This window comes from Arthrobacter sp. Y3221159 (assembly GCF_059089885.1).
Genome location: NZ_JBNHFC010000021.1, coordinates 1 through 55,216 on the forward strand (window position 1 = coordinate 1; position 55,216 = coordinate 55,216).

Below are 55,216 nucleotides of genomic sequence, written 5' to 3' on the forward strand. Positions count from 1 at the left end.
TCGGCAATGCCAAAGGGCCATGTCGATTATCATCTGGAGAGTGCAGCCCTTCCGCTTCGTGATAAGCCAGTAGTAGCCCATATAAACAAGTAGTTCGTGCACGAACTAAACTACCGAAGTGGTTCAAAGCGCCTTGTTCAGTCGATGAGCACCGGCTGATTGTCACCGTCTGATGCTTCGACGCGTGGCCGATCGTCCCGCTTCCGGTGGTTCAGCCAACACCCCACGGCCAGGACCGCCACGAGCGCGAAAGTGCTCAGCAGCTGCGGCCGCGAATCCTCGCCGATAAAGCCCACGGTGAAGATCGCCGCCAGGATCAGCAGGCCAAGGCCCGTAAGCCACGGGAACCCGGGCATCCGCAGCGGAAGCTCCGTTCCCTCGCGGTCGGCGCGGAGGCGCAGAGCGAGCTGGGCCAGGAGCGCGGACGTCCACACCAGCAGGCACGTCGAGCCCACGATATTGAGCAGGACGCCCAGCACCATCTCGGGGAACGCCATCTCCAGTACCACCGTGACAACGCCGAAGGCGACGCTGGCCAGAACCGCCACCACCGGAACGCGGGCTTTCGAAACCGAGGCCAGAACGCGCGGCGCCTCACCGCGCTCAGCCAAAGAGTACGCCATCCGGGAAGCACCGTAGAGATTGGCATTGAGGGCAGAGAGCAGTGCGGCGACGGCCACCAGAGTGATTGCAGTGGCTGCGCCGGGCATGCCGGCAGCCTCCAGCACCGCGGCGAACGGGCTCTTCAAACCCTCCGACCCGACGGGAACCACGGCCGCGATCACGAAGATGGCACCGATGTAGAACACCAGGATGCGCCACAGCACCGTCCGGACGGCCTTCTTCACGCTGCGGGCCGGCTCCGCGGTCTCTGCTGCGGCCACGGACACGATCTCGGTACCGCCGAACGCAAAGGCCACCACGAACAGCGCCGTCGCAATCCCGGCAAACCCGCTGGGCGCGAAACCTTCACCCATGAAGTTGGCCAGGCCCGGCGATTGCACGCCCGGCACCAAGCCGAACAGCAGCGCGAAACCCACCAGCAGGAACGCGACGATCGCCGCCACCTTGAGCAGGGCAAACCAGAACTCGAACTCGCCGAAGTTCTTCACGCTGGTCAGGTTCACGGCGGTGAGCACCACGATGAACACGAAGGCCATCAGCCACACCGGCAGGGCCGGGAAGATGGTGGCCAGCAAACCGGCTGCACCGAGCGCCTCGGCCGCGATGACCACCACCAGCTGCAGCCACCAGAGCCAGCCCACCGTGGCACCGGCCACCGGCCCGTAGGCCTTGGCGGTGTAGACGGAGAAGGCGCCGCTGTCCGGGTCGGCAGCAGCCATCTCACCGAGCGCCCACATCACCAGGATGATCAGGGTGCCGGCCACGAGGTAGGAGATCAGCACCGCCGGGCCGGCGGCCTGGATGCCCGCGCCGGAGCCGATGAACAGGCCCGCGCCGATCGCGCTGCCCAGGCCCATCATGGTCAGCTGCCGGGGTTTGAGGGCCGCGCCGAGGGCGCGGTCAGACGTCTTTGTCTGTTGTTCCATGGGGATTCCTCTAGTTAGTAGGTGGAACGGGGTTGGGGATTTGGAGTAGGTATTTCAGGCCGCGTGGGCTGCGAGGACCCGGAGCACGCGGTTGTTGGCGGCGGGGTCGGCAACGGTGATCCGCACGCCGTCGCCCTGGTACGCCCGGACCAGGATGCCAGCGGAATCAAAAGCCTCCACCAGCTTCGCCCGGAGGTCCTCATCGGTGCGGATCCACAGGAAGTTGCCCTGGCTTGGCTGCAGCTTCCAGCCCTGCGCCTCCAGCTCAGCGGCCATCCGGGCGCGCTCCTGCCTCACCTCGGAAACCCGCGCTGCCATCTCCTCCCCCGCGTCCAGCGATGCGACGGCCGCCTTCTGGGCCAGTGCGCTCACGGCGAAGGGCAGGGCGGTGCGGCGCAGGCCCTCGGCGATGGCCGGCGTCGCAATTGCATAACCCACGCGGAGGCCGGCGAGCCCGTAGGCCTTGGAGAAGGTGCGCAGGACGCAGACGTTCGGGTACCGGCGGTAGAGCGCCAGGGAGTCGGGGCCGCTGCCGGCCTCGGCGTATTCCACGTAGGCCTCGTCGATCACCACCAGGACGCTGGACGGCACGGACTGCAGGAAGTCCTCGACGCGGTCGTGGCTGATCGGCACGCCGGTGGGGTTGTTGGGGGTGCAGAGCAGGATCACCTTGGTGCGCTCGGTGACGGCGGCGGCCATCGCGTCCAGGTCGTGGCCCTCGGCCTCGTCCAGCGGGATGCGGACCGGCCGGGCGCCCGCCAGCTCCACCAGGATGGGGTACGCCTCGAAGGAGCGCCACGCGAAGACCACCTCATCCCCGGCGTCGCACAGTCCAGTGATGATCTGCTGAAGGACGCCCACACTGCCGGGCCCCACCGCGACCTCCCCCGCGGTGACGCCCAGGTGCCGGGCGAGCCGTTCGCGGAGTTCGACGGCGGCGCTGTCCGGGTAGCGGTTCATGGTGCCGGCGGCTTCGGCCACCGCAGCCTCGGCAGCGGGCAGCGGGTCGTAATGGCTTTCGTTGCTGGCCAGGGCTGCGATGTCCGCGCAGGCACCCCGGCGGCCCGGGACGTAGGACGGAAGCCCGGCCACGGCGCCGCGAAGGGTGGGCAGCGCGGTGTCCGGCCTTGTCAGGAGTTGTTCAGGGGTCATGGGCACCGATCATGGTTGTGACCCGGCCCACATAGCAAGATACGCTTTTGTGCTTGGGACTTCTGCTCAACTTCTAGTAGCTCTGGTGAAAATATGACCATCACGAACCCGCGCACCCTCGATTCGCTCGACGGCCGGATCATCCTGGCCCTCGACAAGGACCCCGAAGCCAGCGCCCTGGCGCTCTCGCATACTTCCGGGGCGGAGACGAAGCCTCGCTTAAATGCGGCACGGTCGTTGCAACTCCCAAAAATCTTGGGTGTTGCAACGACCGCTAGAACTCAAGCTGCTGGCCTCCCGCAGAGGAGACGTTATGTCACTTTGTCTCCTCCTGGTGCACGAAGTCGGATTCCCAGTTGTCCTTGGCCGCCTGGTCCTCGGTGACGGCTGTGGTACCGGGCACCGCCCGGTTCAGGTGCAGGAATTCGAGGTGGGTTTCGTAGTGGTCAAGGACATCGGTGATGACCTGTTCCTTGCTGTAGCCGGCTAGGTCGTAGCTGTGGCTCCCCTCGAGGGAGAAGACCTCCATCCGGTAGTACTTCGGTTCGAGCCCGGCAATTCCAGGCGCGTAGGACGGGGTGTCGTACTGGACCGGGTAGATCTGGTATTTGAACGGGCGCTCATCGCACAGCCTCACCAGCAGGTCGACGTGGCGGATGCCGCAGGTCTCGATGATGCCCGTCGTCAGGCTCACGTTGGCGCCCTGCGCCTTCAGCTCGTCGTGCACCTCCTGCAACGCGGGCAGCGCCACGGTGTCCACGAAGCGGTTCGCCTGCTTCGGCCCCGGGTAGGTCATGGCGCGGTTGAGCCGCTGCCGCCAGGTACGCGACGGCGGTCCGTCCGCGCTGTGGCCGGAGATGATTCCCGGCAGGCTCGCGCGGTAGCTGTCCGCCAGCGCGTTCTCCACGCGCAGGGCCTTGTAGAGGCCCAGCATGATGAACAGCAGCAGGATCGAGAGCGGCAGACCCATGATGATCGTCGCGTTCTGCAGAGTTGTCACACCGCCGACGGTCAGCATCGCGAGCGTCAGGAGTCCGGTCACCAGGGCCCAGAAGACGCGAAGCCACTTGGGTCCGTCGGCGTTGGCGTCCTTCAGGTGGCTCGTGAAGTTGGCCATGACGAGGGCACCTGAATCTGCGGAGGTAACGTAGAAGAGCAGCCCTGTGAAGGTGGCCACCCCGATGATCAGCGGCGCCGCAGGGTACTGCTCGAGGAGGCCATAGAACGCCCGCTCCGGCTGGGCCATCGCCGTCTCACCGAAGGCAGCATTACCGTTCATCACGATGTCGAGGGCGCTGTTGCCGAAGATCGAGATGAACACCAGGATAAACGCGAAGGGGACCATGAGCGTGCCCAGCACAAACTGTCGGATGGTGCGGCCGCGGGAGATGCGCGCGAGGAAGAGTCCTACGAAGGGCGCCCAGGCAATCCACCATGCCCAGAAGAAGAGTGTCCACCCCTGCATCCAGTCACCGGGCCGGTCATAGGCGAAGGTGTCCAGCGTCATGGCCGGGAACCGGCTGAGCACGTCACCGGTGTTCTGAATGATCCCGTCCAGCAGGAAGCTGGTCTTGCCGGTCAGGAGGATGAACACCATCAGGACGAGGGCGAGGATCACGTTCAGCTCGGCGAGCCGGCGGATTCCCTTCTCGACGCCGGAGAGCACGGACGCGGTGGCCATGACAACGGCCACCACGATCAGGCCGATCTGGACAGCGACGTTTTCGGGCAAGCCGAACATGAGGCTGAGCCCGTAGTTAAGCTGCACGACGCCGATGCCCAGGGAGGTGGCGATGCCGAAGATGGTCCCGAGGAGGGCTGCGATGTCCACGCCGTCGCCGAGCGGACCGTTGATCTTCTTGCCGAAGATGGGATACAACGCGCTGCGGATACTCAGGGGCAGATTATGCCGGTAGGCGAAGTAGCCCAGGGCCAGCCCCATGAGCGCGTACAGTGCCCAGCCCGTGATTCCGTAGTGGAACAGAGTGAGGACCATGGCGTGCCGGGCGGCCTCGACAGTGCTGCCATCACCCTGCGGGGGAGCCAGGTACTGGGTCACGGGCTCGGACACCGAGAAGAACATCAGGTCGATGCCGATGCCCGCTGCGAAGAGCATCGACGCCCAGGTGAACATGCTAAACTGCGGCTTCGAATGGTCCGGGCCGAGCTTTGTCTTGCCCACCCGGGTCAGGGCGAGGACCAGGACGAACACCACCACGACGGTAACGATCAGGAAGTAGTACCACCCCATGTTGGTGGATACCCAGGTGACCATGGACCCGATCAGGGCCTCGGCGCCTGCGGCGTCGCTGATGGCCCAGAGGGCGATCGCGAGGATCCCGGTGGCCGATCCGATGAAGACGTTCCAATTGACGCGGGTTCGAGCCACGGGGGTCGTGTCTCCGCCTCCAGTAACTGTTACGGGCGGAGCGTCGGCTATCTGACTCATCTCGTCCCTCTCATTGTGCACGGCAGATCATGGGGGTGTTTCGTGTGGGCGGAAGTGCCGCATGAATCAATACTCTTATTGCGTTCCAATATCTGGACTCCTAAGTCAGAAAAGCACGATGGTGATTGCCCGTGACCGCCATTGGACGCGGGCGAAATCAACGGCAGGGCACCGATTGTGGGCCCGGCCGCTTCCCCCAAAGTTTTTTGCCTAGTCTGGCTGTGCCTGCGCCGGTTCCCCTGTGAGAGGAGCCCAAGCGAGTCCGCTGGGTGTGGCGCAGGTCATATGAGGAGATTAGTTCACATTGAACATGTGTTCAAGACTTTTAAAAAATGAATGTTCAAGAATAATCCCCTTCGCGCGGCAGGCCCGAGCTGATACGGAAAGACCCGGTGGAGGGAACATGATGAACCCTCCACCGGGTCTGTCCAACCAGCGCCGGATCCCGCCGCGGGCGGATCCGGTCAGGCGAGGGCCGCGCTGAGCTCCGCCTCCGCCATCACTGTTTCACCGGTCCGGCTGGCGCGGATGAGGTCCGCGCAGCGTTCACCGATCATCATGACGGTGATGTTGGGGTTGACCGTAACGTGCTCAGGCATGACGGAGGCATCGGCGACGCGCAGGCCCGTGACGCCCTTGACCCGAAGCTCGGGATCGAGCGGTGACATCTCGTCGTCGACCGGGCCCATCCGGACGGTGCCGACGGGGTGGTAGACGGTGTTGTGGGTTTTGCGGATGTAGTCCTGCAGTTCCTCATCGGTCTGCGCTTCAATGCCGGGCGAGAGCTCCCGGCCCGTCCATTCGGCCATGGCAGGCTGGGCGGCGATTTCGCGGGCCTTGCGGATGCCGGCGACCATGACGCGCATGTCGTGGCCCTCAGGATCAGTGAAGTACCGCGGATCCACCATCGGCTTGTCGCGGAAGTCCCGGCTGCGCAGCCGGACCGTGCCGCGGGAGCGGGCATGCGTGACGTTCGGGGTGAGGCTGAAGCCGTTCTCCGTGGTCGGATAGCCGTACCGCAGGGTGTTCATATCGAACGGGACGGAGCCGTAGTGCATCATCAGGTCCGGGCGGTCCAGGCCTTCCTCGGTGGGCGTGAAGATGCCAATCTCCCACCACTGCGTGGACGTCTGCACCATCGGCTGCCTGGCCTCGAACTGCACGACGCCTTCGGGGTGGTCCTGCAGGTGCTCGCCGACGCCGGGCGAGTCCACCAGGACCTCGATACCATGCCCGGCGAGGTGCGCGGCGGGGCCGATGCCGGAGAGCATGAGCAGCTTGGGCGAGTCGATGGCCCCGGTGGACAGGACCACCTCGCAACGCGCGTTGAGCCGGTGAGTCCGGCCGAACGCTGAATCCACGACATCGACGCCGGTGCACCGCTTGTCCACGTCGAACACCAGTTGGCGGGCGCGCAGGCCGGTCAGCAGGGTGAAGTTCCCGCGCTCGATGATCGGGTGAATGTAGGAGACCGAGCTGGAGGACCGGGTGCCGTCCGCGCGGCGGTTGATCTGGAAAAAGTTCGCGCCATTGATCACCGTGGTGCCGGTATTGAACTTCGTGCGCGGAATGCCGGCCTGTTCGCAGGCATCCAGGAGCGCGACGCCGGCGGGGTCCGCCGGGGGCACGTTCATCAGGTGCACGGGGCCTGAGTCGCCGTGGTGCGGCGCGTCCGGGCCGGCGTCCTCGTTGGTCTCCAGCCGCTGGTACAGCGGCCACGCCGCCTCAGCGTTCCAGCCGGTGGCGCCGTACTTGGACTCCCACTCGTCCAGGTCTTCGCGCGGCGCCCAGAAGGCGATGCAGGAGTTGTGGCTGGAGCAGCCACCCATGACCTTGGCACGGGAGTGGCGCATAAAGGAGTTGCCGTTCTCCTGCGGTTCCACCGGGTAGTCCCAGTCGTAGCCGGATTCCAGCAGCTCCATCCAGCGGTCAAGCTGCAGTACCTCGGGCACCCCGCGGTCGTCCGGGCCGGCCTCCACCAGCGCCACGGACACTGCCGGGTCCTCACTCAGCCGGGCAGCGACTGCAGCTCCGGCGGATCCGCCGCCGATGACGATGTAGTCGAACCCTCGGTCGTTGAGGTTCTCGACGTTGTCGATGTGCATCTAGTTCTCCTTGCCGTGGTCAGCGAACCAGCCCGTCACCTGCGGGCTGGTGTTCTGGTAGATGTGCTTGGACTCCTGGTATTCCGCCAGGCCGGTCGGCCCGAGCTCGCGGCCGACGCCGGACTGGCCGAAGCCGCCCCACTCGGCCTGCGGGAGGTAGGGATGGTAGTCGTTGATCCAGACGGTGCCGTGCCGCAACCGGCCCGCCACACGCTGCGCCTTGCCGGCGTCCTGGGTCCAAACCGCCCCGGCCAGCCCATAGATGGTGTCGTTGGCGGTGGCCACCGCCTCGTCTTCGGTGCGGAAGGTCTCAACGGTCACTACCGGGCCGAAGGCTTCATCCACGACGACGGACATCCCCTTCTGCACGCGGTCCAGGACGGTTGGCTGGTAGTAGAAACCGGCGTCGTACCGCTCCCCTTCAGGCGCCGCGCCACCGCACCGCAGCCGTGCACCCTCCTCCACTCCGCGCTGGACATAGGCGTGGACCTTTTCCCGGTGGGCCGCGGAAATCAGCGGTCCGGTTTCGGCAGCTTCATCGAACGGGCCGCCGATGCGGATGTCCTGGGCGCGGCGGACCAGCTCATCGACGAAGCGCTCGGCGATCGATTCCTCGACCACCAGCCGCGCCCCGGCGGAGCAGACCTGCCCGGAGTGCACAAACGCCCCGTTCAGCGCATTGTCGACGGCGGCGTCGAAGTCCGCGTCGGCGAATACCACGTTGGGGTTCTTGCCGCCGAGCTCCAGCGCCACCTTCTTCACGGTGCCGGCAGCAGCCGCGGCAATACGCTTGCCGGTCTCCAATCCGCCCGTGAAAGAGACCAGGTCGACGTCGGGGTGTTCAGAGAGCGGTGCCCCCGCCTCCGCGCCGGCTCCGGTCACGAGGTTCGCGACGCCGTCCGGAAGGCCGAGGTCCTGCAGCAGCTGCATGGTCAGGATCGCGGTGGACGGGGTCAGCTCGGAGGGCTTGAGGACGAAGGTGCAGCCGGCGGCCAGCGCGGGCGCGATCTTCCACGCAGCCTGGAGCAGGGGGTAGTTCCACGGGGTGATCAAGCCGCAGACACCCACGGGCTCGTAGACAATCCTGCTAACGACGGCGGGGTCCCCGGGGTCCACCACGCGGCCCGACTGTTGACCTGCCAGCCTTCCGAAATATTCGAAGCAGGCGGCGATGTCGTCTATGTCGATCCGGCTTTCGATGATCCTTTTTCCGGTGTCCAGCGATTCGGCGCGGGCGAATTTCTCGCGGCGGCCGCGCAGTTCCGCGGCGACCCTGAGGAGGAACGCGCCGCGCTCAGGAGCCGGGACCGAGGACCAGACGCCGGAGTCGAAGGCTGCACGGGCCGCAGCGATGGCCCGCTCGGCGTCTTCCCGCCCGGCCTCGGACACCGTGGCGACCAGTTCGCCGTCGGCCGGGTTGCGAATTTCACGCACCGCGCTGGACGCGGCCGGCTCCCATGAGCCGTTGATGAACAGGGTGGATGCGGTATCCGTCATGGTTCTCCTTGGGGTGGTGCGGGATTAGTAGTACGGCGACGGTCTTGGTGGTGGCTCCCGATCCGCCGCGGCGGGACGATTTGCCGACCTGCTGTCAGGGGGCGCCCCGGTGCTGGTGCTTGAGGCACATGCGCGCAGGGGCCAGGCGGTTGGATCGTGGCTGTCCTGGCGGAGGACTCTTCGGTCCCTAGGACTTCGCGCCGCCCGCAGGAGCCCACGTCGACGTCCTCGAAGTGAACTGTGTGGCGTAGGTCATACAAAGCAGATTAGTCCATATTGAACAAACGTTCAAGGGGAAATCTGAACAAATGTTCAACAACGGTCGCAAAGCCGCTTCCGCTGGATGAGGGAGTTTCTAGGACTCCTAGGCTTCGCCCAGTGCGCGATCGTTTTCCCGCGGAGCGGCGAACGCAATGTGCTCCGTGCGGGCGATGCTTCGCTGGATGGATGCCTTGTCTATGCCAAGGAGCGCTGTTAGCCACATGCCGTTCTGTACGACGACAATGTCGGCTGCCCGCTCCCTGCAGTCATCGCGGGAAAGCTCGGGTTTGGCGTTCCCTATCAGCGCGGCGAGCCCATCGAGATACCGCTCGAACGCCGCCGCGTTGATCTGTGCAAAGTCTTCATGGGCCTGCGCCAGAGCCCACAGGTGGAGACGCAGCGACAGATAGCGTGTGGTCAGGAGTTCCGGGCCCGCGACGCGCCGGAGGGCCTTGCGGAGCTGTTCGTCCGGGGGCGACGCCGGCTCGGGCTCCACCAGCCTCAGGTCATGCTCGTCGATTCGCTGCAAGGCCGCGCGGACCAAGCTCGACTTGTCTTCGTAGTAGTAGTTCACGAGCCCCAGTGCCACGCCGGCTTCGCGCGCCACGGCGCGCATATTGACACCAGAGATGCCGTGGCGCGACAGCAGATCCAGCGCCGCCTCCAGAATCCGCGACTGCCTGTCAACCTGTCCCCCGGACTTCACGGTGCCTGTATCCACCCGGCCAGACTATGGGGAAACCCGGATGAGTGCACCACCGCTCGTGAGGACTGATCATGGTTGTGACCCGACCCACATTGCAGGATACGCTTTTGTGCTTGGGACTTCTGCCCAACTTCTAGTACCCCTGGTGAAAATATGACCATCACGAACTTTCGCACCCTCGATTCCCTCGACGGCAGGATCATCCTGGCCCTCGACAAGGACCCCGAGGCCAGCGCCCTGGCACTCTCCCGGACCCTCGGCGTCGCACGCAACACCGTCCACGCCCGGCTGGCGCGGCTGGAGCGCAGCGGCGCGCTCCGCTCCTTCAGCCGGAGGCTGGACCCCGCCGCGCTCGGCTACGAACTGATGGCCTTCCTCTCCCTGGAAATCAGCCAGACGCGGTTCGGCTCGGTGGAAAGCGGCCTCGCCGCCATCCCGGAGGTCATCGAGGTGCACGCCACCACCGGCGACGCGGACCTCATGGCCAAGGTGGTGGCCCGCGGCACGGCGGACCTCTACCGCATCACCAACCAGATCCTGGAAATCGACGGGATCCAGCGGACCAGCACGGCCATCTCCGTCATGGAACTCATGCCGCCCCGCTACGACGGCCTCATCAGCCGCCTGTCCGAGCAGGAATCCCGCGCTTCGGATTAGATACCGGTGACGTAGGCCACAAGTGGGCAAATTGTCAGCTCTGACTACTTCTGCTGCCAAAAGTCCTAGCTAGATCTGAGGGTGTTGCCTATCCGGCGACCGTCCCACACGATTCCTGCATGACTACTCTCACCGTCTCAGGCCGCGTGGCGCAGGTTCTCAGCAGCTATGTCAGCGACGTCTTCGGCGTCATGGGCAACGGCAACGCCTACTTCCTGGACGCCGCGGAGCAGCTGGGCCTGCGCTTCTCCCCCGTCCGGCACGAGGGCGCCGCCATCGCCGCGGCCGACGCCTACTACCGGGCGTCCGGACGGCTCGCCGCGGGCACCACCACCTATGGCCCCGGCTACACCAACGCGCTCACCGCCCTGGCCGAAGCTGTCCAGGCGCAGATCCCCGTGGTGCTGGTCACCGGGGACGCCCCCACCAGCGGTGCCCGGCCCTGGGACGTGGACCAGGCGGCCATCGCCGCGGGCCTCGGCGCGGCCACCTTCACCGTCACCCGCGACGCCGCCGGCGCTATCACTCGGCAGGCAGTGGAGTACGCACTCACCCGGCACACCGCCGTCGTGCTTGCCATCCCGTACGACCTCGCCGCGCTGGAGGCCGGGGACGAGGACCTTCCCGCGCCGTCCGCACCCCACGGAACGCACGACGGCGGCGCCAGCCTTGGGCAGGTGGCCCGCCTGCTCGCCGGGGCCAGGCGGCCGCTGATCCTCGCCGGCCGCGGCGCGCACCTCGCCGGCGCCGGTCCGGAGCTCCGCGAACTCGCCGACCGGCTGGGCGCACTGACCGCCGGAACCGCCCTGGCGCTCAACCTCCTCAATGGCGAGGGGTACCTGGGCGTCGCGGGCGGTTTCGGCACCGACACCGCGGCGGGCCTCATGGGCGAGGCCGACGTGGTCCTGGTGGCCGGGGCCAGCCTGAGCCCGTTCACCCTGCGGTTCGGGCACCTGCTCGGCCCGGGAAGCACGGTCATCCAGATCGACACCGCCCTGCAGCCGACCAACCCGCGGGTGGACCTGTTCGTCAGCGCGGACGTGAAGGCCGCCGCGGGACGTTTGCTCCAGTTGCTGGACGGTGACGTTGCGGGTCGCGTCTGGCGGGCGGAGGCCCGGAAGCGCTTGGCCGAGGGGCCGGCCCACCACCCCGGTACTGCGGAGACGGCGGACGGCCGGCTGGACCCGCGGGCCCTCGCCACGGCGCTGAATGCCGTGCTGCCGGAGCGCCGCACGGTGGTCCAGGACGGCGGGCACTTCATCGGCTGGGCGCCCATGTACTGGAACATCCCGCGGCCGCAGGACCTGGTGATGGTCGGGACCGCCTTCCAGTCCATCGGGCTGGGACTCGCGAGCGCCGTCGGGGCGGCCCGTGCGCTGGAGGACGGCCGCACCCTGGTGCTGGCCTCGGGCGACGGCGGGTTCCTGATGGGCCTGGCCGACCTCGAATCCCTGATCGGTGCGGCCCGGAGCGCGATTGTGGTGATCTACAACGACGCCGCCTACGGGGCCGAGATCCACCAGTACGGCTCGCAGGGCCTCACCGAGAAGCCGATGCTGATCCCCGAGGTGGATTTCAGCGGGGTTGCCCGGGCCTTGGGTGCCGAGTCCGCGGTCATCCGCTCGCTCGCCGACCTTTCCGCGCTTCAGGACTGGATCGACGCCGGCGCCAAGGGCACGTTCGTGGCCGACTGCCGCATCACGTCCACCGTCCGGGCCCCATGGCTGAGCGAGTGGATGGCGGCCTCCCAGGCGGCGAAGGCGGCGGTGGCTGGGTAACCAGGCGCTGCAAGCGTAGGTGGCTGGGGCGCTTGCGGATACGCCGCTGTCCAACCCGGCATTCCAACGCTCTATCAGCTCCTGCAGCTTTTCCTTCAACGCTCCATCAGCTCCTGCAGCTTTTCCTGCAACGCTCTATCAGCTCGTGCAGCTTTTACGCATCCCTCTATCACTTCCCTTTGAAGTCCGGCGGCTGTGCTGCCGCGGCAGCGTGCATCCGGTAGCTTAAGCAGATCCAGGAGGTGAGAGAGGGTTGCCCAATTTACTGCAGGAGGTGAGAGAGGGTGGCCCGTGCGGAGGTGGAGGCCCGTCCTGCTATGACTAGCGGGTCAGCCACACGGTAGTGGCAGGCGGCAGTGTTCCGTCCTGGGGAAGGACGCCACTGGACAAGAGCACCAGGCCAGCGGGCAGCGGCACCGGCTTGTCGCCGAAGTTGGTGACGCTGTGCCAGCCCTGCGGACGGGCGAAGTGAAGGACCTGCGGATCAGCTTCCTCAATCCACTGCAGTTCCTCCGGTCCCTGCAGAATCCCGCGGAGCCAGAGGGCTTTCCGGTACAGATTCAAGGTGGATCGGGGATTCCTTTCCTGCAGTTCTGCTGCCACCCTGCTGAACCACTGCGGCTGGGGCAGGTGCGCCCCAGTGCCGCTGAACCCGAATGCGGTGTAACCGGCGTCCCAGGGAAGCGGCACACGGCAGCCGTCCCGTCCGATGTCCACGCCGGGGTTGCGGAAAAATGCGGGGTCCTGGCGGTGCTCATCCGGGATGTCCGTCACCTCATGCAGCCCCAGTTCCTCCCCCTGGTACAGGTAGGCGGATCCGGGAAGGGCCAGCATCAGCAGCGTGGCGGCCTTTGCGCGGGCCAATCCAAGGTCCCGGTTGAGTTCGTGCTCCGGCGCGCCGGCCAGCAGCCACGCTTTGCCATCGTGTGCTCCGCCAGCCATCGGCGTGCCAGTCTCCGTCTCCGCGGCCGCCGCCGGCACCGGCACCGCGGTGAGCCCGTAGCGGGTGGGGTGGCGGACCACGTCATGGTTGGAGAACACCCAGGTGGAAGAGGCGCCTGTGGCGTCAGCTTCGGCGAGGTTCCTGGTGATGGATGAGCGGAACTCCGCCGCGTCGAAGTCCGCCGTCAGCAGATCGAAGTTGAAGGCCTGCCCCAAGCCTTCCGGGCTGGCGTAGCGGGCCCGCCGGGACGGGTGGACCCATGCCTCGGCTACGGCCATCCGCGGCGGATCGTATTCGTTGAACACGAGCCGCCACTGGGCATAGATGTCATGGACCTCGTCACGGTCCCAGAACAGGTGCTGCCCGTGCTCGGAGGCCATGCCCGGCATCTCGATCTCAGCGGGCAGGGTCTCGGGAAGGTGCTTGGTCAGGCCATGCGCCACGTCCACGCGGAACCCGTCAACACCGCGGTCGGCCCAGAACCGGAGGGTGGTGAGGAAGTCTTCCCGGACCTCCTGGTTGTCCCAGTTGAAGTCGGGCTGCTCCTTGGCGAACAGGTGGAGGTACCACTGCCCGGGCGTACCGTCCGGTTCCGTGATTCGTTCCCATGCGGAACCGCCGAAGATCGACTGCCAGTCCGACGGCGGCTCGTTCCCGCCGGGTCCCAGCCCGTCGCGGAAGATGTAGCGGTCCCGGGCCGGAGAACCGGCGGGGGAAGCCAGCGCCTCGCGGAACCATTCGTGGCGGTCGGATGAATGGTTGGGAACGATGTCGACAATCAGTCTGATGCCTGCTTCGTGCAGCGCCGCGGTCATCTCGTCGAGGTCGGCCAGGGTGCCCAGCCGGGGGTCCACGTTGCGGTAATCGTCGACGTCGTAACCTCCGTCCGCGAGCGCGGAGGGATAGAAGGGGCTCAGCCATACGGCGTCGATGCCCAGCTTCCTCAGGTAGGGCACCTTGGCCGTGATACCGGGCAGGTCGCCCAGTCCGTCCCCGTTGCTGTCATGGAAGCTGCGCGGGTAGATCTGGTAAACGGACGCCTGGCGCCACCAGTCGGGGGCCGGGGAAAGTTGGCGGGTCTTCTGCCGCGAGTGGGATGAGACAGTCATTGATGGTTCCTTTCGAATCCTGTGGCTGGCGCGTCACAGCGCCAGATGGCAAGGCCGGGCCCGTGGCTGGGCAGGGTAATCATTCCCCCGGTGTCCCCGTGGAGGTCCGGGGTTCCTGCCAGCCCGCGAAGGTGGGGGCCGACAACGCGGGCCGGCATTTTGATGGCGGCGTGGTCCGCCCGGGCTGCATGGACCAGGACCGTTTCATGGGGCGATTCACGCAGGAACGTGAAGGCGTCCTCGCCGATGGTGAGCCACCGCAGTCCGCCTTGCCGGAGGGCTTCGGACTGCTTCCGCGCCTGGAAAAGGGCACGGGTGGCGACGAGCCGGTCATGGTCCCACTCGCCAAGGTTGTCCCAGGGGAACGGGCGCCTGCCGTCTTCACCGTTATCGCCCTCCTGCCCGATCTCATCTCCCGCCCACAACATCGGGATGCCGGGCATGGTGGCCAGCAGGCCAAAGGCCACCGTGACGAGGCCCGCGTCACCGAGCAAGGTGCTGATCCGGAAGGTGTCATGGGAACCCACCAGGTTCAGGGCGTGCGCAGTGGCCCGCCAGGGAGCGGCCGCCGCGAAGGCACGCATGGAGCCCACAATGTCCGTCCCCGAGAGCCGCGGAATGGCAACAAACGGCCCCTCCTCGAACGGAACGGGGGCTGCCGGCTTCAGCCATTGCCATACCGGGCGGGTGAAACCGGCATAGTTCATCACGCCGTGCCAGCCATCCACCTGCAGGTCCTGCGATGCATCGTGGCTGTGTTCAGCCAGCAACAGCGCGTCCGGTTCGGTTTCGGCCATGGTGCGGCGGAGAGTGGTGGACACCATGTGGTTCAGGTCGGTGGTCCCGTGCCGTCCGGTCATGTTGGCGACGTCGATGCGCCACCCGTCAAACCCGCCCGGCCCCAGCCAGCGGGCCACCACGGATTCCTTGCCCTCGTAGAGGCGCCGGCGCAGTTCCGGGTTGGCGTGGTTGAACTTGGGAAGGGACTTGTGCCCGAACCAGCACACGTACTCGTCAGGGTGGTTGGTGAAGAGGAAGAATCCTGCTTCGACGCTGTCCGGATCCGCAACCGCGGTCTTGAACCACTCGTGGGCATCCCCGCAATGGTTCGTGGTCAGGTCGCCCAGCAGGCGCATGCCCCGGGCATGCAAAGCACCGGACAGTCGCTGCAGCGCCTGGTCGCCGCCAAGCAGCGGATCCACTTGGTCGAAACTGGACGCGTCATACCGGTGGTTTGACCGTGCAGGGAAGATCGGCGTCAGGTAGACGGTGTCCACCCCCAGGGACGCAATGTGCCCGAGGCGGGCGGTGATCCCGTCGAGGTCTCCGCCGAAGTACTGGTAAGGGGTCTCGGGTCCCCGTCCGATGACCTTGTTTCCCCAGTCCTCGGGGATGGCCCAGTCGGGCGCCGGCCGGTCGACGGACTTTGCGAATCTGTCCGGAAAAATCTGGTACAGAACTGCACTGTTCGCCCAGGCCGGCGGCGGGGCGTACGCGGTGATACGGAAATCGCTGGCGTCCGTGACGTCACCGGTGTGCAGGCCGGTCCCGTTCAACCATTGGTAACCGCTGGGCGGGCCGTCGAGCAGCCACCGGTAGTTCACAACCGGGTTCTCCATGGGGAAATCAGCACGCAGCCAGAATTCATGGCTGTTTTCCCGGTCAATGCCCGCCGCCAGGAGGGCCTGTTCGCCGTCGATACACATGCGGAGCAGGGCCTTCGTTACACCGCTGGCGCGGGGAACCCGAAGGAAAACCGTGACCGTCTCCCCCAGTTCAGGGTTGGGATTGGAAACGTACATCGCCGAGCCGTCATGGTGCGGCTGGTCCCAGAGCTGTGTTGTGCTCATCCCTTGACCGCCCCGGCGGTGAGTCCCCCGGTAATGAACTTCTGCAGGAACTGGAACAGCAGCACCACGGGCAAACTGGTCAGGAGGGCCCCCGCGGCGAAGACGCCCAGGTTGCCCGACCGGTCGGCGTCGATGGTGGCGTAGAGGCCGACGGCCAGGGTTTTGACGTCGTTATCGGTGAGGAAGATTGATGCCAGGACGAATTCGCCCAGCACACCGATGAAGGACAACAGGCCGGTGACTGCAAGGATCGGCGTTATCAGCGGAAAGATGACCCGGAAGAACACCGTGGCGTGGCCCGCCCCGTCCATGGTGGCCGCCTCGTCCAGTTCCTTCGGCACCGAATCAAAGAATCCCTTGATCAGCCACACCTGCGAGAGCGCCCCGCCCATGAGCAGGAGTCCGTAACCCAGGAGGGTGTTCAGGCCGAGCTGGGGAATGACCTCCCCGATGGCAGTGAACATCAGGTACAACGCCACTACAGCGAGGAACTGGGGGAACATTTGGATGAGGAGCAGGCTGAGCAAGCCGATCCGCCGGCCGCTGAAGCGGAACCGGGAGAAGGCGTAGGCGGCCAGGGCGCTGCACAGGATCTGCCCCAGCGTGACCACCGTACTGATGATCAGCGTGTTGGCGAACCACCGCAGATAGGGCCGGTTGGGGTCCGTGAAGAGGGCCTGGAAATGCACCAGGCTCACTTCACGGGGAATCAGGCTGGTGGAGGCCACGGTGCCCAGCGGGTTCAGCGCCGCCGAGACAATGAACAACACGGGGAACAGGGCTATGAACACCGCAGCAATTGCCACGAGGTGGCGCCACCCCACTTCGGCAAACCATCGGCTGCGGTGTTGCCTGCGCCGGGATTCGGGGGTACGGTGCGGCTCCTGGACCGGTACTTCAGCAAGACGTGTCTGGGAAGACGACATCAGTTCACCTCTTCCAGGGTGCGCGTGAAACGGAACTGAATGGCGGCGATGATGCCGGTGACAACGAACAGCAGCACGGACACGGCCGCGGCAAAACCGAGCTGTGCGCCCTGCCCGCCGAAGGCCAGGCGGTAGGTGTAGCTGATCAGGATGTCAGTTGCTCCCGCCGTCGGGTTCGCGGGATCGAACGGTCCGCCCTCTGTCAGCAGATAGATGGCGTTGAAGTTGTTGAAATTGAAGGCGAATGTGGATACCAGCAGCGGGGCAACAGTCACCAGGAGCAACGGGAACGTGATCTTTCGAAAGCCCAGGAAACCGCTGGCGCCGTCGATCCGTGATGCTTCCTTGAGGTCGGCCGGGATGGCCTGGAGGGCCCCGGTGCAAACCAGGAACATGTAAGGGAACCCCATCCAGAAATTCGTCAGCAGGATGGCCGCCTTCGCCAGGAAGGGTTCACCGAGCCAGTTCAGGTCCAGTCCCAAGGCGCTGTTGATCAGGCCGAAGTCCTTGTTCCAGAAGCTGGACCAGACCAGCAGGGCGATGAATCCCGGGATCGCGTAGGGCAGGATGAGGATGGCCCGGTAGAAGCGTTGTCCTTTGATCCGCGGATCGTTAAGTGCGGTAGCCAGCCCCAGCCCAAGCAGGAACGTTCCTGCTACGGACACTGTTGCGAAGATGAACGTCCAGGCGAAGATCTGCAGGAAATCACCGCTGATCCTGGTGTCCGAAAAGACGCGCAGATAGTTCGAAAAGCCCACGTTGGCCAGCCAGGACTGGTCGGACAACCGCTTACCCTCCGCGTCAACGAAGTACTCCCTGTCGCCTTGCTGGACCGGGGTGTAATCCACACCGGTGGCCGTGTTGGCGATGACGTCGCGCGCCTCGTCGTACTTGAGCGGCGAAGCGCCCTCGAACGCCTGGCGGATGCCCAACTGCCGAATGGCACCGCGATCGGTGGGTACCGCAAATTCCTTTAGCTCTTCGCTCGCGCTGTTGACCTGCTGCGGCGTCAGGAGCTCGTAACCGTCCGCCTCGGTGACGAACCCGCCGGCAACGGTAACGTCTGCCGGGTCAAGCTCCTGAAGCCCGTCATCAGGAGTACCGAGGAACACATCTCCGCTTTTGGGCTCAACGAGGAGAAAAGCGAACGGCCCCGTGGTGGGGTTCCCTTCAGTGGCTATCGAGAGGTTGTAGCGCGGGGAGTCAGGGCTCTGGACCACCGAGGCGCCGATAATTTGGGAGATAGTTTCTTCTTTTGACGTCCGTGTTCCATCGCCGAAGTTCGTCGTCGACATCTGGAACGTCATCACGATGGGATACACCAGGAAGACCACCAGAAGGAGTGTTCCGGGCACCAGATACTTGGCCGGCACCCCACGACCGGTGATGTAGGTCAGCAGCAGAACCCCGGCGACGACCCAGATTGCTGCGAGGAATCCCCACCGCCCTGTAGCGATGAGGGCAGGGGTGAGGGCAGCCGCTGAGCCAACAACAGTGCCCAGTGCAAGGATTTTGGCGAAGAGGGCCACAGGTGTGGTGGTACGTTCACGGCCTGTGCCGGACTGCTCTGATGCAGGCGACGAGGGGCGCTGCAGGCGTTTAAGTGTTTCGATCATGGGGTTCTCCTGGATTCCAATCCGGGCAGCATGGCCCTGGGGGCCGAAGACATGTGCATCGGCCCCCGGGTCCGTTTCCTACTTGCCGATTGCAGCAGCGATGGTTTCCCCGGCCGCGCGCATGGTGCTTTCCGGCTCAGCGCCGCCAACGATCGCCGCGAAGGCCTGGCCAAGGGGTGCGAAAACGGCAGCCATTTCCGGAATCGCCGGCATAGGCTGGGCGGATTCCGCTGCGGAGGCAAACGTCTCAATGGCAGGATTCTGGCCCGCGACTTTCTCCCGAACGGACGTCATGGTGGGCGGCAGCTTCGCTCCTTCGAACATCCGCGTCATGCCCTCTTCGGTGTTCATCGCGTTCTCCACGAACTCATGGGCGAAGGCTTCGTTCTTTCCGTTCGATGCCACATAGAAGCCCTGGACGCCGGCGAAGGGCCGGGCAGCAGCCTGTCCCTCGAAGCCGGGGATGGGTGTTACTTCGAAGGGGATTCCCGCCTTCTCCACCTGGTTCAGGGCCCAAGGGCCCGCCACCAGGTAGGGGGCCTTGCCGTCAGCGAACAAAGAGATCGAATTGTCCACGCTGATAGAGCGTTTCAGGACGCCGCTTCCCGCCTCCCCGAGTTCATGGATCTTCCGGGCGGCGGCCACGGAACCTTCACCTCCGACGCCCAGGTCGGAGGGATTCGGGTCGCCCTGGGCTGTTGCACCGAAGAGATAGCCACCCATCGAGGTGTACAACGGCTGCATATGGTAGGCGTCACCGCTGTTCCCTTGCGGCAGGCTGAATGGAACTTCTGCCTTCTTGGCAGCCACAGCCTCCGCGCCTGTGGCGAAGGCATCCTCCAAAGTCGCCGGGGCCTCCGGGACGATGCTTGTATTGCGGAAGAGACCAAGCGTTTCGATCCCGTACGGCAGCGCGTACACGGACTCGTTGTAGGTCACGGCCTTGACCGCTGTTTCGGTGTAGCCCTTGAGTTGATCCGGTGCTATCTGCAGTGGATCGATGGAGCCGTTCTGCACGAGATTGCCGATCATGTCATGTGCGCCGGTGAACACATCGGGCCCGTTGCCCGCAGCGTTTGCTGTCACAAGGGCAGTCTGGAACTCACCTGACACCACCTGGACGGCCACGCTGATGCCGTTGTCGGCCGCAAAGTCGTCCGCGAAGGCGCGCACCGAATCGGCTTTCAAGTTGTCGGTCCAAATCACCAGATCGGCGTCCGCCCGTTCCGGGGCTGCGGTGGACCCCGCCGCAGCCGGTGATGATGTGGCCGGCTGGTTTGCCTGGGTAGCGTTTGCACACCCGGTAAGCAGCAGCATCGCGGTGGCGGTAACCGCGACGGCGCCCTGAATCCTACTCATCTGTTTCTCCTTTGAAAGAGGAATGCGCGTCACCTGCCTCAGCAAGGCGGCGAGCGTGACCTGTGTCACGAACTAGTGTAAGCGTTTCCAACCACGACGTCTAGCAGCAGCTCAAATAGCGTATAGATGAGGCATCGACCGGAAAAGATCCCCGGAAAACAGGGAAACTTCAGACATAGAAACGTTTACATTATTCGTGGGGAAGGAGGCTTAGCTCGCTGCTGGACAGCCGCAATTGGAGCCGTTGGCCGCTGTGCCGCCTTCTGCAGAAGGGCAGTCTTTCCACTACCGTGAAAAGACGAGGAGTCATAGCGGCTGCTCCCTGCGCCGTACAGGCGCGGCTCCAAGGTGAGGAAAGTTGACCGTGACAGGCATAAAGGAAGTTGCTGCCCGCGCCGGCGTCTCCGTGGGCACCGCTTCCCGCGCGCTCAGTGGCAACGGCTCGGTGGCAGCCGCAACCCGGGCCCGGGTGCTGGCCGCGGCCAAGGAGCTCAACTTTGTTCGTTCCTATAACGCCTCGAGCCTGGTTACAGGCCGCAGCCGCATCATCGGCGTCATCGTGCCGTCGGTTGACCGCTGGTACTTCGCCAAAGTGGTGGCAGGAATTGGCGAGGAACTCATTACGGTGGGCTACGATCTGGCGCTGTACAACATTTTTGGCGACCGCGATCATCAGGACGCGGTGCTCGGGGATTTCCTCATGAGGCAGCGCCTGGACGCGGTGCTGCCGGTCTCACTCGAGCTGACAACAGAGGAACTGACGCGCATGCTGTCAATCCGCCGCCCGGTAGTGGGCATCGGCGGACCCATGCCGGGGGTCCCAACCATCGGGATCGACCATTTCGCCGCAGCTTCCCTGGCCACCGGGCATCTTCTGGGCCTTGGCCATCAGAAAATCGCCCATGTGAGCGGAGGAACCGACCCCTACCGCGACTTCAAACTGACGGACCAGCGCCAGGCCGGCTTCGAACACGAGATGCAAAAAGCCAAGACACCCATCCGGCCAGAGTGGATCATCGCGTCGGACTTCACCCTGCAGGATGCCTACCAAAAAGCCCGGACGCTCCTCGCCATGCCTGAACGCCCCACCGCTGTCTTTGCCGCTTCCGACGAGATGGCCATCGGCGTGATGCTTGCTGCACGGGACCTTGGCCTCCAGGTGCCGCAGGACCTGTCCGTGGTGGGCATCGACGGGCATGAACTCGGCGAGACTTTCGGGCTGACCACCATCCAGCAATTTCCCCGCAAGCAAGGACAGCTGGCGGCACGGCGGCTCCTGCAGAAGTTGTCGGAGACGGCGGTGCCTTCTAACGGTGCGGCTGAAAGTGGCCCTGCCGCCATGCCCGGCGTTCAAGAGTCCCCGCCCCCGGATAACCTTCACGAACTCATCAGTACCGACTTCATCGTCCGTAGCAGTACTGCCGTGCCACGCTCCAGCGACCTGGTCCCTGGCCGCACATAAAACCGGGCAGCGAGCGGGCCGCCGTCGTAGGTTACGACGGCGGACCGCTGGCCACGGTGCCAGGCGCCCTACTACTGTCCCGGCGCGCGGTAGGACGGCGTCTTCTTGGCGGCTTCGTCAATGTCCTCCACGGACAAAAGCGGCTTCAGGCGGACGTTGACGTTCCCCGTCGAATTGATCAGCAGCGACAATGCTGCGGCACTTGCATCATCCGGCGCCTCGAAAACGCCAAGGACGTCGTAATAACCAAAGGCGTAGTAGAAGCACTCCAGCGTTCCTCCCACCGAGGCCAAGGCCTCCGTGAGGGCGTCACGCCGTGCGGTACCGCCCTCCTGCATGAGCCCCTTGATGCCCTGGCCCACGTACGTCGCTTCAAACAGATACTTCGGCATGGTCTTTCCTTCCCTGGATCCCTAACCCGATTTCTGTGGCCATCCGGAAGGTACCCGCGGAGCCCGGGTACCTTTGAAGCAGGATGGCGTCCGCGCAGAATCCTCCTCACCTGGCTCCATTGCCGTGCAGGAGCGGCCCAGATCCGGCCCCTAAATCCATGGAAACGGGGCAGTAAACTCCGTTACCGCAGAAGCTATTCCTCCGGCCGCGGGCAGTCAATATGCGGGTACACCTAATGCCGCCGCCTTCAGGGCGGTGCACAATGGCGGGCCAGGACAGGATGGGCCATGATCGGTGCATGCACCGCTCCGGAAAGCGTCGATCCTGGTGGATCCCGCCGTCGCTTCGCGGTTACAAAGTTGAGTGGCTGCGCCAAGACCTGGTGGCAGGCCCGCGCTCTTCGCGGTCCTGGTCCCCGCGGGCATGGCCTACGCGCAGGCCGCCGGCCTCCCTCCGGTCACCGGCCTCTACGCCACCGTCGTGCCCCTGATCGCCTACGCGGCCGTGGGGCCCTCACGTGTGCTGGTGCTGGGCCCGGACTCGGCACTCGCCCCCATGATCGTGGCGGCCCTCGTTCCCCTGGCCGCGGCCAATGAACAGAGATCCGTGGCGCTGGCGGGCCTGCTGGCCATCCTGATCGGCGCCATCATGCTGGTCGGCTCGGCGCTGCGGCTGGGCATCGTCACGGGACTGCTGTCCAAACCCATCCGGCTTGGCTACCTCCACGGCATCGCCCTGCTGGTGGTGGCCTCCCAGGTTCCCACGTTCCTGGGGATCTCGGTCGACGGCGAGACGCCCTGGGACAAGCTCTTCGCCGCGGTGCCGAAGGTGCTCGCCGGCGAAACCAACATGGCGGCACTGCTGCTGGGGCTGGCCTCGCTGGCGCTCATCCTGGTGCCGCGGTGGCTGCAGTGGAAGGTCCCGGGCGTGCTCATCGCCGTCGTCGTGTCCTGCCTCGCCGTGGCCCTGCTGGGACTCCGCGACCGCGTGGACGTGACCGGGGCCCTCCCTCAGGGGCTGCCGGCGCCGGCCCTTGGCGGGATCGGCTGGGCCGACGTCCTGGCACTGCTGCCCGCCGCCGCGGGCATCGCGCTGATCGTCTTCGTCGACACCGGAACCCTGTCCCAGTCCCTGGCCGCGGCGCGGAACGGCAAGGTCTCCGGCAACCATGAGATGGCGGCCCTGGGCGCGGCGAACGCGGCCAGCGGCCTGCTGGGCGGCTTCCCGGTTTCGGCCAGCACCTCCCGCACGCCGGTGGCGGTGGAGTCGGGGGCGAAATCCCAGCTCACGGGCGTGGTGGGGGCCGTCCTGGTGCTCGGCTTCATGCTTGCGGCGCCCGGGGTCACCGAGTTCCTGCCGTCCACCACCCTGGCCGCCATCGTCATCGCCGCAGCGGCCGGCATCGTGGTCGCCGTCGGCCTGGCCATCCTGGACTTCCTGCGGCGGGCCTGGGACCCCTACCGTGCCGAACTGGTGGACGTGCCCGGCATGCCCGGCTACCAGGACGTGAGCCGCCACCCCGACGGCGAGCGCGTCCCCGGCCTGCTGATCCTGCGCTTCGACGCACCCCTGTTCTTCGGCAACGGCGCGCTCCTGGGCTCCTTCGTGCGCAATGCACTGGACGAGGCCCCGCCGGGCACCGAACGCGTGGTGCTGGCGGCCGAGCCCGTGACCGGAATCGACACCACCGCCCTGGACGAGCTGATCCAGCTGGACGAATGGCTGGACCGGCACGGCGTGGAGCTGGTGTTCGCGGAGATGAAGGGCCCGGTCAAGGACAGGCTGCTGCGGTACGGCATGGGCGCCCGTTTCTCCCCCGAACACTTCTACCCCACCGTGGGCGAGGCGGTGCGGGCGTTCCAGCGGGAGGAACGGGAGGCGTAGCCGCCGCACCCAGAGCCGCGCGCCGAGATGAACTTCAGCGGCCCGCGCACTCGGTGCAGAGTCGGCGACCTGCCGGATCACCGCAAGAGTCCGCTGGTGTGGGTGGAGATCAGGGGCGCTCCATCAGGACCTTGAGCTTGGCCAGGGCCTTCTCGTCGTCCCGCTTGAAGATCAGCTTCAGAAGGGGAACGGCGAACCGGGCCAAGCCCGCCACCTGGAAGTCCACGTTGCTGATGAGCCGGCATGAGTCGGGGCCGGTGGGCTCAACCAGATAGGAGGCCACTCCGTCCATCTTGCCCGACGGGATCTCAAAGGCTACGAAGCGGCCCGGCTCGTAGGCCGTGAAGCGGTTACGTCCCACGATCTTCATCCCGGCAAAGCGCCGCGTCAGTTCATGCTCCGTGCCTACGCCGAGAGGACCTGGAGTGATACGCCGTATCTCCTCGATACCGCTCTGCCACTTGGGGGCATTAGTGTTGTCCGCGACGAAGTCGAAGACTTTTGGGGCCGGTGCCTGCAGCTCGGTAATCGTTTCCAGTTGGAGCCTTCTCATGAGCTGTCCTCTCTCAGGGGCGGAAGCATGCCGTGTGATGGAGGCCCAGTCCACGTTGATTCGGCGCGCTCCGCCGGAACGGGCAAGGCGATCGCGATGACACCCCCAGCTCATTCGGCAAATCCACGATCAACCGTCCGCCCCTCCCGGCGCTGATACGGCAGAGAAATGCAGCGGTTTGTAGTTGGCAACGTTCTCCACCAGGAGCCCAAACACCTCATCGTGCAGGTCCGTCTCCACCCAGTTGAGCCTCTCCCGCTCGCTGCGAAAGCTGATATCCATGCGCAAGTGCTGATCCCCGTGGATATCGCTGCGGTCTGTCTCCCGCAACAGGATGCATTCGAGAAACCCGTCCTGGCGGCAGATCGCCGGGTAGAAAGAGTCATGGAACCGGCGAATCACTTCCTCGGTTTCCTTCGGGGCGACAATCATCATGACGCTGACCCGCACCATCACGTCTGTCATTGCAGTTTGAAGACGTCGGAGGCTGTGCCCCACATGACTGCTTCGAGGTCGCGCTGTGACAGTCCAAGGGCCTGGAATTTCTCTTTCTCCGGCCTGACGTTGTAGGGCAGGTCGGCTCCAAACATCACGCGGTCCGCGCCCAGGACTTGGATCATGGCTCCGATTTCCGGCGTCTTGCACCAGGACGGTTCGAGGTAGACGTTCGGGCAGACACGCGCCACAGCGATGGCGTTGCCGGCAAAGGTGGACATGCCGGCGTGCGCCAACACTATGGTTACATCAGGGAACTCCTGTGCCGGACCCAGGACCGCCGTCGGGTCCGCAAAGGGCACCCCGTCCCCCGTGTGCACCATGACCGGAACGCCCAGTTCCTGGGCGGCTTCAAAGACCTTGCGCCCATCCTTGCTGCCTGGATGGACAGCGTGGCCGATGGAGTGGAGCTTCACCCCAACAAAACCCAGGTCCTGGACGCAGCGGCGGATCTCGCTGCGGTACCCATCATCAGGAATATGCGGGTTGATGCTGGCGATGCCCCAGATTTTGAAGGGAGCCGTCCTGGCGAGGTCCGCGATGGCGTCATGCTGCAAACGAGCGTCAGCAGCTCCCGGGAAAGGCTGAACAATGCAACCCTCCAGCGGCGTCTCGTCTATGGCGGCCGCTAGTTGGGTTTTCGTGACCTCCAAATCGAATACGTTGCAAGGACCAAGATGCTGGTGGACATCAATGTGTTTCATTCTTTTCCCTCCTTGCGGGACTTCGGGTGGCGATATTGCCTTGCAGCCATCCAGTCGGGAACTGCAACTGGCCGCCTGCAGTTACGTGCTCCAGGGCCTCCACACCGAGAGTGACAACCGCCGGATTAAATGCCAGCGCGCCCAATGCGAGTGTTGCGCCTTCGCTGTCGATGACGCGGGTGTACATCACCAGCACGGCGCTTCCTGGTTTGAGGCCCAGCTGCCTGGCCACATCCTCGGAAGCTTCCTCTGCCGTGATTGCGCTGGTGACGCTGTCGATCTGCACGTTGTGCACGGACTCGAGGAAGGGAACGATGTCGCCACGCAGCTTCTCCACCGAAAGTGGCTGTCCCTGGATTGTTGCCGGGAGAAGGTGGTACAGGAGTGCGGCCGGCACGTCGCCGAGGGCGTAGCACCTGACACTTCGGAAGCCTGAATTCGACAATTTGCCTTCATCAAACATCCTGACGATTTCCTCCTCAAGCTCCACATGTGTCACGGAAAACTCCAGGAGTTTGTGTTCCACACCGGATTCCTTGAGGAAGTCGGCGAAGGAGCCGATGATATTGGCCGGGTAGCGTATGGCCGGCCGCGCCAGCGGCACCAGGATTGTCCCTCTTCCCCGCTTTCGCTGCACCCTTCCAGCAGCTTCAAGCCGGCCGAGCGCCTCCCGGACCGTCGCCCGGGAAACGCCGAATTTCTGGCTGAGCTCCGTCTCGGGTGGCAACCGGTCCACGTCCTGCCTGCTGAGCTCCACAATGAGCCTCTCCAGCTGTTCGAACGTTTGGTCTGCCCTGCTGGCCGCACCCATTTGTCTCCTTCCAGATTTGGCAGTGGAAGATCCAGCGCCACGAACAATATTCACAGTGTGTGGATCAGAAGCGAAGCGCATACCGGTAGTGGATCGGGCGGGTGAGCTGCCGGAACAGGATGTCCGCTGTCAGGCCCATGACACCCAGGGCAAGGATGCCGGCGAACACGATGTCTGTACGGGCAAACAGGCGGGAGTTGTAAATGAGGAATCCGATGCCGCTCTCCGCTGCAACGAGTTCGGCTGCCACCACGGTCATAAAGGCGATGCCCATGGCTGTGCGCAGGCCAGTAACGATTTCCGGAACTGCCGCAGGCATCACCACGGTGGTTATCACCTGCCTCCTGCTGGCCCCCAGGCACTGGGCGGCATGAATTTTCTCCTTATCGACACCCTGGACCCCGGCGACTGCGCTGAGGAAGACGATGAAGAACGAGGCATACACGATGAGCGCGACCTTGGAGGTCTCGCCAATGCCGAGCCAGATCAGGGCCAGGCTCAAGAAGGCGATCGGTGGAACAAACCGGAAGAAATTCAGGAACGGTTCCAACGCTACGCGCAGCAGTGTGACCCGCCCTGCCAGCAATCCCAGAGGGATGGCCAGGGCAGCCCCTATGAACCACCCGGACAGGACCCGGCCGTATGAGGCAGAGACGTGCTGGAGCATTTCCCCGGAGGCAATTAGTTCAACGGTTGCTGCGCCGACCCGTAATGGACTGGGCAGAAACAGGGGGTTCACAACCAGGGACAGCAGATGCCAAACCACGAAGGCAGCAATGACGACGGCGGTGTACGTGATCCAGGGTCGTCCTTCAAGCTTTCCCCTTGACTCTGCGGGCGGATGTGTCACATGGACATCAGTGATTGCCATCGTCGTGTTCCTTCCCGTGCCGGAGTTCCGCCGTCAATGCCGACGCCAACTCCACAAATTGCGAATCGGTGCGATTCCTTACGCGAGGCAGATCAATCTCCAGAACGCTCTTAATGCGTGCTGCCGGCCCGGCTGTCATCACTGCCACCCGGTCAGCCAGGTAGACGGATTCCGAAACGTCGTGCGTCACGAACACGACAGTCTTCGATTTCCGCTGCCAGACGTCGACCAGCTCGTCCTGGAGCCTCATCCGTGTTTGGGCGTCAAGCGCCCCGTAGGGTTCATCCATCAGCATGACGTCGGGGTCGTTGGCCAGGACCCGGGCGATCTGGACGCGTTGCTTCATGCCGCCCGAGAGTTCCCTTGGCAGTTTGTATCGATGCTGGTCCAGGCCCACCAGGGACAGGGCATCATCGACGGCGTTGTGCCGCTGCCGCTTGTCCACGCCGCGGACTTTGAGCCCGTATTCCACGTTCCGTTCCACGTTCAGCCACGGAAACAGCGCGATCTCATTCTGGAAAACGACCCCCCTGTCTGCACCAGGACGGACAATCTGGTGTCCGTTGATGAGTATCGCTCCGGCGCTGGGCTTCTCGAATCCGGCCATCATGTGCAGCAGGGTGGACTTCCCGCATCCACTGGGGCCCAGGATGCACATGAATTCTCCCGGGCGTACAGCGAGGTCAACGTCGCGGACTGCCGTGTACCCGGCGGTGGTCCGTGTGCTTGGAAAGTGCTTCGTGACCTTCTGCAGCTCGATTCCTGTCATGGCGGTTCTGGTCCCGCCTTCTGCGCGCTTCATCATTCCTTCACCTGCCCCGGCGCGACTTCCCGCAGATGATCGGTCACGAACACCTGGTCGAGGTCAGGCATCTTTTCCAGCTTGCCGTTTTCCATCATCCAGTTAGCGATCTTTTCCATGCTTTCCCGGGCCGCAGCGTCATAGTGCACGTTGTAATCAAACTTTGCGTCCTCGAGGAAGGACGTCACGGTCGCTTTTTCGGACTTCGTCCACTTCGCGCCGATTTCAGCTGCCCTTTCCGGGTTCGCCTTGATAAAGTCGTTTGCTTCAATCAGGGCGGCCAGTGCCTTCTTCACACCGTCGGGGTTGGCATCCACCCACTCTTTGTTCATCTGCAGCAGGATGCGCGTGGTGTACACCTCTTCCGTGCCCGGCTCAAGGACGTGGGCATTGCCCAGGGAGTTAAGCGCGCGGGTCACAACGGGCTCTACGTTCAGGAAACCGTCGATGTCACCGCGTGCCATAACAGCAACCTGCTCGGCAGCATCAACATTCACGAATTCCACTTCTTCCCTGGGGATGTTGAAATGGTTCAGATACTCCTGGAAGGAGTATTCGAAGGCGGAACCGCCAATCAGCCCAATTTTCTTTCCACGCAGGTCTTCTGGTTTCTGGATGGAATCGTCGACCACAATGCGCTGATCCTCAGCGGTAGCCACTACTGCAGGTACCACCAGGCCGGCCCCCTGGCCAAGGAGCCCGAGGAGCGGAAACTCCACTGAACCTGCAGTTTGGGCTTCGCCGGCCAGGACAGCTTCGGTTCCCAGGAACCCGACGTCGAAAACCCGCACGGTGGATTCGATGCCGTGCTTGTCGAAGATGCCCTCATCCTCGGCCACGAAGACGTTGAGCCAGGACAGGTTTCCCGCCCCGGTGAAAGTCATGGGGACTTTTGCGCCCTGGCCTTGCTGCTGGGTGTCTCCCGCGCAGCCTGTGGTGACGAACGCAAATGCGAGACACAGAAGTCCAATGAGTCCGGAACGTCCGGAATTAAGAACTTTCACGATGTTCCTTCTTTCTTGAGGGGTGGTGAGACTGCGCTGGACGTGAATTCCTGGCCGCTGATGCTGTCATCCAGGATGGTGTCCAGGTGCACCGGCCTTCCGCCGGCTTCGATGGAGGCCTCTGCTGCCTCCATTACTGCTGTGGCTTCCAGGGGATAGGTATAGGGAAGAGGCGCCTTACCTTCGGCGGCCCCGCGCAGGAACCTGGCGAGCGTCTCCACCATCCCTGCTTCTTTTTGTGCCTCACCTACATCGGCCTCGAGGTATCCCTTCGAGCCGTAGAGCACCACGTGCCGCGTGGCTGCTGCTCCTTGCAGGGCATTCACGACGAGCATGCCTCCGTCGTCGTAGGTCACGACGATCACCCGCGCCTGCGATGTGTGCTGGGCCTGGACTGATACGGCACCCGGGCCCAGTATCGCCTGCCCGGTCTCGACCATATGGGTTGTATAAAAGTAGGGATTATCCAGGTATGGGCCGCTGGCGATACAGGTCTTGATGTCCCCGAGATTGGGAGCCTGTGCCATCAGATTTAGGATGGCTGGCGACCACTTCCAGGGTGAAGATGAAAAGACAACAGAGCCACTCTTCTCGGCCAGGCTGAGGAGTTCCTTTGCCTCCTGGGAGCTTTCCGTGAAGGGCTTGTCCACGAACACAGGCAGCCCGGCTTCCACAAAGGGGCGGGCCAGCGCTGCATGGTCCCTGCCGTGCCACGTGCAAATCAGAACCCCATCAACTCTTCCGAGCAGCTCTTCCGGAGTCTTGGCGACGTGTTGCACGCCCGTTTGGACGGCCCATTTCCTGACTGTCGCGCTGTCCTGGCCCCACCACGAGGTGACCTTGGCGTCATGGAAAGCGCTGTCGGCCAGAATCTCGTCGGCTGAGGGCAGGGCCGGATCCCAAGCCCCCGGACAACGGAATTGCGGCGCTGGCATGCCGCCGACTGCCGCCGAATGGTCCACGTTGGCTTTCGGAAATGCCGGCCCTGGGCGCGCGTTGAGAATAGATGTGTACTCCAGAGCGTGGAGCAGATCGCTTCCGATCATTCCTAGCTGCACTGCGACCCCCTTTGGTCACGGCCGTCTTTCCGCGGGTCGCACTCCCTCGTCCGCGTCATTAGTCAGGCTAACTTCTGCTGAAGTTGGTCGTCAAGACCTTCTTTTAGTCAGACAAAGTCTTCCGAAATAGTCCTGCCTGCGGTACGGTTGTCGCATCTTCTCACTGGCGGAAAAGCCGAAAGGCGGAGGCTATGGCAGCCAACGATGAACCGGTACGCGTAGCGCTCGTCGGCGCAGGCGACATTGCTGAAGTGGCACATCTGCCAGCCTGGGCAGCCGCAAATGATGCCCGGGTGGATGTGCTGGTAGACCCCAACCAGGAGCGCGCTCAACGGATAGCCGCCACGTTTGGGATTCCCAACTGCGCATTGGACCTCGAGGAAGTTCTCGGATCGGGCGAAGTTGATGCTGTGGACATTTGCACGCCACCGCATTTGCACGCCCCCATGGTCCTCAGCGCTCTAGGTGCAGGTCTCCACGTGCTGGTCGAGAAACCAATGGCGACGAACCTGGACGATGCAGAAGCCATTGCGCGGGCGGCAGAGGCCAGTGGCAAAACGGTGATGGTGGCGGAGAACTGGCTGTTCTCGAGCGCCCGCCGTCGGGCTGAAGAAATTATCCGCAAGCATGCCCTCGGGCAGCCGTTCCTGATAAAGGCCAGGCACGAAAGTTCACTTTACGTGTCGTCGGAAGGCGGGGCTCCTGCCTGGACATTTTCGCCCGACACCGCCGGAGGTGGATACCTGATGCAGGCCGGAATCCATACGGTGGCACTGGCTGAAGCCATGGTTGGGCCCTTTGAGGAAGTTTCGGCCTACACGAGTACTGAGGACATAGCGCCCGACGGCGCTTTGGAAAGTACGGCGGTGGTCAGCGCGCTGTTCAAATCCGGCACGCTGGGCTCGCTCGTTTTCACCGCACGTTCCAGGCATCTGGGACCTCGGCGTCTTGGCCTGGAACTGTTCTTCGACAACGGTTCGCTGGAGCTGGACGTCTGGTCCGGCCGCGTCAGCTACGCAGTCGAGGGGAGGCAGACAACCGTTGAGGATGGCAACAGTTCAATGGGCTTCACGGAGGAAATGAGCCACTTTGTCCAGTGCATAAGAACTGGAACCGAGCCGGAGGCAAGCCCGGCCAGGTTGCTCAGCAGCCTGAAGACCATACTCGCCGCCTACCAGTCCGCGGCGTCGGGCAGATCCATGCGCCCCTCGGACATGACCTCAGCTCGCCTTGGAAGGAAAGACAGGAACGACAATGGCGCCTAACCATCAGCCCCAGTCGCTCCTCGAAGGATACCTGGCAGGCGAACAACTCGCCCGCGGACGGCGTGCCCAGGCCCAGGTAGAGCCAACCAAGCTCGAGCGGATGCGGCTCCGCTGCTGGTTGAGCGGGACAGGTACCCCTGCGGTGGTCGACGGCCGCTACGGCCCCTCGACCGTTCTTGCCATCGGCGACGACGTTGTCATGGTTGATACCGGCAACGGCTGCGTCTACCAGTTGTTCCGGCTCGGCTGGCGCCCGGAGGATGTGACCCATGTGCTCATCACCCACAACCACCTTGACCACAATGCCGACTTGGGCTTTCTCATCATGGCGCCCTGGATCCACGGAACCCAAAAGAAGGTGCCCACCGTCATCGGTCCCCCCGGCACACTTGAATACGTCAATCGGATCTTCGCCGCTCACGACTACGACATCCGGGCCAGGCTCCCGCACGGCTACGACCCTGAAAAGCTCAGCGTTCCCGTCGTCGAGGTCCAGGACGGTCTCATCCTGGGCTTTCCTGGATGGCAGGTGTCTGCTGTGGAGGTGGAACATTCCCCTGTGGAGGACGCCTTCGGATACGTGTTCCGCACTGCCGCCCATTCCCTTGCGATATCCGGTGACACCCGGCCGTCCCGCAAGCTGATTGCAGCCGCCCGCGGTGCCGATGTGCTGATCCATGAGGCACTCTTTCCGGGTTACGGCATCCCGGAGTACCACACGTCGGTCCATGACGTGGGAGGCGTGGCTGCCGCCGCGGACGTATCCCTTCTCGCACTGACTCACCTCATCCCCGGCAACCTGCCCGAAGAAAAATGGCGTGAAATTGTCCAGGAGAGTTTCCACGGCGACCTCATTGTCGGAACTGATCTGCTGCAAGTCTGCGACCTGTCCTAACCTCTGGGTGCGCGGGTCGGGGTGCTGGAAGCCTCCAGCACGAAGTCGTGCACCCAGGTCCGAAGAGTAGTGGGCTGCACTCCGTAGCTAGCGGGCAGGTCCCCCATCTCGAGTCTTGAATCGTAGGTCTCCAGCAGTGCAAGGAAGCCGCTGAGCAAGTCCGGCATACCCGCGATCGGCTGTCCCGGAGCAACTGTTTGCACCGGAATTTGCCGTCCCAGTTCGAGCTCGAATGCAGTGACCACATCCCGCCAGGAGACTGGCTCCGGACCGCCGACAAGAAGCAGTTGGCGATCCCACTCCGGATGCTCAATCACGGCAAGCACGTACCGTGCCACGTCCCGCATTGCCACCAGGGAGTGCACGCGCCTTCCCTCCCCCACGAGAGTGACCGGCTGCCCTGCGAGAGCCGGCCCACCAACCACTATGACCGGCAATTTATCCATAAAGAGGTTGGGTTGGATTATCGTCCAGGACATCCCGCTGCCGCGAAGCAGTTGCTCCGTCTCGCCTTTGGCAGCCATGAAGGGATTGGGGCTGTCCGGGCTGGCGCCGAGGTTCGAAACAAAGACGTAGCGGCGGACGCCCGCATTCACGGCGGCACCGACCAGATTCCGATTGCCGGCGCGATCCACCGAATCCACGTTGTCTTCGCCGCCACGTGCGGAGGAGTTGGCTGTGGTCACCACTGTGTCGACGCCGGCACACGCCTCTGCAAGTGACGCGGGATCTTTAAGGTCACCGAAGACAGGCTGGGCGCCCGCTGTAACGAGAGTTTCGTACGCCGACCCTTCACGCACCAAAATGCGTACCGCAAACCCTTCATTGATCAACGTCTGAGCGATAAGACCACCGAGCTGGCCGGTAGCCCCCACGACAAGAATCATGATGTTTCCATTGCTCGGGGTTCTGAATCGCTGCCCAGCACCCGGTTCACTGCTGCATTGACGTCGCCGCTGACATCCTCCACCGGCTCCAGGTAGAACCGGGCCGTGGAAATCACTCCGTCTGTGACGCCGAAGATGACCACTCCCCGCATCAGGAACGCGGCTCCGTCGGTCCGTGTCCCGGACATCTCCCACTCGGTCCACAGGTCGTCGCCGCTACCCGCCCTGCTCTGCACTCGTGCATGAATGTCGGGGACCCGCAAGAAGATCTCTGTCCAGTTCCGGCGCACTTGATCTCGTCCCCGGAAGCCCCGCTGGGGGTGGGCGGGTGTCTCATTCAGATAGTTTTCGGCAAAGCACGCCACGAGATCGTCCAACTTGTGGGCGTTCACCGCGCTGAGCAACCGTTGCACTAATTCTCCGGCAGCATCTGCTTTGCCCATCATTCCAACTCCCCGAATGATTCTGATACAGTCATCTGTATCTGATACTCAAGCATGGAACGAATATTGGGAAACGTCAAGAGTAGGCGCCGCTACGACTCCAGCGGACGATTAGAGCAGGCACGGCGGAACAGGGATGCCATCCTCGAGGCCGCCGAGCGGCAGTTTGGTGAGCGCGGGTACGCGGGCGCAACGCTAGCAGCCATTGCCTCCGAGGCAGGTGTTTCGGTGGAGACTGTCTACAAGGCGTTCGGCGGGAAGGCGGGGCTGGTCCGCGCCCTCTACGAGCGTGGGCTTGCTGGGGCCGGACCCGTCCCTGCATACGCTCGATCTGACGAGATGCGGGAACGTGAGAGCGACCCGACGACGGTCATGCGGAACTGGGGGGCCCTGACTGCCGAGGTGGCTTCCCTGGTCACCCCGATCCGACTTTTGATGCGTTCTGCCGCCGTTAGCGATCAGGAGATGGCAAGCCTGCTCGAAGACATCGAGAGCGAGCGCCTCAAACGGATGCGCCACCACGCCCGGTACCTTAAAGACCGCGGTTACCTCCGCGAGGGCGTCTCCCTGGGTGAGGCGACCGACATACTCTGGGTCTGCAGCTCGGCTGAACTCTACGAACTGCTCGTGTTGAAGCGGGGCTGGTCACTGCCAAGGTTCGCCCAGTACGTCACCCAATTTATGATCGTCTCCCTGCTCCCCGAGGGGCACCCATGAGAGCTGTGGAGGTTTCTCGGAAAGAGCGTTGACCTCGAACTTAGTAAGAGCTCGAGTATCGTTTTTTCTACCCATGAGTAGATTTGTGGTCTTAATTTCATGGAGGAGCCGCCGTCGTGCCTGAAGCCGCCCGCCGCAAGCGCCGGGCCGCATCACCAGGCGTACCCTGATGCCATGGAACCCGAGGTCCGTTCCCTGTACCTGCGCACCGGCGTCACGGTGCCGTGCCTGATCCAGGGTGGCGCGGACTCAAAGCCGCTGCTCCTGCTGCACGCGTGGGGCGAATCCCGCCGCTGCTTCGACCGCCTGCTGCCAGGGCTGGACGGCTTCCGGGTCTATGCGCCGGACCTCCGCGGCCAGGGCGAGGCGGACAAACCGGAGGACGGCTACTCGCTGGCGGAGCAGGCCGATGACGCGGCGGCGATCCTCGATGCCGTCGGTGCGGAAACGGCGTTCGTCCTCGGGTCCTCCAGCGGCGGCTACGTTGCCCAGCAGCTGGCTGCGGCGCAACCTGGGCGGGTGGCCGCGCTGGTCCTGGTGGGGTCGCCGCTGAGCCTGCAGGGCCGGCCGGCCTTCGCCGACGAGGTGGACCTACTGGCCGACCCCATCGACGAGGACTGGGTCCGGGGGTCGCTCGCCTGGTTCACGCTGCACCAGCCCGTTCCCGGCTGGTACCTGGAGGACCGGGTGCGCGACGGCGTCCGGATGCCTGCCCACGCGTGGAAAAAGATCCTGGCCGGGCTGACGTCCGCCGCCCCGCCCACCGAAGCGGGCGCCGTCCGGGCGCCAACGCTGATCATCTACGGCGGCAGGGATGACCTGCTGCCGCTGCAGGACCAGGAGATTCTCGCCTCCCGGATTCCGGGCGGCGTGCTGAAGGTCTATCCTGACGCCGGGCACCTGGTCCTGTGGGAGCACCCGGAGAGGGTGGCCGCGGACGCTTCGGCGTTCCTGCACTCACTCGCCTGAACCGGCCCTACTCCCCCTTGCGCCGCACCATCTCCCCGATCCATGCCGGCGCGAACGGCGACGTACAGCCCGGCGGCGTCGGGTAGTCCTTGAGCACCTCCAGGCGCTCCCCGCTGGCGATCGCCCTCTCCCGGTGCTCCGCGTGCTCGATTCCGACCTGCGCCAGGCACGTGTTCATCGCCCACTGCAGCCGGTCCGGCGCGTCCTTCATCTCCGCCTCGATGGTGTCCAGCAGGCCCGGCAGTTCCAGGCCCTCGGGCTTCTTCACCACCCGGTCCGACGTCAGCGCCCAGCCCCCGCTGGCCACCACCGGGTCCGGGTCGGCCAGCCACGCGACGCGCAGTTCCTCGGCGTGCGGGCTCTTCTTCACCACATAGTTCACGAGCCAGTCGTGCACCTTGGGGGCGCGCGCCTCCCGCAGCATGGCGTCCAGTTCGTCACGTCCGAACGCCTTGGGTTTGCAGATGAGCAGTGCCAACAGCCGCGCCGCGGTGTCACCGGTTTCCCACAGCCGGACCGCGAGGTCCTGCTGCGTTTTCAGCCGCTTGGCCACCGCGCGCAACTGGCTGAGGTTCACGCCATGGTCGTCGCCGTGCCTCTCGTTCACCGCGCGCATCTTCGCGTCTTCGAGCCCGGCCAGTTCGGCCAGCACGTCGTCCAGCTGCGACGCCGCCGTCGTCGTTTCCGCCACGTCTGCCTCCCCGTCCGTCACCATTTGGGTTTCAGCGTACGACGGCGGCGCCTGGCTTGAGGGCCCGGCCTGCGGGGGCAGGAAAGATCCCGCAGGATTGGCTCAAGGATCATCCGTTCAATACCGCGGGCAAATAGCATCGCGTCTAGCTGCACGACAAGTTGGGGGAAACGGTGACAGCCATGGCATTGGGAATGACCCGGGGTGGAACCGCGCTGCGGTACGGCGCTGTCTCGGTCCTGCTCATCTCGGTCCAGCTGGTCAGCCTGTGGTTCCATTCAAGCGGGATCTACCAAGGCCAAGCGAATGTCCCGCTCCGGCGTTTTCCCGAAGACGTGGACTTTTTCTTCATTCTGACCTTCGCCCCTACTGTCGTCGGGCTTAAGTACTTCGCCTTTGACGTGGCCGTCAGAGCATTCACCAAGAACTACCGCACGGCTTTACTGATGTTCTGTTTCATTGCCGGGTACGCGGCAGCGCTGGCCTACGACGCTCTGTGCCTGTTTGCTGCGTCCAAACCCATCGCAGATTCGGGCTTCGCTATTCTCGGTGTACTGCTGCATAGTCCGCTGATCCTCCTCGGAGCCGGAGGGATCATCGTAGCCGTTGTCCTCCTTAAGGACCGCCCGCCGCAGAACGAAGCCACATCCGCCCCCGGCGAGTGACTCGAACTGCTGGCCGGCCCGGGCATTGAGGCCACTGACCAGGGCGGGCGGCACAAATTTGCCCGCCCCGTTGACACTGTTCCGGGCCGGGCGTGCCATTAACATGGCTCCGGCACCAGCAGAAGCCAACCATCGAACGAAGCGGCCCCCGCTTCCGTGAGGCCGCCCAAAAATTGGAGGTCCACAATGGGACAGGCACGCGAAATCATGGATCGCCTCACCAGGGCGATGAACGAAAAAGACAGGGAAACGCTGGCCAGCTGCTACGCGGCCAACGCGGTGGCCTACACCCCTGACCAGGGGGAACTGCGCGGCCGTGACGCCATCACCGGTTACCTCTTCGAGTTCTGGGCAGCGATGCCGGACGTCCGATACGAAAGTGTTGACAGCTACGATGCCGGGGACGTGGCCATCGACGAGGGCACCGTTATCGGAACAAACACCGGCCCGCTGAACCTGCCCTCCGGCGAAACGCTCCCCGCAACGGGCAAGCAGATCAGGGTACGGAGCTGCGACATCGCCAAGGTGGAAGCGGGCGAGATCACCTCCCACCACTTCTACTTCGATCAGATGGAGTTCCTGGGGCAACTGGGACTGCTCCGCGAGCTGACGTCGCACTGAGGGGCTGGCCCCGCCGTCGAACATAAACAAGCCGTGGATACCTCCCACAGTAGAGGTACCCGCGGCTTCCGCATGTGCGGGCTGTTCACCCTGCCGTTGGGACAGTTCCCGCTGAAGCTCTTTATCGAAGCCACCCCTGCTGTCCCAGCTCCTCGCAACCATTCCCGCTTCCGGACAGGAGTTTCCTTGATGGTGCTGTCACCGGGCCTCCTCGGACTGGTCGGTGTTCGGGTCCTGGTCCGCAGGCGGCGGCGTCTTTCGTCCCGGGCGCAGCGCGCCGACATAGACACCCGTCAGGACCAGTAGGCCACCGAGCACAAGAGTCATGGTGACCGGTTCGTCGTCGAGCCATGCGGAGAGCAGGACGGTTACGAACGGGATGATGACGAACCCGTACGCGGCCCGCGTGGCCGGCCAGGACTGGAGGACCACGAGGTAGAGCAGGAACACCACAACCGATCCGATGACCACCAGGTAGCCGATCGCCACCCACGTCTCAATGCGCTCCGGGATCACCAGCGGATCGCCTGCAGCCATTGACGCGACGAGCAGGACAACTGCTCCTGATGTCATGCCCACTGCATTCATGGTCACCGGGTGCACCTTCGGGAACATGCGCACGAGCACCAGCGCCTGTGCGAAGCAGACTCCACCCCCCACGACGGAAAGAACGGAAGTCATCGGCACTTCATGCTGCAGAGGATCACGTGACATCAAGGTGACCCCTGCGAGCGCGAGCAGGGTGCCCATAACGGCCGCCGTCCGGACGCGCTCCTGCCGCCAGAGGACGGCGAGCAGCAGGGTGGCGAGCGGAACAAGCGCGAGCAAGGTCTGAGCGAGGCCAGCATGCACGCGGACCAGGCCGTAGTAGATCAGGGCGAACGATACGCCGAAGTTGAACAAGCCGTACAACGCAGAACCGGCCAGCGCCCGCCCACGGGGGAGCGCGAGCCTCAGCGCCACCATGATCGCCAGGAGTATCGCCGCGGCAAGCGCGAACCGCAGGCCGGCCCCCCACAGTGGCGCGAGCTCACGGTTGCTGAAGCGAATGCCAACGGCGTTTCCGCCGGCGAGCACAGCCTGCGCCAGAAACGCAGCGAGGGCCGCCCGTTCCCCGTCCTTGGTCATGCGCTGAAGACTACGCCGCTACCAGGACCAGGCGTAGGCCCACATCAAGAGGCAGTGCTCTCGCATCAAGCCGGCCATGAAGTTTCAATGTACGACGGCGGCACTGGGCTTCCGGACCTTCGCGGACTTTGGACTCATATCCGGGCTCACTTCATCCAACAGGCGACCCGACCCTGATGAGCCCCGCCACGTGCCGCGGGAACTGGGCCAGGTCCTCCCCCGCCTCCCGATACCACTGCGTCACGACCGCCGGGGGCTGACCCAGGGTCATCGCGTTGCTGAACGACTCGAGCCACGACCCGGACTGTGCCAGGTGTTCGCTGATCACGGCCATGTGGTTCGCCATGGATTCCGGTTCGGCATGAACCTGAAGGCAGGTGATCCGCCGGCCAGGTTCATCGGCGAAGAACTGGAACACGAGCATCCTGGGCTCACGGCTTTCCACGAGGCGGGCCACCTCGCGGCAAGCCTCCAGAGCTTCATCGAGATGCCCGGCGCGCACGGTATAAGTGCTCAAGTAGACAAACGGCTGGGACATGATGGCCTCCTGAACCAAGTGACCCGCACCATGCGGATCACCTTCAGGATCCCGCCGGCGCGCCACGCAAACATCGGCAGGTCCCGCCAACTTCAGCATCCGCCACTGGGTAGTTATGCCCAGTCCAACGATGCATAGTAGTGATCAGGAGGTTGACGTGGCCGACGACGCAAATCACCTCGCGCGGGCCCGTGCGTTCCACGCGGCGTTCGCGTGGCGGCAGGCATGCGACGAGTTCCGCGCCGCCGGCGGGCTCGCGGGCCTTGAGGTCGATGACGTCGAGTGCTTCGCCGAGTGCGCCCAAATCGCAGGCCTGCGCGACGAGGCGATTGCCGCACTGGTGCATGCCTTCGAAGTGCGGGCCGCGAACGGCCAGGTGCGTCCCGCGCTCGCCTCCGCTTTCTGGCTGTGGGAGGCCTACAACCTCAACGGCGAGTTCGCGCAGGCTAACGGCTGGATGGCACGGGCACGCGAGCTCGGCCCGGACGACGCCGGCGAAGAGCCCGGGTGGCTGCTCATCACCACGGCGTACGGCCGGATCGCCGCGGGTGCCTATGACGAGGCCGTGATGCTCCTCGCCCGCGCCCGCGAGAGGGCTTCGAAGGTGCACGACGGCGACCAGCTCGCCTTCTCCACGCTCCTCACCGGCCGTGCCCTGGTCCAGTCGGGCCGCCTCGCAGACGGGCTGGACTGGCTCGACGATGCGATGCTCCGCGTACTGGCGGGCGAGACGACGCCACGAGTCACGAGCCTGCTGTTCTGCGCAGCGATCGGCACCTGCCAGATAGAGGCCCGCGATGTCTCGCGGGTCAGGGAATGGAGCGCTGCCCTCGGGCAGTGGCTGGATACGGTACCTCCGTTCGGCGGGCCCTTCTACGGCAACTGCCTGACCTACCGCGCCGTCCACCTCCGCCTCGCAGGCCAGTGGGCGGCTGCCCTCGCCCAATTGAAGGAGGCGTGCCGGAGCCTGGCCGAGGGAGCAGGCATTCGCCTGATTGGCCATGCACGCTACGAGCTCGGTGAATCGCTTCGGCTTTTGGGTGACTTCCCGGGGGCAGAGGCAGCCTATCGGGCGGCGGCATTCGCCGGAGGCCCCACGCAACCAGGGCTCGCCCTGCTCAGGCTTTCCCTTGGTGACGTGCCCGCGGCGGCGGCAGGGATCCGGCGTTCCCTCGGCGAGTCCGTTGGGCCGAGTGCTCGCGTTGAGCTGCTCCCTGCGGCAGTGACCGTCCTCCTCGCGGCAGAGGCTGCGGGGGAAGCCGCGGCCGCCGCGGCGGAGCTGGGCAGCCTCGCGGAGCATTTCGCTTCCGACAGCGTGCGCGCAGCCCATGCGCGAGCCCTTGGCGAACTGGCCCTTGCCAACGACGAGTGGCAGAGGGCGCTTCCCGAGCTCCGACGGGCCGCCGGCCTGTGGCGGGACCTTGACATCCCCTACGAGACGGCGCGGTGCTGCGTTCTCCTGGCCATCGCGTACCGGGGTGTGGGGGACGATGAGGCGGCGGAGCTTGAGCTCGAAGCGGCGCGCCAGGCCTTCGCCCGTCTCGGCGCCCGTCCCGACCTGCTGGTGGTCGAGGGCATGCTCCTGCACCCCGACCTTCCATCGCAGCACGGCCTCTCTCCCCGCGAGGTCGAAGTGCTCCGGTTGATCGTGCAGGGCCTGACCAACCGGGCAATTGGCGCGGAGTTGTTCCTCAGCGAGCGAACCGTCCAGCGCCACGTGAGCAACATATTCGACAAGCTCGGCGTGAACTCCCGGACCCAGGCGGCAACGCACGCCGTCGGCCGCGGGATCATCAGCACGTCATCAGGACTTCCTGATTCCGGAACCCGCCGTACTGAAGTAAAGAACAACACGGCCAACCCCAACGATGCAGGACCTTTCTTCCACGGCACCAAAGCCGACCTGCAGCCCGGGGATCTGCTGGTTCCGGGCTACGCCTCCAACTACGGGGGACGGAAGACCGCGAACCACATCTACTTCACGGCCACCCTGGACGCGGCCACCTGGGGCGCCGAGCTCAGCGCAGGTGACGGAACCGGCAGGATCTACCGGGTGGAACCCACCGGCCCGTTCGAGAACGACCCCAACCTGACTGACAAGAAGTTCCCCGGCAATCCCACCCGGTCCTACCGCACCCGCGACCCCCTCCGCGTGCTCTACGAAGTCAAGGACTGGCAGCCGCACTCCCCCGAGGCGCTGCAGCACATGCTGAACCATCTGGAGGAACTGAAGCTGCAGGGCATCGAGGCCATCGACTGAAGCGGCGCCGCCGTCGTCGTGGAACTGGCACGCGGCGATTACGTGTCTCCTTTGAGCGCGTAGCCGCAGCTGTTCACCCTGCGTTTGGGAACCGGTTCCCGTGGCTTCCTAGAGTCGCTGGGACGGCGGCGGGAATCCCGCCGCGCATGACGCGGAAGAGGCAGCGATGACCATCAAGATTGACCAGCACACGTTCAGCCGGAGGGCAGCCCTGGCCACCGCCGGCGCCCTCGGTGCCTTGGGCGCCGCGGTGGCCGCGGGAACCGGAGCCACCGCCGCCCCGGGTGCCAAGGCACCCAAGCCCACCCTCGCGTTCCGGCCCGACGGCCGGTTCAAAGCGGTCCAGTTCAATGACACCCAGGACGACGAGCAGACCGACCGCCGCACCATCGAGCTCATGGACCGCACCCTTGACGCCGAAAAGCCGGACTTCGTGGTGATCAACGGGGACGTCATCAACGGCGGCTGCGATACCGAGCTGGAGGTCAAGCAGGCGCTGAACCAGGTGGTGAAGCCGATGGAGAGCCGGAGAATCCCCTGGGCCGTCACCTTCGGCAACCACGACGAAGACTCCGCGGCGAAGACCGGCATGACCGAAGCCAGGATGCTGCAGTTCCTGCAGAGCTACGAGTACAACGTCAACGGCGACACCACCGACGGAGTCACCGGCACCTCCAACTCGCTGCTGCTGGTGCAGTCCTCCAAGTCCAAGGAACCCGCCTTCGGACTGTGGCTCATCGACACCGGCCGCTACGCCCCGGACAGCATCAACGGGCAGGACTTCGAGGGCTACCCGGACTGGGACTGGGTACGGATGGACCAGGTGACCTGGTACCGGAACCTCTCCATCGCCACCGAGCAGAAGTACGGCCGGAAGATCCCATCCCTGATGTGGGGCCACATCGCACTGCACGAGCACCGCAACATGTGGTTCGCCAGCCTGGACTCCCGGACGGACGCCGACCACCAGCGTGCCGTGAAGAAGCACAACATCGTGGGTGAGCGGAATGAGGACGAGTGCCCGGGCCCCTTCAACTCCGGCCTGTTCAATGCTTTCCTGGAGCGCGGGGACGTGCGCGGCTACTTTGTGGGCCATGACCACGTCAACACCTACGTGGGCAACTACTACGGCGTGGAACTCGGCTACGGCCCGGGTACCGGCTTTGGCGCGTACGGGCTCCCCGGTGCCGACCGGAACCGGCTCCGCGGCGCCCGCGTCTTCGAGCTCGACGAGAACCACACCGGGATCTACAAGTCCACCCGGCTGGTCTTCGCCAAGGACTTCGGCATCGACCTGACGGCCAACGACCAGCCGGTCACCCCCGATCCCCTGGGCCCGGCGCAGCAGTAGGGCCCGCTAAGGCTGGTGCCGCCGTCGTGCATTACGACGGCGGTCCGCTGGCACAAGTGGCCTCGCAGGCGGCCGTGAACCATAGTGTTCGGCCAGCCTGGCGAGTCCCTCGTCAAGAGAGACTTCAGGTGTCCAGTCGAGGAGTTCCCGGGTCTCGCGCTGGTCGAACCAGTGGGCGGTGGAGAGTTGTTCGGCCAGGAACCTGGTCATCGGCGGCTCCTCGTCCCGCCCGGCCCAGGTCCAGGCCTTCTCCACCACCGCTCCCGCCGCCCGCGCCACCCTACCCGGCACAGACCACGACGGCGCGGGGACGCCTCCCGCCGCACAGATGCCAGCCAGCAGCTCACCCACCGGCCGTGGCTCACCGTTGGTCACCACCACGGCCCTCCCGTGCGCGTGGTCCATGCGGTGCAGCGCGGCGACGATGGCCGCGGCGGCATTGTCCACGTAGGTGGTGTCGATCAGGGCGGCACCGCCGTCGAGCAGCGGCAGCCGACGGCGGCTGGCCCGGGCCAGAACCCGTTCCACCAGTTGGGTATCGCCGGGACCCCAGACGATGTGGGGACGCACCGCCGCGACCCGGAAGTCCGGAGCGTCGGCTGCCAGCGCCAGCAGTTCAGCCTCGGCCTTGGTGCGGGCGTAGTCGCCGTGCGCGTGCTGCGGGTCAGCCGGCTCCGCGCCAAGCCCGGCAATGGCGGCGCCCGAATAGGCGACGGACGGGGAAGACACAAACACCACATCCCGCACCCCGGCCGCGCGGGCGCAATCAAGCAGGCGCCGGGTCCCGTCGACGTTCACCTCGTCAAACTCCGCGGCACGGCCCGTGAAGGAAACCTTCGCGGCCAGGTGGATGATTCCTTCGGCGCCTTCGACTGCCCGCCGGAGCGCTTCAATATCTGTGACGGAGCCGCAGAAGTCCGTGGCGCCGTCGATCCCTGACGGGCGGCGCTGGAAGGTGGCCACGTCATGGCCCTGGCGCACCAGCAGCCGGGCCACTTCTCCCCCGAGCAGCCCGCTGGCCCCAGTGACGAGGACCCTCATGGCTTCCCCGGCCGGCCGCCGGCCAGCACCCGCGAAGCCCAGCGGGACAACCGGCTCCTGTCGATCTTGGCGTTGTGCCGGATGTCGGTGGGCTGCGCGGGAACCTCGAGCACGGCAGAGACCTGGACGCCGGCCGCAAGCGCCGCCCTGCGGACATCCCCGGCAAGCTGCGGCGCCGCAGGACCTGCTTTCCGCGCTGGCGGGATGGTCTCGACGACGGCGACCACGGCCTGGGTGCCCGCCGGTCCGACGCCGGTAATCGCCGCAAGCCGGACGCCGTCCTGGCGTTCGATGGCCTGTTCGGCGCCCACGGGCGTCACTACGGCGCCGGGGGCAGTGACGACGTGAGCCAGGCGGCCCTCCACCCAGAGCCGGCCGGCGGCGTCGAAATGCCCCACGTCGCCGGTACGGTGCCACCCGGGCAGGCTGGAACTCCCCTGCTCGGTCAGCCAGAGCCTGTCGTACGCTTCCTTGACGTGCGCGGCGCTGACCAGGATCTCACCCGTCACACCAGGTTCCGTCACTGCATTGGACCCCGGCGCCGTCCCATCCACCGCCAGCGGGACAACGGCCAGCCGGGCGCCGTGCACCGACCAGCCTACACATACACCGTTGCCTGCCCCCGCCATGCTTCCGGCGGCAGCATCGGCGTCGGCGGCGTGAATCTGTTCGAGGCTGATGTCCGTAACCGGCAGCGCCTCGGTCATTCCGTACGGGGTACGCAGCGAGGCCCGGGGCAGCAGCCGCTGAACTTCGGCCAGGAGGGGTTCCGGGACGGGCGCGCCCGCAGACAGCAGCAACTCAACACCTTCCAGTGCTTTATGCCCTGCGGCGCTCACACCGTCCCGGGTGGCCAGGACATTGCGCAACGCGGCCGGCGAGGCGAAGACCACTGTGGCGTCAATCGCCGCGACGGCGTCGGCCAGCGCGCCCGCCGTCAAGGTGCGGGGCGCCGTGACGTCCATGGCCGGCGTCACCGACACTGCTCCCAGCGCCGGACCCAGCAGGGCGAAGGGTGCGAAGCCGGCCACCAGCCCGGCACCGGAACGGATGCCGAAGGTTGCGGCCATTGTGTCCCGCATCGCCGCCAGCTGCCGGTGCGTATAGAGCACACCTTTGGCTGGGCCGGTGGACCCGGACGTGAAGAGCACGGCGGCCGGGGCGTCCGGATCCACGTTGTCCGCCAACTGCCGTGGAGCATGGTCGGCGCCCGAACGGGCAAGGGCCTCGAGGGAGGCCTTCACTCCCAATACACGACGGCGGGTGGCCGGGAGGTCGCGCACGCTGATCCGCCTGCCGGGCCAGCCGAGCACCGAGGCTGCGGCGAGCGCTTTGTCGATTCCTATCAGGAAGTCCGGGGTGGCGCCCTTCACGGCGCGGCTCAGGCCCTTGGTTCCCAGCCCGGCGTCGGCCACCACCACCACGGCGCCCAGCCGCAGGCAGGCGTACAGGGCGACGGTCAGGTCCACCCCGGGGGGAACCATCAGGCTCACCCGGCTGCCGCTGTCCACTCCGGCTTTCCGGAGCCCGGCGGCGAGGTCCAGGATGTTCCGGTCCAGCTGCCGCCAGCTAAGCGAGCGGGCCACCGTACCGCCCGGCGCCATTTCCACGACGGCGGTATCGTCTCCCGCAGGCCCTGCCGCCTGATCGCCGAGCAAGTCCCACAGGGGCCGGAATTCCGACGGCGACGGCTGGACGGCGTCCGGCGCCTCACCCCCGGCGGATGTGGCTTCGGCTTCAGGGGAGGCGCTTTTGCCGGCACCAACGTTGCCGGCAAGCCACTGGAAAACCGGGGCAGCAATGTTCCGGTCCTCCGCCACAAGATGGCCGGCGCCTTCGAAGCGGTGCACCTTCGCGTGCGGAAGCCGGCCGATGAGGTCCTTGAGGTACCGGTCCGAAAAGATGGGATCCCGCGGGCCCCAGAGCATCAGCGCCGGGACGTTCAACCCGCGTAAACCTTCCGCCACGCGGTCCAGCGCGGCGAAGCTCGGGTGCGAGGCGTCCACGGGGATGTCCGCCACGAAGTTCCCCACCCCGGCCCGGCGCCGGGCTCCACGGTAGGGGGCCATGTAGGCCTCGCGGACGCCGGCGGGCAGCGGAGGGTGCGCCAGCGAGTGCGTCACGCGCAGGAACGCATCCGACGTCGTCGTTCCCCAGTTATGTACGGCGGGGTGCAGGGCCAGGCGCAGCGCCGGCGGGATCGCCGCACCGGCCGGCTGGTGGACAGCGGTGTTGGTCAGCACCACCCCGGCCAGCTGCCCTTGGTGCGCCAGGGCCCAGCCCAGGCTGATCACGCCGCCCCAGTCGTGGCCCACGGTCACAACGGGCCCCTCCAGGCCGAGGGCGTCCGTCAGGTCGCCCAGGTCATTGATGCGGTCCGCTAGCCGCCGGAAGGTGCCGGTGCGCTCCGAGTAGCCCATGTCCAGCTGGTCAACCGCCACAACACGCCATGGGTGGTCCGGATTTGCCCCTGCTGCCAGCAGTGTTCGCCACAGATACGACCACGTGGGATTGCCGTGCACGCATAGCAATGTACCGGCGGGGACCAGTCCGCGGCGGGAGAGCTGGGCGCCGTTGTCCAGCAGGTGCCAGCGGCGCACCGTGCCCGGCGCGTCGGCGCCGGAGGTGGAGGGGACCTCGATGGTGCGCGGCCATTCCGGATCGACGCCGGGCCAGGTTGCGGTCACCACACGATTTCCATCATGGCCGTGTTGAGCCCGGATCCGACGCCCATGCAGAGGACGCGGTCCCCCGCTTCAAGGGACTGCGCTTCGGCGGCGAGGGTCATGGGGAGGGAAGCGGGGCCCACGTTGCCCCAGTGTGGGAACGTGAGGGGAACCTTGGCAGGATCCAGGTCGATGGCTTCGATAATGGCCTGGGTGTAGGCATTACTCACCTGGTGCGTGACGTACCTGTCCATGGCGGCCCAGTCCCATTCAGGCCGCGCTTCATGCCAGGCGTCGACGACGAGCTGCAGGCCGCCGTCGAGCAGGCCTTTCGTGTCCGTGGCCATGCCGTCGACGCCGCCCACGCACAGCTCATGGTGTTCCGTACCCGCGCGCATGACGCCGCCGACGATCCGGTGCCCGCCATGGTTCCGGTCCGCGGGGCCCAGGACGGCGGCGGCAGCTCCGGAGCCAAGGGTGAGGGTGGCGAACTCCCGGCTGAAGTCCTCGCGCGTGGTCTCCGGCCGCTCGAGGCGGGCCAGCGTGGCCTCCTGGGTCGCCTGGGCATCCTCGGCATTGACGATCATCGCGTACTTGATCTGGCCGGAATCGATCATGCTGGCCGCCAATGTCAGCCCGTTTACGAACCCGAGGCAGGCATTGGCCAGGTCGAAGTTCATGGCCGACGACGGCAGGCCGAGCCGGTGGTGGATCTTCACGGCGACGGACGGTTCCAGGTTGCGCCGCGTCACCGAGGTGTTGATCAGCAGGCCGACCTGGGACGGTTCGACGCCGGCCTCGGCCAAGGCCTTGGCGCCCGCTTCGGCGGCAGCATCATCGAACGATGTCCCTGCCGCCCACCAGCGGCGGTGCGTGACGCCGGCAACCCGCTCAAGCAGACGGGGCGGGAACTTCAACCGGTGCAGGGTGGGCGCCAACCGGCGGTCGAATTCCGTGGAGCTTACGATCCTCGGAGCCTCGACACTGCACACCGAAAGCAGAGCGGTGTTGCTGTGCCGGAAGGTTGCATTCCCTGCCAAATCAAGCCCCTGTTCGTTCTGATCCTGCATGCATGGGGTGTCCGTACCCCTTACCTGCAAGTTCAAAGCCTAACTTTTGTCGCGGCTGCCTTACCGAATCGCCGCACGGCGCGTATCTTTGGCGCACCACGCGCGTGTCCTAGCCATTCTTCAGCAACCTCCGCACCTCCTTCAGCAGGGCGTCCTGGGCCTGGCCGTGGACAATCTGCTCGCTGATCGCGGCCGCCGCGTTCCGCCGGAGGCGTTCGGTGGCCGGGCCTCCCTCGTACGCCCGCCGCAAGCAGTACCCAGTGCTCGCTACGGACGGTTCAGCCCACATCTGGCCGCGGAAGAATGGCCACTCCAGCGCTGCGGACTCCGGGACGGGCACAAGCTCGCAGTCGATGAGGAGGGCGTTGTTGGCGTTCATGAAATCAAGATGGCCGCCCCAGGCTGTACCGATGGTGATCAGGCCCGAGGCCATGGCTTCCATGAACGGCCGCCCCCAGGACTCCCCCCGGGTGGGCAACACGAAGGCGTGCACCGAGGCGTACAGCTTCTGCATCCCGGCCTGCGGGAGCGGAAACGGCAGCAGCCGCACCGTCGGGGTGCGGTGCGGCCTGACTTTCCGGATCACGTCGGCTATAGCTGCAGGAACGTCGGCGGTACCGGGGCCGAAGGGGTCCACCCGCAACAGGAGTTCAACATCATCGGCGGCGCTGAACTCTTCCAGGTACGCCTGCAGAAGGACATCCCATCCCTTGCGTTGTTGCCACCGGAAGACGGAAAGGAATTTGAATTTACCCTGGCCGTCATAAGCGCGGACCGCCGGCTGCAACCAATTCTTATCCACGAATTCGGGGACGACTTTGAGCTTGTCCGGATCCACACCCGCATCAGCAAAAGTCCCGGCATTGAATCGGGACGGGACCCATACTTCGTCCACTTCTGCCAGGCGCGGAAGCCATTCAGCGGGCACCGAAGCGGTTTCGAACATCGCCCGCCACACCACTTGCCCGGTCAGGTTCTCCCACCCGTAGTCATGCCAGGGCAGGTGCACGATGGTCAGCCCGGGCCCTGACCGGCGAAGCGGCTCAGTGCCTTGTCCTGCACCCATGTCCGGGCGGGAGGAAACCGAAGTTTCTTGAACGTGGTAACCGGCCTGCCGGAGAGCATTGACGAAGCTTCTGCCTTCAACGGCAAACCCGCTGCATCCTTCAAGTCGTCCAAGCCAGTGAATAGTCTCCTTCTCCATTCCCTGGGCCTCCTCCCTGAAGCGAGCGGGCCGTCCCTGCGACGGCCGCGGACCAGTATCCGTCGATGGATCCTGAACAAGTGCCTACTGCTTTTCCCTGATGCTAAGCGCTTTTGGCTGGTATTCACCCTGCATGGATGGGGTTTCGCTGTTCGCGAGGCGGCCCCCGGATCAGCCCGCTCCTGGGCTCACCAAGGTCCCGGCAGCGGTGACGGAGTAAGCGAAAGGCCGGCGCCGCCGTCGTACCTTAGTCAGCGGTCCGTCTTGACCACCGTGAACAGCACCGCCGAATCCTCCTCGGCCTCCAGGCTGTGCAGGCCGTCCGGGACGATCAGCAGGTCCCCGGCCTTGCCCTGCCAGGCCTCGCCGCCCGACTTCAGCCACACGGATCCCCGGATAACGTAGACGGTGGCCTCGCCGGGGTTCTGGTGTTCGCTCAGCTGGGTGCCGGCACGGAAGGCCATGACGGTCTGCCGCAGCCTCTTTTCGTGGCCGCCGAACACGGTGTCCGATGCCCGCCCGCTGGAGACCGCCACGGCTGCCTCGAGCTGCTGGCGGGCCAAAGCCTCAATCGATATCTTCTGCATGCGGCCACCGTACCCATGTGGCGGGGCCGGGGCCAGAGGCTGGCTCATACGGCAGAAAAGGATCTGTGCCGGGGCCGCCGGACTATCGGACTGCGGGGATCAGCACCGGGGTGTTCTTCTTGTAGGCCTCGTAGCCGGGCTGGCCGCCCCACCTTTGGTCGGCCTTCTTCTCCAGCGGCGGGATGCCGCTGCCCTTGATGAGCAGGAACGCGACAAACACCGGCGACAGCAGGGCCACCCACTGCCAGCCCTGCAGCACGGGAACGGCGATGATCAGCACGCCGGTCCAGAGCACAATCTCGCCGAAGTAGTTGGGATGGCGGGACCTGGACCACAGGCCGGTGGAGGTGAACTTCCCCTCGTTGGCCGGGTCCGCCTTGAACCGGCGCTTCTGGCTGTCCGCCACGATCTCGGTACCGAAGCCGGCGGCCCAGACCACAAAGCCGGCGAGCGCCCACCCGTCCAGCGCCACGCGGGTGACGGAGGTGATCGCGATCCAGGCTGCCGCGGCGGTCAGGACTACCCAGAGCCCCTGCAGGGTCCAGGTGCTCAGGAAGCGGAAGAAGGAGGGCTTGAGCTCGTCGAACCGGTCGTCCTTGCCGTGCCTGCGGACGCGGCGGAACAGGAAGCTTCCCAGCCGCGCCGCCCATACCACCACCAGGGCCGCGAGCAGCAGCACCCGGGCATCCACGCCGGGGGTCAGCAGGACCAGCAGGACCGTGATGGACATGTAGGTCAGGGCGCCGGTGAGGTCGTAGTACGTCTCGGTCTGGGCCTTGAAGGCCGGGATGAACGCCAGCCACTGGACCAGGAACGCGGCCGCCACCGCCAAGGCGAACAGGGGAAAGCCGCCCACCGTGGCGCCGCCCTGGCTCCCCGCAACGGCGACGAGCACCCCCACCACCACTGCAACCAGCAGGACAATGAGCGCCTTACGGTCTGCGTCCTTCATACGATCGGTCCCCTCCCCTGTCGCTACGCGGCACACTGTCCACCCAGTCTTCGGAGCATGAGCCGTTCTGTATTGCCCGGCGTCGAAAGCTGCAGTTGCTGCCTTCCGGAAGCACGCAATTGGTCCCGTCCACCGCGTCCCATGCATCCGAGGGTTAGCACAGGGTCAAGGAGCCTTTGGTGCATGGCATCCCTCGTCGCACGATACAACGGTGGGGAGTGGGCTGGCGTCTGGGCCGGCTCCGGAATGCAGAAACCTCCATGGGCCCTCTTCCCTCTGCTCTTCGGGTTTGCTTCCCTGGAGACCGGTCCAGAGGACCTGGAAGGGTGGAGCTTTTCCTTTGCACCGGATGAACTCCACAAGGCAAACATCAGCGGAGGCACCCACGACATACGATTACCGGATAGCAGCGGCGATCCGCTGCTTCGCGGCGTCGCTGGACGACCAGGCATCACCCTCGTGCAGTACCTGAGGCTTTCCGTGGCCTGGGGCGGGTTTCCCGGATACTCCTTTGACCCGTCAACATGCCCGCCAGCCATAAGACGTCTGAGTTCCCAGCCTCTGTTCTGACGGTACCCTGATCCCCATGAGCACCCGACGCGCCCGTCCAAATCGCGGACCTGCCGCCTATCGGCTGGCTGGCCAACAGCGCCCTGCTCCTGGCGGGTTTCGCCGCGGAAACCTCCTGATCGTGGCCGGACATGCCATCAGCTCCCTGGCCCGCCGGGTCAAGGCGACCTACGACAACCTGCCACTGCCGTTCCCCGTCGTAGCCGCAATGGCCGCGGACCTGCTCCTTGCCCGGCTCCGCCCCATGCCGCTGCCCGGACCGCGGGCCCTGCACCGGGCAGCAGGGACCTCACTGGTGATAGCCGGCGTCGGACTTAACGCCTGGGCGCTGGCTGAACGGCGGCGCCGCTCGCCGGGCCCCTTCGCGCTCGAACGGCCGGAGGAACTGGTCACCACCGGCCCGTACGCGTTCACCCGCCATCCCATGTACGTGGGCTGGTGGCTCATCGAACTGGGCGCGGGAACTCTGGCCGGCTCGTCCTGGGTCCTGGTGACAATGCCGGCCGAACTGCTGGTGGAACACCCCGTTGTCGTGGACGAAGAGGCCACGCTGGCCGGACTCTTCGGAGCCTCCTACCGCGTCTACGCGGAAAAGGTCCCGCGCTACCTCGGGCTGCCGCGCGCGTAGGCCGCTACGAGCAGAGCCATCTGCCGACCTCTCCGGCTCCGAACGCATTGTCAGACGCACTCGTCATCAATGGTGCGCCCACCACGCCGAGCCAAGGAGCCGCATGACCACCAGCCTTCGGAACTGGCTGACCGCCTACGCTCTGGGCGCCTTGCTCAAGGACTTCACGGCCGTCGTCGTCATTACTGACATCCTTTGGGGCGCCGCCGCCTGCAGCATCGCCACTTGGCTCACGGCCATCATCCTGAAGTCGAGGCTCAGGAAGCGCAGCACAACCTAGCGTCCCGCTGCCTTTTCCGGAGAGTCTGAGCATGGGCGCTGACATCTCAGCTGAGCCCTGACCCTGTCTAGGATCACGCGTCGTGTTGCGTCAGCTTATAACGGGACTTTCTGCCCTACAGGTGGTTGGGAACAGTTGCCATCCTTTTAGAGGTGCGCCCGGTCCTCCGCTTGCGGGGCCGGACCGGCAATGGCTCAGATGAGGAAATGAGGAACCGTGGCGACGGTAGAGGAGTACAAGGCGGTGCACGGCAGCAGTGAACCGCACAGCCGTAAAGAGCGGACCGCAGAACTTGGGGATGGCGGGTGCAACGTCATCAGGGACAAGGACCGAGTGGTGGGCCGCTGGAGCTCATGGGAGACGGCGAGCCGGGCCCTGAACGAACTCCAGAAAAGAGGGTTCCGGTACGAGTACAGGCTGGAAGCGTTCCATCAGTGGGTCCGGGAGACGGAATACAGCACCAAATGCGCGGTCTGCAGCGCCAAGCGCGGACTCCCGGCTTTTGCCGGCAGCGAAATGGGCATTGCGTGGCCTTGATTCTCCGTTAGCAGCTGAGGTCCCCTGGCAACCATCCTGCGTTAACCATGTCTACCGGCTGGTCCGCGACGCCGGCGCCGCGAAGGTCCGCTTCAACGTGGAGACCAAGGTGGAGAGCAGCCAGGTGGGCGGCGCCGGGATGGAGTCCCTCACCCGCGCCGTGGTGGCCGAGATCCAGGCCTCCGGCATGGCCGACCGCACCACCCTGCAGTCCTTCGACTGGTCCTCATTGAACCTCACCAAGGAACTCGCGCCCGGGCTGCCGCTGGTGGCACTCTCCAGCGGCGACGCCTGGATGGGTGTGGGTCAGCCCGGCGCCAGCCGCAACCTGGGCGGCATCGACATCGACGACTACAACGGCTCGCTTCCCAAGGCGGCAGCCGCGCAGGGGTACGACGTCGTCTCCCCCACGTTCCGTTCGGTCACCCCCGAGATGATCGCCGAGGCGCACGAACTGGGCCTGCCCGTCATCCCGTGGACCGTCAACACCACCGCTGACATGGAGCGCCTGATGGACCTTGGCGTGGACGGCATCATCACCGACTACCCCACCCGGCTGCGCACACTGATGGCGGAACGCGGGCTGAAGCTGCCGAAGGCGTACGCCGTCCAGGGGTAGTTCTTCAGCCGATCCGTTCGGCGAGGGAGACGATCAGGCCCTCCGGGCCACGCACATAGGCCATGAGCCACGTGTTCTGGTACTCACCGATGCCGCCCACCAGCCCGTAGCCTTCCGCGGCCAGCCGGTCCACCGTCCCCCTGAGGTCCTCCACCTCGAAGGAGACGTTGCGCAGGCCCAGCTCGTTGGCCATCGCGTTGGGCGAGCCGGGCTGGTGGTCGGGCCGGATGAACCTCCCGAGCTCCAGCCCGGTCCCGCCGCCGGGCGGCCGCAGCATGACGATCTCGGTGCGGGAGTTGGGAATGCCGCACACGGTGTCCAGGAACTCGCCTTCCAATTCCATCGGCCCACCCTCCACCTCGAGGCCCAGCCCCACGAAGAAGCCGGTCACCTTCTTGAGGTCGGCGACGGTGATGCCGATATGGTCAAAACGCCGTACCACTGCCATTCGGGCCTCCTGGTCTGGTTGCTGTTCAATAAGTGCCGCCGGCCTACCGGGGCTGGTGGAGCCCCTTGGCATAGGCCGCCTGGCCCATGTGCTGCAGGCAGTCGGCCAGTATACTGACCAGCCGGACGCCGAGCGTGACGGGCGGATCCCAGCGCCTATCCACGATCCGGTCCAGGTCCTCGTCGCGGAGTCCTTCGAGAAAGCCCTTGGTCTGCCGGTGCACGGCGTCGTAGTACTCGAGCAGCAGAGCCGGTTCCGCCTGCACCGCGTCCACCTGCTCGCTCGAGTGGCCGTAGCCTGTGTCCCGCTCCGGCAGCCTTAAGCCAAACCGTTTCACGAACCCCTGCCCCGTCCAGACCTGCTCCAGTCCGGCCGCCTCTGCGACCTGCGCGTCCTCCACCCGGCCAATGTGCCAGATGAGCCAGGCGATGGAGTTCCCGGTGCCGGATGGGCGCTCGGTGAGGGAACCGCCGTCGAGCCCTTCTAGCGTGGCTTCCACGGTCTCCCGGATCCTGCCGAACGCATCCAGCAGCAGCTCACTGGTTTTCATAGGCCCCCTCTTTTTTCTGGCTGTTCCCGGCCGCGGTGGCGTCCAGGTCGCGGACGGCGAAACGGTGGTGCTCCCATTCCTCCTGGAGGATGGTGTGCAGGCACGAGAGGACGGTTTCCTCGTAGCCGGGATCGTCCGGGTTTTTTCGCTTGCTGCCCAGATCCTCCGGCGTGACGCCGGCCAGGTAGTCCCGGACCATGGCGACGCGGCCGGCGCGGACCTCGAGCACTTCGTCAAAGGGCGGCGGGGTTGGCGAGAAGACGGACATGTCCAGGCCCTCCGTCTCGTACTCGGTGTTCGGCTGGCCCGCCGGGTGGTAGGGCTGCCCGTACCCGAGCACGGCGCCGCGGAGCCACTTGTCGGTAGCCATGACCAGGTGCCGCAGCGTCTGCGCGAAGGACCACTCGCCGTCGACGTTCACGTCAACGGTGCCGGCCGGCATCGCCTCAACCCGCTCCAGTGTGGCGGACCACGTCCGCGCCACCTCGGCCCACGCCTCGCGCAGTCCCTCCGGGTCCGTGGCGTGCCGCAGTTCCCGTCCGGGGAAGCGGCGGTTCAGTTCGGCCTCGACAAACGGGGCAACGTCCACGCCGTTTACCAGCAGGGAGCCGCCGCCTTCCAGAAGCCAGGGAGCGTCAATGTCCACCCGGTCCACGTCCGCCCGGCGCATCACCGTGCCGGACAGGCTGGACCGGACAAAGCGGGCCCCGCGCAGGTCCACATCCAGGAACTCCGCACCTTGAAGGTCATCGGATCCGGTGAAAGTCGCCATGACGGTATCCTTCACGCTGGATCCCCGCGCTTCAAGCACCATTCAGCCCACGGACACGGTCCCTGCAGCGCCTTCCGGTGTTTACTTCTGTTCCGGAATCCAGAAGGGTGCCTCCACTCCGGCCCCCGTCAGATTGTCGCAGCGCACAAGCTGTGTGCCGATCCGTTCTAGCGGGCAGTCGGCGTAGGTGGTGGGGACGGCTGCGCCCTCGGGCGCTGGGATAGTGGCCTGTCCGCCATCCCCTGCGAAGAGGAAGCCTGCGGTCAAAAGGGCGGCGAGGATCGTCAAAATGCGCCTGAACATTTTGTCTCCTGGATGGGACACAGGGATGACTGGACCGCCCATAGCGTGGGGCGGGTAGGAACTGGACTCCCAGCAAATCCCTGCAGTACGGGCGAAGCCGCTCTCGTCCGGGGCGCCCGTCACGGAAAAGTTACCAGCCGGCATCAGGGGGAACAAGGGCTGCAATCCCCCCTTTTTAGCTTCCAGCCCCCTCTTTTCGGGGGGTTCGAGAGTGGTCCCTCCGTTACTCTTTGGCCGCGCGGATTGCCCTCCGGACTGCGCCGCCCAGTGCGGTGATGACCGGAACCAGGCAGACCAGGGCCACCACAGTGTTCGGCCGGAACGCCACCTGCCCGCCGACATTCCGGTATACGCCCAACGGCAGCACCATGCCGCCGCCCCCGCCGCCGGATGCGCCCTCCTGCCCGGCCTCCCCGCCGCCGCCGAAGCCGAAGGACACCAGGGCCACCGGAATGACCTCTTCCCCTCCGAGCTGGACCGGGGCACCGTAGGCCCGGGCGACGCCCATGTTCTTGAACGATTCGATCAGGGACCCGAAAGTATCAGCCATGGCTCCCACCCTAG

53 protein-coding genes and 2 pseudogenes are annotated in these 55,216 nt (G+C 65.3%); 19 read left to right on the forward strand and 36 right to left on the reverse strand.

Annotated features, from left to right (window positions below):
• Nucleotides 1–137: 137 nt before the first annotated feature.
• Entirely contained in the window at nt 138–1,550 is a 1,413-nt protein-coding gene (locus AC5RT3_RS17730; protein ID WP_494124799.1) for an amino acid permease, read from the reverse strand.
• Nucleotides 1,551–1,604: 54 nt separating this feature from the next.
• Nucleotides 1,605–2,702: a histidinol-phosphate transaminase gene (gene hisC, locus AC5RT3_RS17735; protein WP_494124800.1), complete on the reverse strand. Its 1,098-nt coding sequence runs from the start codon at nt 2,700–2,702 to the stop codon at nt 1,605–1,607.
• A 93-nt stretch (nt 2,703–2,795) separates the two neighbouring features.
• Here hisC and AC5RT3_RS17740 point away from each other — a divergent pair.
• Nucleotides 2,796–2,903 (forward strand): annotated as a pseudogene (locus AC5RT3_RS17740) (Lrp/AsnC family transcriptional regulator); the annotation flags it as partial.
• A gap of 115 nt (nt 2,904–3,018) precedes the next feature.
• On the opposite strand, the gene betT reads toward AC5RT3_RS17740, so the two are convergent.
• The 4 genes from betT to AC5RT3_RS17760 form a co-directional block, all read right to left on the reverse strand.
• Nucleotides 3,019–5,151 carry a choline BCCT transporter BetT gene (gene betT / locus AC5RT3_RS17745; protein ID WP_494124801.1) on the reverse strand — a complete coding sequence of 711 codons (2,133 nt, stop codon included), beginning with the start codon at nt 5,149–5,151 and terminating at the stop codon, nt 3,019–3,021.
• A 464-nt stretch (nt 5,152–5,615) separates the two neighbouring features.
• Nucleotides 5,616–7,256, reverse strand: coding sequence for a GMC family oxidoreductase (locus AC5RT3_RS17750; RefSeq protein WP_494124802.1), 1,641 nt, complete (start codon nt 7,254–7,256; stop codon nt 5,616–5,618).
• A complete protein-coding gene (locus tag AC5RT3_RS17755; RefSeq protein WP_494124803.1) occupies nt 7,257–8,753 on the reverse strand; it encodes an aldehyde dehydrogenase family protein in 1,497 nt (498 codons plus the stop codon).
• 364 nt (nt 8,754–9,117) lie between these two features.
• Nucleotides 9,118–9,735 carry a TetR/AcrR family transcriptional regulator gene (locus AC5RT3_RS17760; protein WP_494124804.1) on the reverse strand — a complete coding sequence of 206 codons (618 nt, stop codon included), beginning with the start codon at nt 9,733–9,735 and terminating at the stop codon, nt 9,118–9,120.
• A gap of 138 nt (nt 9,736–9,873) precedes the next feature.
• Here AC5RT3_RS17760 and AC5RT3_RS17765 point away from each other — a divergent pair, with 138 nt between their 5' ends.
• Together AC5RT3_RS17765 and AC5RT3_RS17770 are read left to right on the forward strand one after the other, a co-directional pair.
• On the forward strand, nt 9,874–10,377 hold the full coding sequence (locus AC5RT3_RS17765) for an Lrp/AsnC family transcriptional regulator (protein WP_494124805.1): 504 nt from the start codon (nt 9,874–9,876) through the stop codon (nt 10,375–10,377).
• Nucleotides 10,378–10,496: 119 nt separating this feature from the next.
• On the forward strand, nt 10,497–12,155 hold the full coding sequence (locus AC5RT3_RS17770; protein WP_494124806.1) for a thiamine pyrophosphate-binding protein: 1,659 nt from the start codon (nt 10,497–10,499) through the stop codon (nt 12,153–12,155).
• A gap of 321 nt (nt 12,156–12,476) precedes the next feature.
• On the opposite strand, the gene AC5RT3_RS17775 is transcribed toward AC5RT3_RS17770, so the two are convergent.
• The 5 genes from AC5RT3_RS17775 to AC5RT3_RS17795 all read right to left on the reverse strand — a co-directional run bounded on the left by AC5RT3_RS17775 (nt 12,477) and on the right by AC5RT3_RS17795 (nt 19,958).
• Nucleotides 12,477–14,207, reverse strand: a complete 1,731-nt coding sequence (locus tag AC5RT3_RS17775) for a glycoside hydrolase family 13 protein (protein ID WP_494124807.1) — start codon at nt 14,205–14,207, stop codon at nt 12,477–12,479.
• Nucleotides 14,204–16,057, reverse strand: a complete 1,854-nt coding sequence (locus AC5RT3_RS17780) for a glycoside hydrolase family 13 protein (protein ID WP_494052468.1) — start codon at nt 16,055–16,057, stop codon at nt 14,204–14,206. The genes AC5RT3_RS17775 and AC5RT3_RS17780 overlap by 4 nt, the downstream gene beginning before the upstream one ends.
• A complete protein-coding gene (locus AC5RT3_RS17785) occupies nt 16,054–16,983 on the reverse strand; it encodes a sugar ABC transporter permease (protein WP_494052469.1) in 930 nt (309 codons plus the stop codon). Before AC5RT3_RS17785 ends, AC5RT3_RS17780 begins: the two co-directional genes overlap by 4 nt.
• Nucleotides 16,983–18,599 carry an ABC transporter permease subunit gene (locus AC5RT3_RS17790; protein ID WP_494052470.1) on the reverse strand — a complete coding sequence of 539 codons (1,617 nt, stop codon included), beginning with the start codon at nt 18,597–18,599 and terminating at the stop codon, nt 16,983–16,985. Before AC5RT3_RS17790 ends, AC5RT3_RS17785 begins: the two co-directional genes overlap by 1 nt.
• 78 nt (nt 18,600–18,677) lie before the next feature.
• Nucleotides 18,678–19,958, reverse strand: a complete 1,281-nt coding sequence (locus tag AC5RT3_RS17795; protein ID WP_494124808.1) for a sugar ABC transporter substrate-binding protein — start codon at nt 19,956–19,958, stop codon at nt 18,678–18,680.
• Nucleotides 19,959–20,322: 364 nt separating this feature from the next.
• Here AC5RT3_RS17795 and AC5RT3_RS17800 point away from each other — a divergent pair, with 364 nt between their 5' ends.
• Nucleotides 20,323–21,420: a LacI family DNA-binding transcriptional regulator gene (locus AC5RT3_RS17800; protein ID WP_494052471.1), complete on the forward strand. Its 1,098-nt coding sequence runs from the start codon at nt 20,323–20,325 to the stop codon at nt 21,418–21,420.
• Nucleotides 21,421–21,491: 71 nt separating this feature from the next.
• On the opposite strand, the gene AC5RT3_RS17805 is transcribed toward AC5RT3_RS17800, so the two are convergent.
• Nucleotides 21,492–21,812, reverse strand: coding sequence for a GYD domain-containing protein (locus tag AC5RT3_RS17805; RefSeq protein ID WP_494012044.1), 321 nt, complete (start codon nt 21,810–21,812; stop codon nt 21,492–21,494).
• Between the two features lie 364 nt (nt 21,813–22,176).
• Here AC5RT3_RS17805 and AC5RT3_RS17810 point away from each other — a divergent pair, with 364 nt between their 5' ends.
• Nucleotides 22,177–23,697: a SulP family inorganic anion transporter gene (locus AC5RT3_RS17810; RefSeq protein ID WP_494124809.1), complete on the forward strand. Its 1,521-nt coding sequence runs from the start codon at nt 22,177–22,179 to the stop codon at nt 23,695–23,697.
• 109 nt (nt 23,698–23,806) lie between these two features.
• Here the strand turns inward: AC5RT3_RS17810 and AC5RT3_RS17815 are convergent, their stop codons facing one another.
• The 8 genes from AC5RT3_RS17815 to AC5RT3_RS17850 all read right to left on the reverse strand — a co-directional run bounded on the left by AC5RT3_RS17815 (nt 23,807) and on the right by AC5RT3_RS17850 (nt 29,995).
• Nucleotides 23,807–24,250: an SRPBCC family protein gene (locus tag AC5RT3_RS17815; RefSeq protein WP_494052473.1), complete on the reverse strand. Its 444-nt coding sequence runs from the start codon at nt 24,248–24,250 to the stop codon at nt 23,807–23,809.
• 129 nt (nt 24,251–24,379) lie between these two features.
• Nucleotides 24,380–24,715, reverse strand: coding sequence for a hypothetical protein (locus AC5RT3_RS17820; protein WP_494012047.1), 336 nt, complete (start codon nt 24,713–24,715; stop codon nt 24,380–24,382).
• Complete coding sequence (locus tag AC5RT3_RS17825) at nt 24,712–25,449, reverse strand: amidohydrolase family protein (RefSeq protein ID WP_494124810.1); 738 nt, start codon at nt 25,447–25,449, stop codon at nt 24,712–24,714. The genes AC5RT3_RS17820 and AC5RT3_RS17825 overlap by 4 nt, the downstream gene beginning before the upstream one ends.
• The gene (locus AC5RT3_RS17830; protein WP_494052476.1) at nt 25,436–26,260 is read right to left on the reverse strand and encodes a GntR family transcriptional regulator; all 825 of its coding nucleotides are present in this window, start codon (nt 26,258–26,260) and stop codon (nt 25,436–25,438) included. Before AC5RT3_RS17830 ends, AC5RT3_RS17825 begins: the two co-directional genes overlap by 14 nt.
• Before the next feature lie 64 nt (nt 26,261–26,324).
• Nucleotides 26,325–27,131, reverse strand: coding sequence for an ABC transporter permease (locus AC5RT3_RS17835; RefSeq protein WP_494104321.1), 807 nt, complete (start codon nt 27,129–27,131; stop codon nt 26,325–26,327).
• On the reverse strand, nt 27,118–27,936 hold the full coding sequence (locus AC5RT3_RS17840) for an ABC transporter ATP-binding protein (protein WP_494124811.1): 819 nt from the start codon (nt 27,934–27,936) through the stop codon (nt 27,118–27,120). The genes AC5RT3_RS17835 and AC5RT3_RS17840 overlap by 14 nt, the downstream gene beginning before the upstream one ends.
• The gene (locus tag AC5RT3_RS17845; protein ID WP_494052478.1) at nt 27,933–28,817 is read right to left on the reverse strand and encodes an ABC transporter substrate-binding protein; all 885 of its coding nucleotides are present in this window, start codon (nt 28,815–28,817) and stop codon (nt 27,933–27,935) included. Before AC5RT3_RS17845 ends, AC5RT3_RS17840 begins: the two co-directional genes overlap by 4 nt.
• Nucleotides 28,818–28,933: 116 nt before the next feature.
• Nucleotides 28,934–29,995, reverse strand: coding sequence for a Gfo/Idh/MocA family protein (locus AC5RT3_RS17850; protein ID WP_494124812.1), 1,062 nt, complete (start codon nt 29,993–29,995; stop codon nt 28,934–28,936).
• Between the two features lie 191 nt (nt 29,996–30,186).
• Here AC5RT3_RS17850 and AC5RT3_RS17855 point away from each other — a divergent pair, with 191 nt between their 5' ends.
• Both AC5RT3_RS17855 and AC5RT3_RS17860 read left to right on the forward strand, forming a co-directional pair.
• On the forward strand, nt 30,187–31,260 hold the full coding sequence (locus AC5RT3_RS17855; protein WP_494052480.1) for a Gfo/Idh/MocA family protein: 1,074 nt from the start codon (nt 30,187–30,189) through the stop codon (nt 31,258–31,260).
• On the forward strand, nt 31,250–32,155 hold the full coding sequence (locus tag AC5RT3_RS17860) for an MBL fold metallo-hydrolase (RefSeq protein WP_494052481.1): 906 nt from the start codon (nt 31,250–31,252) through the stop codon (nt 32,153–32,155). The genes AC5RT3_RS17855 and AC5RT3_RS17860 overlap by 11 nt, the downstream gene beginning before the upstream one ends.
• Here AC5RT3_RS17860 and AC5RT3_RS17865 read toward each other — a convergent pair.
• The gene (locus AC5RT3_RS17865) at nt 32,152–33,042 is read right to left on the reverse strand and encodes an SDR family oxidoreductase (RefSeq protein WP_494052482.1); all 891 of its coding nucleotides are present in this window, start codon (nt 33,040–33,042) and stop codon (nt 32,152–32,154) included. The two genes, AC5RT3_RS17860 and AC5RT3_RS17865, sit on opposite strands and share 4 nt — an antisense overlap.
• Complete coding sequence (locus AC5RT3_RS17870) at nt 33,039–33,488, reverse strand: nuclear transport factor 2 family protein (protein WP_494124813.1); 450 nt, start codon at nt 33,486–33,488, stop codon at nt 33,039–33,041. The genes AC5RT3_RS17865 and AC5RT3_RS17870 overlap by 4 nt, the downstream gene beginning before the upstream one ends.
• 63 nt (nt 33,489–33,551) lie before the next feature.
• Here AC5RT3_RS17870 and AC5RT3_RS17875 point away from each other — a divergent pair, with 63 nt between their 5' ends.
• Both AC5RT3_RS17875 and AC5RT3_RS17880 read left to right on the forward strand, forming a co-directional pair.
• Nucleotides 33,552–34,202: a TetR/AcrR family transcriptional regulator gene (locus tag AC5RT3_RS17875; RefSeq protein ID WP_494124814.1), complete on the forward strand. Its 651-nt coding sequence runs from the start codon at nt 33,552–33,554 to the stop codon at nt 34,200–34,202.
• Nucleotides 34,203–34,376: 174 nt separating this feature from the next.
• The gene (locus AC5RT3_RS17880; RefSeq protein ID WP_494124815.1) at nt 34,377–35,171 is read left to right on the forward strand and encodes an alpha/beta fold hydrolase; all 795 of its coding nucleotides are present in this window, start codon (nt 34,377–34,379) and stop codon (nt 35,169–35,171) included.
• A gap of 7 nt (nt 35,172–35,178) precedes the next feature.
• On the opposite strand, the gene AC5RT3_RS17885 is transcribed toward AC5RT3_RS17880, so the two are convergent.
• Nucleotides 35,179–35,886 (reverse strand): DNA alkylation repair protein, encoded by a 708-nt coding sequence (locus AC5RT3_RS17885; protein ID WP_494124816.1) that lies wholly within the window; start codon nt 35,884–35,886, stop codon nt 35,179–35,181.
• Nucleotides 35,887–36,044: 158 nt separating this feature from the next.
• On the opposite strand from AC5RT3_RS17885, the gene AC5RT3_RS17890 reads away from it, so the two are divergent.
• A complete protein-coding gene (locus tag AC5RT3_RS17890; protein ID WP_494124817.1) occupies nt 36,045–36,527 on the forward strand; it encodes a hypothetical protein in 483 nt (160 codons plus the stop codon).
• Between the two features lie 186 nt (nt 36,528–36,713).
• Entirely contained in the window at nt 36,714–37,148 is a 435-nt protein-coding gene (locus AC5RT3_RS17895) for an ester cyclase (protein ID WP_494052488.1), read from the forward strand.
• 198 nt (nt 37,149–37,346) lie between these two features.
• Here AC5RT3_RS17895 and AC5RT3_RS17900 read toward each other — a convergent pair whose 3' ends face one another.
• Nucleotides 37,347–38,276: a DMT family transporter gene (locus tag AC5RT3_RS17900; protein ID WP_494124818.1), complete on the reverse strand. Its 930-nt coding sequence runs from the start codon at nt 38,274–38,276 to the stop codon at nt 37,347–37,349.
• A gap of 151 nt (nt 38,277–38,427) precedes the next feature.
• Nucleotides 38,428–38,814 carry a hypothetical protein gene (locus AC5RT3_RS17905; protein WP_494124819.1) on the reverse strand — a complete coding sequence of 129 codons (387 nt, stop codon included), beginning with the start codon at nt 38,812–38,814 and terminating at the stop codon, nt 38,428–38,430.
• A gap of 1,576 nt (nt 38,815–40,390) precedes the next feature.
• Between AC5RT3_RS17905 and AC5RT3_RS17910 the strand changes: the two are divergent.
• From AC5RT3_RS17910 to AC5RT3_RS17920, 3 genes and pseudogenes are all read left to right on the forward strand, one after another.
• A pseudogene (locus tag AC5RT3_RS17910) lies at nt 40,391–40,579 on the forward strand (helix-turn-helix domain-containing protein); the annotation flags it as partial.
• A 138-nt stretch (nt 40,580–40,717) separates the two neighbouring features.
• Complete coding sequence (gene arr, locus AC5RT3_RS17915) at nt 40,718–41,074, forward strand: NAD(+)--rifampin ADP-ribosyltransferase (protein WP_494052519.1); 357 nt, start codon at nt 40,718–40,720, stop codon at nt 41,072–41,074.
• Between the two features lie 166 nt (nt 41,075–41,240).
• Nucleotides 41,241–42,425: a metallophosphoesterase family protein gene (locus tag AC5RT3_RS17920; RefSeq protein WP_494052491.1), complete on the forward strand. Its 1,185-nt coding sequence runs from the start codon at nt 41,241–41,243 to the stop codon at nt 42,423–42,425.
• 6 nt (nt 42,426–42,431) lie between these two features.
• Here AC5RT3_RS17920 and AC5RT3_RS17925 read toward each other — a convergent pair whose 3' ends face one another.
• The 6 genes from AC5RT3_RS17925 to AC5RT3_RS17950 all read right to left on the reverse strand — a co-directional run bounded on the left by AC5RT3_RS17925 (nt 42,432) and on the right by AC5RT3_RS17950 (nt 49,945).
• A complete protein-coding gene (locus tag AC5RT3_RS17925) occupies nt 42,432–43,466 on the reverse strand; it encodes an NAD-dependent epimerase/dehydratase family protein (protein ID WP_494124820.1) in 1,035 nt (344 codons plus the stop codon).
• On the reverse strand, nt 43,463–46,156 hold the full coding sequence (locus AC5RT3_RS17930; protein ID WP_494124821.1) for an alpha/beta fold hydrolase: 2,694 nt from the start codon (nt 46,154–46,156) through the stop codon (nt 43,463–43,465). The genes AC5RT3_RS17925 and AC5RT3_RS17930 overlap by 4 nt, the downstream gene beginning before the upstream one ends.
• Nucleotides 46,150–47,202 carry a 3-oxoacyl-ACP synthase III gene (locus AC5RT3_RS17935; RefSeq protein ID WP_494124822.1) on the reverse strand — a complete coding sequence of 351 codons (1,053 nt, stop codon included), beginning with the start codon at nt 47,200–47,202 and terminating at the stop codon, nt 46,150–46,152. Before AC5RT3_RS17935 ends, AC5RT3_RS17930 begins: the two co-directional genes overlap by 7 nt.
• A gap of 109 nt (nt 47,203–47,311) precedes the next feature.
• Nucleotides 47,312–48,268, reverse strand: a complete 957-nt coding sequence (locus AC5RT3_RS17940) for a glycosyltransferase family 4 protein (protein WP_494124823.1) — start codon at nt 48,266–48,268, stop codon at nt 47,312–47,314.
• A 389-nt stretch (nt 48,269–48,657) separates the two neighbouring features.
• Complete coding sequence (locus tag AC5RT3_RS17945) at nt 48,658–48,993, reverse strand: cupin domain-containing protein (RefSeq protein ID WP_494052495.1); 336 nt, start codon at nt 48,991–48,993, stop codon at nt 48,658–48,660.
• Nucleotides 48,994–49,075: 82 nt separating this feature from the next.
• Nucleotides 49,076–49,945 (reverse strand): DUF1295 domain-containing protein, encoded by an 870-nt coding sequence (locus AC5RT3_RS17950; protein WP_494124824.1) that lies wholly within the window; start codon nt 49,943–49,945, stop codon nt 49,076–49,078.
• 183 nt (nt 49,946–50,128) lie between these two features.
• Here AC5RT3_RS17950 and AC5RT3_RS17955 point away from each other — a divergent pair, with 183 nt between their 5' ends.
• The 5 genes from AC5RT3_RS17955 to AC5RT3_RS17975 all read left to right on the forward strand — a co-directional run bounded on the left by AC5RT3_RS17955 (nt 50,129) and on the right by AC5RT3_RS17975 (nt 52,579).
• Nucleotides 50,129–50,515, forward strand: coding sequence for a hypothetical protein (locus AC5RT3_RS17955; RefSeq protein WP_494052497.1), 387 nt, complete (start codon nt 50,129–50,131; stop codon nt 50,513–50,515).
• A 121-nt stretch (nt 50,516–50,636) separates the two neighbouring features.
• Nucleotides 50,637–51,143: a methyltransferase family protein gene (locus AC5RT3_RS17960; RefSeq protein ID WP_494124825.1), complete on the forward strand. Its 507-nt coding sequence runs from the start codon at nt 50,637–50,639 to the stop codon at nt 51,141–51,143.
• 103 nt (nt 51,144–51,246) lie between these two features.
• Nucleotides 51,247–51,423 carry a hypothetical protein gene (locus AC5RT3_RS17965; RefSeq protein ID WP_494124826.1) on the forward strand — a complete coding sequence of 59 codons (177 nt, stop codon included), beginning with the start codon at nt 51,247–51,249 and terminating at the stop codon, nt 51,421–51,423.
• Nucleotides 51,424–51,639: 216 nt separating this feature from the next.
• Nucleotides 51,640–51,960 carry a hypothetical protein gene (locus tag AC5RT3_RS17970; protein WP_494124827.1) on the forward strand — a complete coding sequence of 107 codons (321 nt, stop codon included), beginning with the start codon at nt 51,640–51,642 and terminating at the stop codon, nt 51,958–51,960.
• Nucleotides 51,947–52,579 (forward strand): glycerophosphodiester phosphodiesterase family protein, encoded by a 633-nt coding sequence (locus AC5RT3_RS17975; protein ID WP_494124828.1) that lies wholly within the window; start codon nt 51,947–51,949, stop codon nt 52,577–52,579. The genes AC5RT3_RS17970 and AC5RT3_RS17975 overlap by 14 nt, the downstream gene beginning before the upstream one ends.
• 4 nt (nt 52,580–52,583) lie before the next feature.
• On the opposite strand, the gene AC5RT3_RS17980 is transcribed toward AC5RT3_RS17975, so the two are convergent.
• From AC5RT3_RS17980 to AC5RT3_RS18000, 5 genes are all read right to left on the reverse strand, one after another.
• Complete coding sequence (locus AC5RT3_RS17980) at nt 52,584–53,027, reverse strand: VOC family protein (protein ID WP_494124829.1); 444 nt, start codon at nt 53,025–53,027, stop codon at nt 52,584–52,586.
• A 43-nt stretch (nt 53,028–53,070) separates the two neighbouring features.
• A complete protein-coding gene (locus AC5RT3_RS17985; protein ID WP_494124830.1) occupies nt 53,071–53,577 on the reverse strand; it encodes a mycothiol transferase in 507 nt (168 codons plus the stop codon).
• Nucleotides 53,564–54,349, reverse strand: a complete 786-nt coding sequence (locus tag AC5RT3_RS17990) for a DinB family protein (RefSeq protein WP_494124831.1) — start codon at nt 54,347–54,349, stop codon at nt 53,564–53,566. The genes AC5RT3_RS17985 and AC5RT3_RS17990 overlap by 14 nt, the downstream gene beginning before the upstream one ends.
• An 81-nt stretch (nt 54,350–54,430) precedes the next feature.
• Nucleotides 54,431–54,652 carry a hypothetical protein gene (locus AC5RT3_RS17995; RefSeq protein ID WP_494124832.1) on the reverse strand — a complete coding sequence of 74 codons (222 nt, stop codon included), beginning with the start codon at nt 54,650–54,652 and terminating at the stop codon, nt 54,431–54,433.
• Between the two features lie 223 nt (nt 54,653–54,875).
• Nucleotides 54,876–55,202, reverse strand: coding sequence for a hypothetical protein (locus tag AC5RT3_RS18000; protein WP_494124833.1), 327 nt, complete (start codon nt 55,200–55,202; stop codon nt 54,876–54,878).
• Between the last annotated feature and the right edge of the window lie 14 nt (nt 55,203–55,216).

What these genes read in the sequence shown, in the direction of transcription:
- AC5RT3_RS17730 (WP_494124799.1), bottom strand. Translation starts at nt 1,550, where the DNA reads ATGGAACAACAGACAAAGACGTCTGACCGCGCCCTCGGCGCGGCCCTC.
- hisC (WP_494124800.1), bottom strand. Translation starts at nt 2,702, where the DNA reads ATGACCCCTGAACAACTCCTGACAAGGCCGGACACCGCGCTGCCCACC.
- betT (WP_494124801.1), bottom strand. Translation starts at nt 5,151, where the DNA reads ATGAGTCAGATAGCCGACGCTCCGCCCGTAACAGTTACTGGAGGCGGA.
- AC5RT3_RS17750 (WP_494124802.1), bottom strand. Translation starts at nt 7,256, where the DNA reads ATGCACATCGACAACGTCGAGAACCTCAACGACCGAGGGTTCGACTAC.
- AC5RT3_RS17755 (WP_494124803.1), bottom strand. Translation starts at nt 8,753, where the DNA reads ATGACGGATACCGCATCCACCCTGTTCATCAACGGCTCATGGGAGCCG.
- AC5RT3_RS17765 (WP_494124805.1), top strand. Translation starts at nt 9,874, where the DNA reads ATGACCATCACGAACTTTCGCACCCTCGATTCCCTCGACGGCAGGATC.
- AC5RT3_RS17770 (WP_494124806.1), top strand. Translation starts at nt 10,497, where the DNA reads ATGACTACTCTCACCGTCTCAGGCCGCGTGGCGCAGGTTCTCAGCAGC.
- AC5RT3_RS17775 (WP_494124807.1), bottom strand. Translation starts at nt 14,207, where the DNA reads ATGACTGTCTCATCCCACTCGCGGCAGAAGACCCGCCAACTTTCCCCG.
- AC5RT3_RS17780 (WP_494052468.1), bottom strand. Translation starts at nt 16,057, where the DNA reads ATGAGCACAACACAGCTCTGGGACCAGCCGCACCATGACGGCTCGGCG.
- AC5RT3_RS17785 (WP_494052469.1), bottom strand. Translation starts at nt 16,983, where the DNA reads ATGTCGTCTTCCCAGACACGTCTTGCTGAAGTACCGGTCCAGGAGCCG.
- AC5RT3_RS17790 (WP_494052470.1), bottom strand. Translation starts at nt 18,599, where the DNA reads ATGATCGAAACACTTAAACGCCTGCAGCGCCCCTCGTCGCCTGCATCA.
- AC5RT3_RS17795 (WP_494124808.1), bottom strand. Translation starts at nt 19,958, where the DNA reads ATGAGTAGGATTCAGGGCGCCGTCGCGGTTACCGCCACCGCGATGCTG.
- AC5RT3_RS17805 (WP_494012044.1), bottom strand. Translation starts at nt 21,812, where the DNA reads ATGCCGAAGTATCTGTTTGAAGCGACGTACGTGGGCCAGGGCATCAAG.
- AC5RT3_RS17815 (WP_494052473.1), bottom strand. Translation starts at nt 24,250, where the DNA reads ATGAGAAGGCTCCAACTGGAAACGATTACCGAGCTGCAGGCACCGGCC.
- AC5RT3_RS17820 (WP_494012047.1), bottom strand. Translation starts at nt 24,715, where the DNA reads ATGACAGACGTGATGGTGCGGGTCAGCGTCATGATGATTGTCGCCCCG.
- AC5RT3_RS17825 (WP_494124810.1), bottom strand. Translation starts at nt 25,449, where the DNA reads ATGAAACACATTGATGTCCACCAGCATCTTGGTCCTTGCAACGTATTC.
- AC5RT3_RS17830 (WP_494052476.1), bottom strand. Translation starts at nt 26,260, where the DNA reads ATGGGTGCGGCCAGCAGGGCAGACCAAACGTTCGAACAGCTGGAGAGG.
- AC5RT3_RS17835 (WP_494104321.1), bottom strand. Translation starts at nt 27,131, where the DNA reads ATGGCAATCACTGATGTCCATGTGACACATCCGCCCGCAGAGTCAAGG.
- AC5RT3_RS17840 (WP_494124811.1), bottom strand. Translation starts at nt 27,936, where the DNA reads ATGATGAAGCGCGCAGAAGGCGGGACCAGAACCGCCATGACAGGAATC.
- AC5RT3_RS17845 (WP_494052478.1), bottom strand. Translation starts at nt 28,817, where the DNA reads ATGACTTTCACCGGGGCGGGAAACCTGTCCTGGCTCAACGTCTTCGTG.
- AC5RT3_RS17855 (WP_494052480.1), top strand. Translation starts at nt 30,187, where the DNA reads ATGGCAGCCAACGATGAACCGGTACGCGTAGCGCTCGTCGGCGCAGGC.
- AC5RT3_RS17860 (WP_494052481.1), top strand. Translation starts at nt 31,250, where the DNA reads ATGGCGCCTAACCATCAGCCCCAGTCGCTCCTCGAAGGATACCTGGCA.
- AC5RT3_RS17865 (WP_494052482.1), bottom strand. Translation starts at nt 33,042, where the DNA reads ATGATTCTTGTCGTGGGGGCTACCGGCCAGCTCGGTGGTCTTATCGCT.
- AC5RT3_RS17870 (WP_494124813.1), bottom strand. Translation starts at nt 33,488, where the DNA reads ATGATGGGCAAAGCAGATGCTGCCGGAGAATTAGTGCAACGGTTGCTC.
- AC5RT3_RS17880 (WP_494124815.1), top strand. Translation starts at nt 34,377, where the DNA reads ATGGAACCCGAGGTCCGTTCCCTGTACCTGCGCACCGGCGTCACGGTG.
- AC5RT3_RS17885 (WP_494124816.1), bottom strand. Translation starts at nt 35,886, where the DNA reads ATGGTGACGGACGGGGAGGCAGACGTGGCGGAAACGACGACGGCGGCG.
- AC5RT3_RS17890 (WP_494124817.1), top strand. Translation starts at nt 36,045, where the DNA reads ATGGCATTGGGAATGACCCGGGGTGGAACCGCGCTGCGGTACGGCGCT.
- AC5RT3_RS17895 (WP_494052488.1), top strand. Translation starts at nt 36,714, where the DNA reads ATGGGACAGGCACGCGAAATCATGGATCGCCTCACCAGGGCGATGAAC.
- AC5RT3_RS17900 (WP_494124818.1), bottom strand. Translation starts at nt 38,276, where the DNA reads ATGACCAAGGACGGGGAACGGGCGGCCCTCGCTGCGTTTCTGGCGCAG.
- AC5RT3_RS17905 (WP_494124819.1), bottom strand. Translation starts at nt 38,814, where the DNA reads ATGTCCCAGCCGTTTGTCTACTTGAGCACTTATACCGTGCGCGCCGGG.
- AC5RT3_RS17920 (WP_494052491.1), top strand. Translation starts at nt 41,241, where the DNA reads ATGACCATCAAGATTGACCAGCACACGTTCAGCCGGAGGGCAGCCCTG.
- AC5RT3_RS17925 (WP_494124820.1), bottom strand. Translation starts at nt 43,466, where the DNA reads ATGAGGGTCCTCGTCACTGGGGCCAGCGGGCTGCTCGGGGGAGAAGTG.
- AC5RT3_RS17935 (WP_494124822.1), bottom strand. Translation starts at nt 47,202, where the DNA reads ATGCAGGATCAGAACGAACAGGGGCTTGATTTGGCAGGGAATGCAACC.
- AC5RT3_RS17940 (WP_494124823.1), bottom strand. Translation starts at nt 48,268, where the DNA reads ATGGGTGCAGGACAAGGCACTGAGCCGCTTCGCCGGTCAGGGCCCGGG.
- AC5RT3_RS17945 (WP_494052495.1), bottom strand. Translation starts at nt 48,993, where the DNA reads ATGCAGAAGATATCGATTGAGGCTTTGGCCCGCCAGCAGCTCGAGGCA.
- AC5RT3_RS17950 (WP_494124824.1), bottom strand. Translation starts at nt 49,945, where the DNA reads ATGAAGGACGCAGACCGTAAGGCGCTCATTGTCCTGCTGGTTGCAGTG.
- AC5RT3_RS17955 (WP_494052497.1), top strand. Translation starts at nt 50,129, where the DNA reads ATGGCATCCCTCGTCGCACGATACAACGGTGGGGAGTGGGCTGGCGTC.
- AC5RT3_RS17965 (WP_494124826.1), top strand. Translation starts at nt 51,247, where the DNA reads ATGACCACCAGCCTTCGGAACTGGCTGACCGCCTACGCTCTGGGCGCC.
- AC5RT3_RS17980 (WP_494124829.1), bottom strand. Translation starts at nt 53,027, where the DNA reads ATGGCAGTGGTACGGCGTTTTGACCATATCGGCATCACCGTCGCCGAC.
- AC5RT3_RS17985 (WP_494124830.1), bottom strand. Translation starts at nt 53,577, where the DNA reads ATGAAAACCAGTGAGCTGCTGCTGGATGCGTTCGGCAGGATCCGGGAG.
- AC5RT3_RS17990 (WP_494124831.1), bottom strand. Translation starts at nt 54,349, where the DNA reads ATGGCGACTTTCACCGGATCCGATGACCTTCAAGGTGCGGAGTTCCTG.
- AC5RT3_RS17995 (WP_494124832.1), bottom strand. Translation starts at nt 54,652, where the DNA reads ATGTTCAGGCGCATTTTGACGATCCTCGCCGCCCTTTTGACCGCAGGC.
- AC5RT3_RS18000 (WP_494124833.1), bottom strand. Translation starts at nt 55,202, where the DNA reads ATGGCTGATACTTTCGGGTCCCTGATCGAATCGTTCAAGAACATGGGC.